45 protein-coding genes, 1 tRNA gene and 2 riboswitches (1 of these 48 running past the window's edge) are annotated in these 57,671 nt (G+C 60.9%); of the genes, 18 read left to right on the forward strand and 28 right to left on the reverse strand.

The genetic code is table 11. From position 1 onward, the window contains the following. Positions 1–695 (reverse strand): thiazole synthase (locus OUZ52_RS04750; protein WP_266157179.1); only part of this gene is annotated, 695 nt, incomplete at its 3' end. Positions 696–749: 54 nt separating this feature from the next. Further along, on the reverse strand, positions 750–950 hold the full coding sequence (thiS, locus tag OUZ52_RS04755; protein WP_266157180.1) for a sulfur carrier protein ThiS: 201 nt from the start codon (positions 948–950) through the stop codon (positions 750–752). A 283-nt stretch (positions 951–1,233) separates the two neighbouring features. Between thiS and OUZ52_RS04760 the strand changes: the two genes are divergently transcribed. The 12 genes from OUZ52_RS04760 (at position 1,234) to OUZ52_RS04810 (ending at position 16,923) form a co-directional block, all read left to right on the forward strand. Further along, positions 1,234–1,307: transfer RNA gene (locus OUZ52_RS04760), tRNA-Gly, on the forward strand. A 40-nt stretch (positions 1,308–1,347) separates the two neighbouring features. Continuing rightward, positions 1,348–1,800, forward strand: coding sequence for an ATP-dependent zinc protease family protein (locus OUZ52_RS04765; protein ID WP_266157181.1), 453 nt, complete (start codon positions 1,348–1,350; stop codon positions 1,798–1,800). After that, complete coding sequence (rimK, locus tag OUZ52_RS04770) at positions 1,797–2,681, forward strand: 30S ribosomal protein S6--L-glutamate ligase (protein ID WP_266157182.1); 885 nt, start codon at positions 1,797–1,799, stop codon at positions 2,679–2,681. The genes OUZ52_RS04765 and rimK overlap by 4 nt, the downstream gene beginning before the upstream one ends. A gap of 327 nt (positions 2,682–3,008) precedes the next feature. Next, positions 3,009–3,689 (forward strand): response regulator transcription factor, encoded by a 681-nt coding sequence (locus tag OUZ52_RS04775; RefSeq protein ID WP_114844288.1) that lies wholly within the window; start codon positions 3,009–3,011, stop codon positions 3,687–3,689. After that, positions 3,679–4,959: a sensor histidine kinase gene (locus tag OUZ52_RS04780; protein ID WP_266157183.1), complete on the forward strand. Its 1,281-nt coding sequence runs from the start codon at positions 3,679–3,681 to the stop codon at positions 4,957–4,959. The genes OUZ52_RS04775 and OUZ52_RS04780 overlap by 11 nt, the downstream gene beginning before the upstream one ends. A 795-nt stretch (positions 4,960–5,754) precedes the next feature. Then, a complete protein-coding gene (locus OUZ52_RS04785) occupies positions 5,755–9,732 on the forward strand; it encodes an amino acid adenylation domain-containing protein (protein ID WP_266157184.1) in 3,978 nt (1,325 codons plus the stop codon). Then, positions 9,729–10,169 (forward strand): glycosyltransferase, encoded by a 441-nt coding sequence (locus OUZ52_RS22955; protein WP_425493787.1) that lies wholly within the window; start codon positions 9,729–9,731, stop codon positions 10,167–10,169. The genes OUZ52_RS04785 and OUZ52_RS22955 overlap by 4 nt, the downstream gene beginning before the upstream one ends. 220 nt (positions 10,170–10,389) lie before the next feature. Then, entirely contained in the window at positions 10,390–10,887 is a 498-nt protein-coding gene (locus OUZ52_RS22960; RefSeq protein WP_425493792.1) for a glycosyltransferase, read from the forward strand. Beyond that, complete coding sequence (locus OUZ52_RS04795) at positions 10,884–13,157, forward strand: penicillin acylase family protein (RefSeq protein ID WP_266157185.1); 2,274 nt, start codon at positions 10,884–10,886, stop codon at positions 13,155–13,157. The genes OUZ52_RS22960 and OUZ52_RS04795 overlap by 4 nt, the downstream gene beginning before the upstream one ends. 150 nt (positions 13,158–13,307) lie before the next feature. Further along, on the forward strand, positions 13,308–14,648 hold the full coding sequence (locus tag OUZ52_RS04800; protein ID WP_266157186.1) for a condensation domain-containing protein: 1,341 nt from the start codon (positions 13,308–13,310) through the stop codon (positions 14,646–14,648). Then, a complete protein-coding gene (locus tag OUZ52_RS04805) occupies positions 14,645–15,613 on the forward strand; it encodes a glycosyltransferase family 2 protein (RefSeq protein WP_266157187.1) in 969 nt (322 codons plus the stop codon). The genes OUZ52_RS04800 and OUZ52_RS04805 overlap by 4 nt, the downstream gene beginning before the upstream one ends. 8 nt (positions 15,614–15,621) lie before the next feature. Next, positions 15,622–16,923 carry a condensation domain-containing protein gene (locus tag OUZ52_RS04810; protein ID WP_266157188.1) on the forward strand — a complete coding sequence of 434 codons (1,302 nt, stop codon included), beginning with the start codon at positions 15,622–15,624 and terminating at the stop codon, positions 16,921–16,923. A gap of 105 nt (positions 16,924–17,028) precedes the next feature. Here OUZ52_RS04810 and OUZ52_RS04815 read toward each other — a convergent pair whose 3' ends face one another. From OUZ52_RS04815 to ahcY, 5 genes are all read right to left on the reverse strand, one after another. Beyond that, the gene (locus OUZ52_RS04815; protein ID WP_266157218.1) at positions 17,029–17,946 is read right to left on the reverse strand and encodes a branched-chain amino acid transaminase; all 918 of its coding nucleotides are present in this window, start codon (positions 17,944–17,946) and stop codon (positions 17,029–17,031) included. An 87-nt stretch (positions 17,947–18,033) separates the two neighbouring features. Then, the gene (locus OUZ52_RS04820) at positions 18,034–18,618 is read right to left on the reverse strand and encodes a DUF4124 domain-containing protein (RefSeq protein WP_266157189.1); all 585 of its coding nucleotides are present in this window, start codon (positions 18,616–18,618) and stop codon (positions 18,034–18,036) included. A 92-nt stretch (positions 18,619–18,710) separates the two neighbouring features. Beyond that, positions 18,711–19,532 (reverse strand): methylenetetrahydrofolate reductase [NAD(P)H], encoded by an 822-nt coding sequence (metF, locus tag OUZ52_RS04825; RefSeq protein WP_266157190.1) that lies wholly within the window; start codon positions 19,530–19,532, stop codon positions 18,711–18,713. 208 nt (positions 19,533–19,740) lie between these two features. Further along, positions 19,741–21,924 (reverse strand): glycoside hydrolase, encoded by a 2,184-nt coding sequence (locus tag OUZ52_RS04830; protein ID WP_266157191.1) that lies wholly within the window; start codon positions 21,922–21,924, stop codon positions 19,741–19,743. A gap of 89 nt (positions 21,925–22,013) precedes the next feature. Then, positions 22,014–23,444: an adenosylhomocysteinase gene (gene ahcY, locus OUZ52_RS04835; RefSeq protein WP_266157192.1), complete on the reverse strand. Its 1,431-nt coding sequence runs from the start codon at positions 23,442–23,444 to the stop codon at positions 22,014–22,016. 39 nt (positions 23,445–23,483) lie between these two features. Further along, a riboswitch (S-adenosyl-L-homocysteine riboswitch) is annotated at positions 23,484–23,560 on the reverse strand. 164 nt (positions 23,561–23,724) lie between these two features. Between ahcY and OUZ52_RS04840 the strand changes: the two genes are divergently transcribed. The 3 genes from OUZ52_RS04840 to OUZ52_RS04850 all read left to right on the forward strand — a co-directional run bounded on the left by OUZ52_RS04840 (position 23,725) and on the right by OUZ52_RS04850 (position 30,201). Next, positions 23,725–26,196: a S9 family peptidase gene (locus OUZ52_RS04840; RefSeq protein WP_266157193.1), complete on the forward strand. Its 2,472-nt coding sequence runs from the start codon at positions 23,725–23,727 to the stop codon at positions 26,194–26,196. Between the two features lie 194 nt (positions 26,197–26,390). After that, positions 26,391–29,135 (forward strand): phosphoenolpyruvate carboxylase, encoded by a 2,745-nt coding sequence (gene ppc / locus OUZ52_RS04845; RefSeq protein ID WP_266157219.1) that lies wholly within the window; start codon positions 26,391–26,393, stop codon positions 29,133–29,135. A 100-nt stretch (positions 29,136–29,235) separates the two neighbouring features. Then, positions 29,236–30,201 carry a glutathione S-transferase family protein gene (locus tag OUZ52_RS04850; protein WP_266157194.1) on the forward strand — a complete coding sequence of 322 codons (966 nt, stop codon included), beginning with the start codon at positions 29,236–29,238 and terminating at the stop codon, positions 30,199–30,201. Positions 30,202–30,203: 2 nt separating this feature from the next. On the opposite strand, the gene OUZ52_RS04855 is transcribed toward OUZ52_RS04850, so the two are convergent. The 5 genes from OUZ52_RS04855 to dusB form a co-directional block, all read right to left on the reverse strand. Next, entirely contained in the window at positions 30,204–32,027 is a 1,824-nt protein-coding gene (locus OUZ52_RS04855; RefSeq protein WP_323135313.1) for an ATP-binding cassette domain-containing protein, read from the reverse strand. 169 nt (positions 32,028–32,196) lie between these two features. Continuing rightward, entirely contained in the window at positions 32,197–33,396 is a 1,200-nt protein-coding gene (gene metK / locus OUZ52_RS04860; protein ID WP_114844305.1) for a methionine adenosyltransferase, read from the reverse strand. Positions 33,397–33,747: 351 nt separating this feature from the next. Then, positions 33,748–36,072, reverse strand: coding sequence for a 5-methyltetrahydropteroyltriglutamate--homocysteine S-methyltransferase (gene metE, locus OUZ52_RS04865; RefSeq protein ID WP_266157195.1), 2,325 nt, complete (start codon positions 36,070–36,072; stop codon positions 33,748–33,750). Between the two features lie 200 nt (positions 36,073–36,272). Next, positions 36,273–36,494: riboswitch (cobalamin riboswitch) on the reverse strand. A gap of 90 nt (positions 36,495–36,584) precedes the next feature. Continuing rightward, positions 36,585–37,505 carry an alpha/beta hydrolase gene (locus tag OUZ52_RS04870; RefSeq protein WP_266157196.1) on the reverse strand — a complete coding sequence of 307 codons (921 nt, stop codon included), beginning with the start codon at positions 37,503–37,505 and terminating at the stop codon, positions 36,585–36,587. Positions 37,506–38,133: 628 nt separating this feature from the next. Beyond that, complete coding sequence (gene dusB / locus OUZ52_RS04875; protein ID WP_266157197.1) at positions 38,134–39,120, reverse strand: tRNA dihydrouridine synthase DusB; 987 nt, start codon at positions 39,118–39,120, stop codon at positions 38,134–38,136. Positions 39,121–39,228: 108 nt separating this feature from the next. On the opposite strand from dusB, the gene OUZ52_RS04880 reads away from it, so the two are divergent. Next, on the forward strand, positions 39,229–39,822 hold the full coding sequence (locus OUZ52_RS04880; RefSeq protein WP_266157198.1) for a flagellar basal body-associated protein FliL: 594 nt from the start codon (positions 39,229–39,231) through the stop codon (positions 39,820–39,822). Between the two features lie 13 nt (positions 39,823–39,835). Here the strand turns inward: OUZ52_RS04880 and OUZ52_RS04885 are convergent, their stop codons facing one another. Continuing rightward, positions 39,836–40,084, reverse strand: a complete 249-nt coding sequence (locus tag OUZ52_RS04885) for a TonB-dependent receptor (protein ID WP_266157199.1) — start codon at positions 40,082–40,084, stop codon at positions 39,836–39,838. After that, positions 40,044–41,306: a nucleoside permease gene (locus OUZ52_RS04890; RefSeq protein WP_266157200.1), complete on the reverse strand. Its 1,263-nt coding sequence runs from the start codon at positions 41,304–41,306 to the stop codon at positions 40,044–40,046. The genes OUZ52_RS04885 and OUZ52_RS04890 overlap by 41 nt, the downstream gene beginning before the upstream one ends. 286 nt (positions 41,307–41,592) lie before the next feature. Between OUZ52_RS04890 and rhtC the strand changes: the two genes are divergently transcribed. Continuing rightward, a complete protein-coding gene (rhtC, locus tag OUZ52_RS04895) occupies positions 41,593–42,222 on the forward strand; it encodes a threonine export protein RhtC (RefSeq protein WP_266157201.1) in 630 nt (209 codons plus the stop codon). A gap of 22 nt (positions 42,223–42,244) precedes the next feature. Here rhtC and OUZ52_RS04900 read toward each other — a convergent pair whose 3' ends face one another. Continuing rightward, entirely contained in the window at positions 42,245–43,111 is an 867-nt protein-coding gene (locus OUZ52_RS04900; protein WP_266157202.1) for a nickel/cobalt efflux transporter, read from the reverse strand. 53 nt (positions 43,112–43,164) lie between these two features. On the opposite strand from OUZ52_RS04900, the gene OUZ52_RS04905 reads away from it, so the two are divergent. Next, positions 43,165–43,437, forward strand: a complete 273-nt coding sequence (locus tag OUZ52_RS04905; RefSeq protein WP_266157203.1) for a metal/formaldehyde-sensitive transcriptional repressor — start codon at positions 43,165–43,167, stop codon at positions 43,435–43,437. A gap of 6 nt (positions 43,438–43,443) precedes the next feature. Here OUZ52_RS04905 and OUZ52_RS04910 read toward each other — a convergent pair whose 3' ends face one another. From OUZ52_RS04910 to OUZ52_RS04960, 13 genes are all read right to left on the reverse strand, one after another. Then, positions 43,444–44,034 (reverse strand): NAD(P)H-dependent oxidoreductase, encoded by a 591-nt coding sequence (locus OUZ52_RS04910; protein ID WP_266157204.1) that lies wholly within the window; start codon positions 44,032–44,034, stop codon positions 43,444–43,446. A 53-nt stretch (positions 44,035–44,087) separates the two neighbouring features. Continuing rightward, positions 44,088–45,458 carry an FAD-binding oxidoreductase gene (locus OUZ52_RS04915; RefSeq protein WP_266157205.1) on the reverse strand — a complete coding sequence of 457 codons (1,371 nt, stop codon included), beginning with the start codon at positions 45,456–45,458 and terminating at the stop codon, positions 44,088–44,090. Positions 45,459–45,520: 62 nt separating this feature from the next. Then, a complete protein-coding gene (locus OUZ52_RS04920; RefSeq protein ID WP_266157206.1) occupies positions 45,521–47,209 on the reverse strand; it encodes a type IV secretory system conjugative DNA transfer family protein in 1,689 nt (562 codons plus the stop codon). Between the two features lie 282 nt (positions 47,210–47,491). Then, positions 47,492–47,821, reverse strand: a complete 330-nt coding sequence (locus OUZ52_RS04925) for a hypothetical protein (RefSeq protein WP_266157207.1) — start codon at positions 47,819–47,821, stop codon at positions 47,492–47,494. A gap of 274 nt (positions 47,822–48,095) precedes the next feature. Further along, entirely contained in the window at positions 48,096–49,766 is a 1,671-nt protein-coding gene (locus tag OUZ52_RS04930; RefSeq protein ID WP_266157208.1) for an XVIPCD domain-containing protein, read from the reverse strand. Further along, on the reverse strand, positions 49,763–50,299 hold the full coding sequence (locus OUZ52_RS04935; protein WP_266157209.1) for a hypothetical protein: 537 nt from the start codon (positions 50,297–50,299) through the stop codon (positions 49,763–49,765). Before OUZ52_RS04935 ends, OUZ52_RS04930 begins: the two co-directional genes overlap by 4 nt. A 157-nt stretch (positions 50,300–50,456) precedes the next feature. Further along, complete coding sequence (locus OUZ52_RS04940) at positions 50,457–51,806, reverse strand: XVIPCD domain-containing protein (RefSeq protein ID WP_266157210.1); 1,350 nt, start codon at positions 51,804–51,806, stop codon at positions 50,457–50,459. An 82-nt stretch (positions 51,807–51,888) separates the two neighbouring features. Further along, positions 51,889–52,911, reverse strand: a complete 1,023-nt coding sequence (locus tag OUZ52_RS04945) for a lysozyme inhibitor LprI family protein (RefSeq protein ID WP_266157211.1) — start codon at positions 52,909–52,911, stop codon at positions 51,889–51,891. Between the two features lie 329 nt (positions 52,912–53,240). After that, positions 53,241–53,390: a DUF4189 domain-containing protein gene (locus OUZ52_RS22965; RefSeq protein WP_425493789.1), complete on the reverse strand. Its 150-nt coding sequence runs from the start codon at positions 53,388–53,390 to the stop codon at positions 53,241–53,243. Positions 53,391–53,689: 299 nt separating this feature from the next. Then, a complete protein-coding gene (locus tag OUZ52_RS22970; protein ID WP_425493790.1) occupies positions 53,690–54,196 on the reverse strand; it encodes a DUF4189 domain-containing protein in 507 nt (168 codons plus the stop codon). Positions 54,197–54,407: 211 nt separating this feature from the next. Next, the gene (locus OUZ52_RS04950) at positions 54,408–55,607 is read right to left on the reverse strand and encodes a TrbL/VirB6 family protein (protein ID WP_266157212.1); all 1,200 of its coding nucleotides are present in this window, start codon (positions 55,605–55,607) and stop codon (positions 54,408–54,410) included. A 99-nt stretch (positions 55,608–55,706) separates the two neighbouring features. Beyond that, complete coding sequence (locus OUZ52_RS04955) at positions 55,707–56,570, reverse strand: hypothetical protein (protein ID WP_266157213.1); 864 nt, start codon at positions 56,568–56,570, stop codon at positions 55,707–55,709. A gap of 29 nt (positions 56,571–56,599) precedes the next feature. Beyond that, positions 56,600–57,671: the final stretch of a VirB4 family type IV secretion/conjugal transfer ATPase gene (locus OUZ52_RS04960; protein ID WP_266157214.1), read on the reverse strand. 1,400 nt of this gene lie beyond the right edge of the window; 1,072 of the gene's 2,472 nt are visible here — the last part of the coding sequence; its start codon lies beyond the right edge, outside the window; its stop codon occupies positions 56,600–56,602.

Genomic DNA, 57,671 nt, shown 5'->3' on the forward strand with positions numbered 1-57,671 from the left:
GCATGCGCCATCAGCAGCGGATTCTTGGCGCCGGCGATGGCTGAATTCATCAGTACGCCATCGCAACCGAGCTCCATCGCAATGGCGGCATCGGAGGCGGTACCTACACCGGCGTCGATGATGATCGGCACGCTGGCGTTTTCGATGATTTCCAGCAGGTTATAGCGGTTCTGGATGCCCAGGCCTGAGCCGATCGGCGAGGCCAGCGGCATCACCGCGACGCAGCCGATGTTTTCCAGGCGCTTGGCCAGAATCGGGTCGTCGCTGGTGTAGACCATCACGTCGAAGCCATCGGCGACCAAGGCTTCGGCTGCCTTGAGGGTTTCCACCACGTCGGGGAACAGCGTGCGCTGGTCGGCCAGCACTTCGAGTTTGACCAATTTGTGACCGTCGAGCAGTTCGCGCGCCAGTTTGCAGGTGCGCACGGCATCGACGGCGTTGTAACAGCCGGCGGTGTTCGGCAGCAGGGTGAATTCTTCCGGCGGCAAGGCATCGAGCAGGTTGGGCTGGCTGCTGTCCTGGCCGATGTTCACCCGGCGAATCGCCAGGGTTACGATCTGCGCGCCGGCGGCCTGGGTGGCGCGGCGGGTTTCGTCAAAATCCTTGTACTTGCCGGTACCGGTGAGCAGGCGTGAGCCATAGCTGGTGCCGGCGATGATCAGCGGATCGGCGGAATCGTGGGTTTTGATATTCATCAGTAGGCTCTTCATTGGCGATAACGCCAGGACGGTGCGGCAAGCGGGCGTGAATCAGCCGCCGCCGATGGCGTGAACGATTTCGACCTGGTCGCCCTCGCTCAGGACCTGGCTGACGTGCAGGCTGCGCGGGACGATTTCATGATTCAGTTCCACCGCTACGCGGCGGCCGCCGTAACCGGCTTCTTCAAGCAGTTCGGCGACGGTGATGGCGGCGGGGCAGTCCCGTGGACTGCCGTTGAGCGTGATATGCATCGGGCTATTGTAACGACAGCGGCCGGGGTTGCCGGTAGCGGCGGCGTGCATCCGGGAAGAAACGCTGTCAGCTGAGCCGGGTTGCCACCGACTCGATGGGGCAGGGGCGTTGCATGTGCTGGCTGCCCGCCTGGTGACTCAACGCACAGCGGGCCATGGCGGCGTTGCGCTGTGCGTCAGCTTTGGCTTATCGATGATCGGGCCAGGATCGTGGCAGGAGTGGAGGCAAAGCCTTTGGACTAGTTCCAATGCTTGGCGCTCCCGGTTACCATCCGCCGACGACGCGGGTGTAGCTCAATGGTAGAGCTGTAGCTTCCCAAGCTACTGACGAGGGTTCGATTCCCTTCACCCGCTCCATCCCCCCTGCTCCACGAGCTTACCCAGACCCTGCACCGATATGGCGGAACTCATCACTCTCGGTTGGCGGGAGCGGCTGGCGTTGCCGCAGCTCGGCATTGCCACGCTCAAGGTCAAGCTCGATACCGGCGCCCGCAGCAGCTCGCTGCATGTGGATACGCTGGAGAGCTTCGAGCGCGATGGCGCGACCTGGCTGCGCTTCGTCGTCGACACCGACCGGCGCCAGCACACCCACATACATTGCGAGGCGCCCGCGCTGGATCGCCGGGTGGTCACCGATACCGGTGGCCGGCGTACCGAGCGCTGGTTCATCCGCAGCGAAGTCCAGTTGGCCGGGCGGTCTTTTTATGCCGACATCAATCTGACCGATCGCCGCCATATGCTGTTTCCCATGTTGCTGGGACGTACCGCGCTGCTCGGGCGGTTTGCGGTCGATCCGGCGCTTTCTTACACCCAGCCACGGTCATCGGCCGTAGCTACGGACACTCCATGAAGATTGCCATACTGTCTCGCAATGCCCGTTTATATTCGACTGCGCGACTAGTCGAGGCGGCGCGTGAACGCGGTCACGTTGTACGCGTGCTCGACCCCTTGCGCTGTTATGTGCGGATTGCCCCCGGCGACGTGGCGATTCGTTACAAGGGCAAGGCCCTGCGCGACATCGATGCGGTGATTCCGCGCATCGGCACCTCCAGTACCTTTTATGGCACGGCGGTGCTGCGTCAGCTGGAAATGATGGGGGTGTACACCCCCAACCCGTCCGATGCCGTGCTGCGTGCCCGCGACAAGCTGCGCTGCCTGCAGATTCTGGCGGCGCAGGGGCTGGACATGCCGGTCACCGTGTTCGGCGATAACCCCGACGACACTAATGACGTGCTGGCGATGCTGGGTGAGCCGCCGCATGTGATCAAGCTCAACGAAGGTAGCCAGGGCACCGGCGTGGTGCTGGCGGAGAAACGCAGCGCCTCGCAAAGCGTGGTCGAGGCTTTTCGCGGCTTGTATGCCAATTTTCTAGTGCAGGAATTTATCGGCGAGGCCAATGGCAGTGACTTGCGCTGTTTCGTGGTCGGCAAGAAGGTGGTGGCGGCGATGCAACGCGATGCCAGCCCCGGTGAATTCCGCGCCAACCTGCACCGTGGCGGCAGCGCCAGCGCGGCGGTCTTGAGCGCCGACGAAAAACGTATTGCCGTGCAGGCCGCTGCCGCGCTTGGCCTGGGTATCGCCGGCGTGGACTTGCTGCGCTCCAAGCGCGGTCCGTTGCTGCTTGAAGTGACTGCGTCACCGGGCCTGGAAGGCATCGAAGCGGCCACGGGTGTGAACGTGTCTGCACAAATCATTCAGCATCTGGAAAAGCACGCCAAGCCGAAAAAGTGATGCGACCTCACGGATTAACGGCGCAGTGAGTACGGGTTAACTGTGCCGTAACTCTGGCCACCTTATAAAGGACTCGCTGTTAGCTGTTCGACACTTCAACCGAAAGGTCAGTGACTGCAGATGACGGCATCGGGGCAGTACTTGAGCCCAGGCGCGCCGGCCACTGTCGACGTACCTGGGCCTTTTTCTTTCTGCCGTTTAAAAATGGGATGAAGCCTTGTTCAGTTTCGCCCTGGCGATCTGTTTCCCACTTACCCCATCCAACTTGTTAATTGTTAAGCTGGCAGCCCGGCCGGCCTGTGCGTCGGCTGCGTAGCGGAGTGACGCATGCGCGTACTGGTGATTGAAGACAATAGCGATATCGCAACCAACATCGGCGACTATCTGGAAGACCGTGGCCACGTGGTCGATTTCGCCGGTGACGGCGTGACCGGCCTGCATCTGGCGGTAGTCCATGACTTCGATGTGATCGTGCTCGACCTGACCTTGCCCGGCATGGACGGCCTGGATGTGGCGCGTAAGCTGCGCCACGAGGCACACAAGCAAACGCCGGTGCTGATGCTGACCGCGCGCGATTCGTTGGAGCACAAGCTCACGGGTTTCGACTCCGGTGCCGACGATTACATGACCAAGCCATTCGCGCTGCAAGAGCTGGTTGCGCGGTTGGAGGTCCTGGCGCGCCGGGGCAAGGGGCCGCAAAGCCGCGTGCTGAAGGTCGATGACCTTACCTATAACCTGGACACCCTCACGGTCACCCGCGCCGGCAAGTCGATCCAGCTCAATCCGATCGGCCTGAAATTGCTGCAAGCGTTGATGGAAGCCAGCCCGTCGGTGGTTACGCGGCAACAGTTGGAGCAGCGCGTATGGGGCGAAGGTCTGCCCGATAGCGATTCGCTGCGTGTGCATATTCATGGCCTGCGTGCGTCGATCGATAAGCCGTTCGACAAGCCGTTGATCCATACGCGGCATGGCATTGGTTATCGCATGGTCGAGCAGGATGCAGTCTAGGCGTAAGTTACGGTTTCGCCTGGTCGTCTCATTCGCGCTGTTCGGCTTCGGCCTCAGCGCGTTATTTGCGTTTGCGGCGTTGAATATTCGCTCGCGGGTCGAAGATCAGCTGGTCAACTCCAGCCTGTACGACGACGCCAAATGGGCGAACCAGCAGGCTTATGCCGGCAAGCCCAGCGGCTCGCGCCTGCTTACGGGCACTGTGCTTAGCGACCGCACGCTCTATAAAGCACCCCTGTCATGGCAAAACCTGCCCAGCGGTGTGCACAATATCGATGAGCCCGATCCCGATACCGGGCAGGTTCGGCACTACAAGCTGGCCGTCTATCGCGAAAACGGCATTATCAGCTTCATTCGCTATGACGCGTCGCGCGAAGAGTTGGGCAAACGACAGCTACTCATCAGCGTGATCGGTGCGGTGTTTTTGTTTGGCCTGCTTTCCTTGGCCTTGGGTCTGTGGCTTTCGCGCAAAGTGTTGAAGCCGGTAAGCGATCTGGCCCGTCGTCTGCGTGACTTCCGTAAGAGCGGTAAGGCCGAGCCTTTAGCGCCGCATTTTGCCGACGACGAAGTCGGTGAGCTGGCGCTGGCATTGGACGAATACTCCGGCCGGCTGACCGCGATGGTCGAGCGTGACCGCGAGTTCAACTCTGACGTAAGCCATGAGTTGCGCACGCCGCTGGCAGTGATCTCAAGCACTACCGAATTACTGCAAGGCTCGCCCGATCTCACCGACAAGTTGCGCGAGCGCCTCAAGCGTATCGAGCGTGCGTCGCGCCAGGCCAACGAAATGATTGAGGCGTTGCTGCTGCTGTCGCGGGCTGAGCGGCGCGGGCCTACCCGTGGCGAGAAGACCGATGTAAGCAAGGTGGCGGCTGACGTCATCGAGAGTCAGCGCCCGCAAATGCGTGACAAGCCGTTGGAAATCGAGCTAGTGGTACACGAGGGCGTCAGCGTGAATGCACCGGCTTCGGTGTTGTCGGTGGCGCTGACCAATCTGATCGGCAACGCCATCAAGTACACCTTGGCCGGCATGGTTACTGTCGTCGTCGGGCAAAGCCGCATTGAGGTCATCGATACCGGCCCAGGGATCAAGCCAGAGGATGCCGAACGGTTGTTTCAGCGTGGTGTGCGCGGTGAAGGCGCTGGTGGTAGCGGTGCCGGTCTCGGCCTGGCGATTGTGCGCCGCCTGTGCGAGCTGTACGGCTGGCAGGTGTCGATGCGTCCACGCAGCGACGCGAACGGCGCGATTGCGAGCATCGTATTCGGCTGATCCGGCTTAGCTGATCCTCGGCCGTCTATCTTCTTGATGATCTGATTCGCTTCGCTTTGCTATGCAGGGCGAAGCGAGAGGCTGCGCAATTCCCGGCAGCCTGTGCCCCTCATCCGGTCTACCGCCCCTGACCAGCATCGAGTGCATGGGCTGTTACAAAGGCGCTTCCGGTCTGTGACGATAATGTGTGAAGCGGCAAATATGATGATAATAAAGTTACCGCGTTGACAAATATTTCATTATTAAGTTGGCCGGTTTGTTTGGGTTTACTCATTGACGAATATTTCATTATTCGTCGATTGCTTGAGCGCTGAAATACGGATCTATCCGGGATATTTTGCTGCGTTGCACAAGTTGTGACGCGGCGCACATTTTGCCCGATGGACAGGCCATTTATGACTGCCGATACTCAAGCTATGGAGCGGTTTTAAGGCCTTTTTCCGCGCATGTCGGCGGGCCGCACCAGCAGCATCACGGAATTTTCATCACGATTATTCAGAATAGGTACACCTATTAATCGGTGGCGCTAATGCCATCGATTGATGGTGGTTGCAAAGTCTCTTAATTCACCTTGAAAGATAAAGTCTGGCTAGTCCTTTAAGCACGGTCATTTATGGCCGTGGCGGCGGTTTTTTGCCGCTTGAAAACGCCATACCGCAGCGGCGGCGACGCCCTTGCAAACGACAGCAGCATTGACCACGAGAGACGAGGAAGTCTGTGGTCGCGACGGGGGTAGGTGGCGATGGATCGTCGCGCACCGCAGCGGCGGCAGGCGTACTCGAAGGAAGGAGTGCGATGAACGACGAGCGCAGTGTTTCGTTACCGCTGACCACCGCTCAGCGTGGCATGTGGATCAGCCAGAAGATCGGCGGCGCCGACTCGACCATGAACATTGCCGAGGCGGTGGAAATCTGCGGTCCGGTGCAGCCTGCATTATTTTTGCAGGCCTTGCGCCAGGTGACCCGTGAAGCAGAGACCCTGCGTGTACGCATCGTTGAAATAGACGGCAAGCCGCGACAAATCGTGCGTGCCGAATACAACGGCGAGTTTCCTGTGCTCGATGTCAGTCATGAGGCTGACCCGCGCCAGGCCGCCGAGGCATGGATGGTGGCCGAGCTGAGCCGGCCGGTTGATATGGCGAACGACCCGCTGTGGGTGAGTGCGTTGTTCAAGGCCGCTGAAAATCGCTATTTCTGGTATCAGCGCGCGCACCATGCGGTTTACGACGGGCATAGCGTGGCCATGGTGGCCCAGCGTCTGGCCGAGCTCTATACCGCGTATGTCGAAGGCCGCGAGCCGGCGCCTTGCGAGTTTGGTGCGCTGTCGGACCTGATCGAGGCGGAGGCCGCCTATCGGAACTCCGATCGCTTTCATCGCGATCGCCAGTTCTGGAGCGAGCAGCTGGCGTCGTTGCCGGAGGCGGTAACCCTGGCCCGCGGTAGCCGCCGCCATGGCATGGGTGGTCTGCAGCGCAGCGTCGGTCATTTGCCCAGCGCCACGGTCGAGAAGCTACGCGAACTGGGCAAACAGCATGCGGCGAGCTTGCCGCAGGTGCTGATCGCCTTGGTGACGGCGTATTACCAACGCATCACCGGGGCCAGCGATCTGGTCATCGGCATGCCGGTGGCCGGCCGTGTCAATGCGGTGGTGCGCGCGGCGCCCGGCATGATGGTCAACATCGTCACGCTGTGCCTGTCGTTTACACCGCAGTTGAGCGCGGTGGAGCTGTTTGCCCAAGTGGCGCGGGTCATCCGCCAGGCGCTGCGGCATCAGCAATATCGGTTCGAAGATTTGCGGCGTGAGTTGGGCCTGATCAATCAACAGCAACAGATCGCCTGGCTTGGCGTGAATATCGAGCCCTTTGACTACTCGCTAGATTTCGCCGGCGCCAGCTCGATTCCACACAATATTTCCAACGGCTCGATTCAAGATCTCACGGTATTCGTTTACGACCGTGGCACCGGTGCCGATCTGCGTTTTGATTTCGACGGCAACCCGGCGCTCTACAGCATGGACGAGCTGAATGAGCACAGCCGCCGCCTGATCCAGATGATCGACGGCGTGCTGGCCGAACCGACGCGTCCGCTGAGCCAGATCGATCTGCTCGGTGACAACGAACGTCAACGCCTGCTGCTGGATTTCAACGACACCGCCGCGCCGCTGGATCCACCTAGCCTGCCCGCATGGCTGGCGGCGCAGGCCGCACGCACCCCGGATGCGCCAGCGGTACAGTGCAATGGCCGCCAGCTGACTTACCGTCAGCTGCATATGCGTAGCGTGGAGCAGGCACGCTGGCTGATCGACGACGGCGTACGCCCGGGTGACATCGTCGCCGTGGCACTGCCGCGCAACGAGCAACTGTTGATCGTGTTGCTGGCCATCATGCGCACCGGCGCGGCGTACCTGCCGATGGACCCGGACGGCCCGGCCGGCCGCCTGGACGCGATGCTCGATGATGCCAGGCCGGTGGTGCTGGTGACCGCGCTGGAATGGCGCGAACGATTCGTGCGCGGTGGGCTATTGCTGGTGCATCCGGAAGAAGTGCGCGAGCTCTCGGTAAAACCGATGGCCGAGCCCGATCGTTCCACCCCCGATGGGGTGGCCTACGTGCTGTACACCTCAGGCTCCACCGGACGTCCAAAAGGGGTGGAAGTCACCCATCGCAATCTCGGCAGCTTCCTGCAAGCCATGCAGCACGAGCTTGAGCCTAGTGCGGCGGACCGCTTCCTGGCCTTGACCACGGTGACCTTCGATATCGCCGGGCTGGAGTTGTTCCTGCCGTTGACCGTCGGCGCGGAGGTGGTCATCGCCGATGGCGAAACGGTGCGCCAGCCGCCGGCCTTGGCGCGCTTGATCCAGCGCGCCAAGGTCACCGTAGTGCAGGCGACGCCTTCCCTGTGGCGTGTGCTGTTGAGCAGTGCCGAGTTGCGCCTGGAGGGCATTCACGTGTTGGTCGGTGGCGAGGCCCTGAGCGGCGAACTGGCCGAGCGGCTATTGCAGCGCGCGGCGCGGGTCACCCAGATGTACGGCCCCACCGAGACCACGGTGTGGTCCACCACCATGCGCTTGAGCGCGGATGCGCTCGACCCGCCGCCGATAGGCCGGCCGATCCGCAATACCCGCGTTTATGTGTTGGACGAACAGCGGCAACTGGTGGCTACCGGCGCAGTGGGCGAGTTGTATATCGCCGGTCCCGGTGTCGCCAAGGGCTATCTGCATCGCTCGCAATTGACCGAGGAGCGCTTCCTCGACGATCCCTTCGCCGCGGATGGCAGCCGCATGTATCGCACCGGTGACAGTGTGCGTTGGCGTGAGGACGGCTGCCTGGAATTTGTCGGCCGTCGCGACCAACAGGTAAAAATTCGCGGTCATCGCATCGAGCTGGGTGAAATCGAGCATGAGCTTCTACAGCTACGGACGATCGCCGCAGCCGCGGTCGTGGCGCATCGTGACGAGCTAGGCGAGCCGGTGCTTGTCGCCTATGTCGTGCCGGCTGCCGGCGAAGCTATCGATGCGGATGAGTTGCGGGCCGAGCTGGCGCAGTATCTGCCGGAACACATGATTCCGCCGCATGTGTTGGCGCTGGAAAGCTTGCCGCTGAGTGCCAGCGGCAAACTCAATCGGGCCGCGTTGCCGGCACCGCAGCGCGTCCGGCATTCGGCGTATGAAGCGCCGCGCAATCCGCTGGAGCAAAAACTGGCGGCGCTGTGGTGCGAGACGCTGGGCCTGGAGCGGGTCGGCATTCATGACAATTTCTTCGCCCTGGGCGGCGACTCGCTGAGTGCGGCCGAGATGATTACGCGGTTCCCTGCGCATTTCGCGATGGAACTGCCGCTGGCCAGCCTGTTCGAAGCCTCGACCATCGCCGGCTTGGCGCGCTATCTGCAACAGGCAGAGAGCCAGGGCGATTTGCTCGGCGCGATCTTGCCGCTGCGCGCGGCCATCGGCAATCGGCCGTTGTTCTGCATCCACCCGGTCGCGGGCCTGAGCTGGGCATATAGCGGTCTGCTTCGTCACCTCGATGAACGGCAGCCGGTCTATGGCCTGCAATCGCGCGCACTGCGCGATGCCGTGCGGCCTGAAAGCATCGAACACATTGCCGCGGACTATGTGGCGCAGATCCGCCAACTGCAGCCGTACGGCCCCTACCGCCTGCTCGGCTGGTCCTTGGGTGGGTTGATCGGCCATGCCATGGCCGCGTTGCTGCAGCAACAGGGCGAGCGGGTCGAATGCCTGGTGATGATGGATGCTTATCCGTTCGTCACCAACGAGGTGAATACCGACGAAGCCGCCGAAGTGCAATCGGTGCTGCACTTCCTCGGCTTCCACCGGCAGGCGCGTGAAAACCCGCCCGCCAATATGGATGAACTGATCGAACTGTTGTGCCGCGAGTACAACGTATTCGAGCTGCCGCTGATCCAGGAACTGCTCAAGGACGATCCGCAATTGATCGAGCGGGTCGCCGCGCTCAGTCGCCATCATCTGACCCTGGCGCGTCGTTATCAGCCGGCGCGGATCGATACCGATGTGTTGTTTTTCCATGCCACGCAAAAGGGCCAGAGCGACCTGGCCGGCGTACTGCATTACCAGCCGCGCGCCTGGCAACCCTGGGTCAGTGGTCGGGTCGAAGTGCACGACATCGATTGCCACCATCAGGCCATGCTGGATCCGGTGCCGGCGGCGCAGATCGCCCGTGTATTGCAACAGCGACTCGATAGCCGCCATGCGGCATCGGTCGCCTCACTAGCCTATGCGCAAGGGGTGCCGGCATGAGCGGTCCGACGATTGCCATTTTCACCATCGGCACGCAGGGCGATATCCGCCCCTGCGTGGCACTCGGTATCGGCCTGAAGAAGGCCGGTTATGCGGTGCGCATCGTCACCAGCGATAACTTTGCCGAGATGATCCGCTCGGCCGGGCTGGAGTTCTTTCCGTTGACCAGCAATTTCCAAACCTTGCTGGAGAATGATCGCGGCCTGGTCGACGAGGGGCTGGACATGCATTCAATTGCAGCCGCTGACACCTTCGAAAATCTTGCCGCCGACCGTGTTCGTCGGTTCCAAGCGCAAGTTGTCGCCGGCCTTGAACATGGGCGCCTATCAACTGCTGCGGTTGCTGGTGTGGTCGGTGATGAAGCCGTGCATCAACGGCATCGTGCGTCCGCGCCTGGGCTTGCGCAAATACCCCTGGTACGGCCCTTATTTCAGTAAAAACCTGCTGAGCACTCGGGTGCTTTACGGCTTTAGCCGGCATGTCATGCCGCCGCCGGCGGACTGGCCGGATACCGTCAAGGTCGCGGGCTATTGGTTTCTCGATCAGCCGCAGTGGCAGCCGTCCGAGGCCTTGAGTGCGTTTCTAGAGGCCGGTCCTAAACCGATTTACATTGGCTTCGGCAGCATGCTGAGCAGCAACACCGAGGCTTTTACCAAGATGGTGCTCGAGGCGGTGCGCAAGAGCGGACAGCGCGCGGTGCTGGCGACCGGCTGGGGCGGCCTGGATGGGGTAGACGGCAGCCAGGACGGCAAAATGTTTTTCATTCGCCACGCGCCGCACGATTGGCTGCTACCGCGGATGTCGTGCGCGGTACATCACGGTGGCGCGGGCACCACGGCGGCGGCCGTGCGCGCGGGTATTCCCTCGGTGATCGTGCCGTTCTTTGGCGATCAACCGTTCTGGGCGCGCTGCCTGCAGCGCGAGGGCGTGGCGCCGCCGGCACTGGATCGGCTGGATTTGCGCCCCGAGCCCCTGGTCGAGGCGCTGCTTGCGGCGCAGCAACCGGCGATGCAACAGGCCGCACGGCGGCTGGGGGAGCTGGTGCGCGCCGAAGACGGCGTAGACACCGCGGTGCGCCAGTTGCAAGCGTGGAAGCTGCTGCCGCAGCTTGCTGTGCAGTCGGCACCGCTGGCATCGGCACGGAGTGCTGCATGAAGCTTGGTTGGTCGAATCTGCTGGGTGGCATCGGCGTGGCTGCGGCCTTGCTCGGCAAGGCCGCCTTCGTGCGCAAGCCGGTGGCACTCAGTCTTGAACAGCGGCTGGCCATGCTGCCGCTCAGCAACGCCCCGGTGACCGCCGCGGTGACGATACGCTGGAACGAATACCAAGTGCCTTTCGTCGAGGCGGCCGATGACCGCGACTTGATGGTGGCGCTTGGCGTCGTGCACGCGCATCTGCGCCTGGGCCAGATCGAAGTGATGCGGCGCATCGCCTATGGCCGGATTGCCGAGATGGTCGGCCCGCTGGCGGTGGAGATCGACCGCTCGCTGCGCCTGTTCGATTTTGGCCGCGCAGTACCGGCCATGCTGGAAAGCATGAGCGATGAAGACCGTCAGTTAGCCGAGGGCTTCGTCGACGGCATCAATCACGTGTTGATGGATGGTGCCGAGAAACCCGCTGAATTCACGTTGCTCGGGTTCAAGCCGGAACCTTGGACCCTGACCGATCTGCTGACCGTGGGCCGGTTGGCCGCGGCCGATATCACCTGGCTGGTGTGGATGCGTCTGCTGCCGCATCGCGAGCGCATTGCACCGGCCGTATGGAAGGCTTTATGGGCACGCTTGCTGGAAGGCGGCATGCCGTCGGCACTGGCTGCGCAAGAGCGCAATCTGGGCGAGCGTGCGCTTGCGGCGATGTTGCGCAGTGGCAGCAACAGCGCGGCGGTGGCGGCGCGCCGCACGCGCAATGGTGCGGCGATGGTCGCCAGCGATCCGCAGTTGCCGCTGGGCCTGCCTAATGCGTGGCTGATCGTCGGTATGTACTCGCCGAGTTTTCATTGCGTGGGCGTCATGATGCCGGCGCTGCCGTTCATGCTGCTTGGCCGCAATCGCTGGATTGCCTGGGGCGCCACGAGCCTGCATGCACAGGGCAGCGATTTGTACGACGTCAGCGAGCAGCCAGCCGAATCGATCGTTGCGCGTACTGTGACGGTCCGGGCGCGCGGCGCGCGCAGTCGCCGGCTGCAACTGCGTGAAAGCGCCTTGGGGCCGATGGTTTCCGATGGCTTGTTGCTCTCCTCAAAGCAGTCGCTGGCCTTGCGCTGGATCGGGCATCAGCCCAGCCAGGAAATAGGCGCCATGCTGGGTGTCGCGCGCGCCCGCGATTGGGAGTCTTTCCATCAGGCACTGCGCGGCTATGGGGTTTCCGGCATCAACATGGTTTTTGCTGGTAGCGATGGTCGCGTGGCACACGTGCTGGCCGGGCATTTGCCCAAGCGCCCGCAGGAGGCGCCAGACGATCTGGTGCTGTCGCCGCAGGCCGCCACGCATTGGCAACAGGTGGCTGACACCAGCGGCATGCCGGTGCGCTTCGATCCGGCAGAGGGCTTTGTCGCCTCGGCGAATGATCGCCCGCGCGGCGGGGATTTCCCGGTCGGCTATCTGTTCGCACCACCCGCCCGCGCTGAGCGCCTGGCCGCCTTGCTGGGTGGTACCCAGCCACTGGATATCGATGATTTGCGCCTGGTGCAGCGTGATGTCGCCGGGCCAGGCAGCCTGCGCCTTCGCGATGCCTTGCTGACCGCGTGGCCAGCGCCGCCGCACCAGCCCGCGCAGCAGCGCTTGCTGGACGCGTTGAACTACTGGAATGGCGATTACAGCCAGGATTCGGTCGGTGCTCTGGTCTTCGAACTGTTGCTGGCCGGTGTCGCCAAGCAATTGAACGATAGCCATCAACTGCGTGCCTACCAGACGGTATGGATGACCCAAAGCCTGTTGCTTGAAGATTTCACCGCGTTGCCTGCAGAGACTTTGCGCAAGGCGGTGGAACAAGCCTTGCCGGCGACGGCTAAGCAACTGCAAAAGCATGCGCGCTGGGGCGAGGTGCATCGTATCCGCCTGAAACATCCGCTGGGTTACTTCCCGGGTTTCGGGCGTTTTTTCAATGCACCGGATTTCGCCGCCGGCGGTGGCAACAACACCGTGCACAAGAGCGGACATTTGCTGCAGACGGGGCGCCACAACGCGAGCTTCGGCTCATGTGCGCGGCATATCTCCGATCTCTCCGACCTGGATGCCAATGATTTCGTGTTGCTGGGCGGCCAGGACGGCTGGGCGGGCAGCGCCAATTATCTGGATCAGGTCGGGCTGTGGCAGCGCGGCGAATACATTCGCGTGCCCTTGCGGCTGAAGAGTGTGCAGACCGCTTTTACGCACGTGACCGTACTGACGCCGCCTCCGTCACGAACATCAAGGCCGAGTCATTAATCAAACGGTCTGATCGTCGGCGGCCAGATGATGCGACAGGCCACGGCGAGGTGGCCGAACAACGTAGCGAGATCAACCGGCAGCACGCAACCAGGGCGACCACTTGAAGATGTCTTGTCCAGAACGGCCACAGCGACAGGAGTGCCGAACATGAAACGCCCCCTGACGCTTTTCGAGCGCGGCTTGTACCTGGATGGGATCAAGCCGGTCAGCGCCGTATTGCCAGTAAAGATTCGTGGGACGGTCGACGAGGACTCGTTGCGGAAAGCCTTGCTGCGCATACAAGCCAAGCATCCGATCTTGCGCAGCCTGATTGGTGACGAAGACGGCCGTCCATGGTTCGTATGGCAAGAGCATGCGCCACCGATTCCGCTGCACATTGTCGAGCGCAAAAGCGATAACGATTGGCAGGCGCTTGCCTGGGACGCTGTGCATCAGCTGTTCGATGGCCGCCGTCAGCCGCTGGCCAGAATGATCTGGCTGCGTGGCGAGGGCGTCAGCGAGTTGTTGCTGGTCTGTCACCACTGCATCTGCGATGGCCGCTCCATCGTGACATTGCTGAGCGAGATTCTGCAGTTGTGCGATCAGCCCGATGACGACATTGGCAACGAACTGTCGCTCAATGCCTTCGAGGATCTCTTTCCCGAAGAGGTGTTGCGTGACCGCCGCATACAGCGCCGAACCCGCTTGAAGGCGGCCTTGTTCAAGCTGTTCATTCTGACCCGGCGTCGTGGCCCGGCCCGTGTGTATGGCGAGACTTATCAACTGCAGTGGGTGTTCGAGCCGGCGGTGACACAGCATCTGTTCGAGCGCTGCAAAGCCGAAGGCGTCACTTTCTTTGCGGCGGCCAGCGTCGCTTTCATGCTGGCGTTTCGCCGTGTGCTGGGGCCGCGCGGTGTCGATAAATTCGTCGCGCCGGTGGATGCGCGGCGATTCCTGCCGGCGCTGAAAGCCGACGCGTTGTTCGCCATTGCGCCAACCGTCGACATGGCCTTGGACAAAGCCTGTTTCGAGGCATCCGCGGGCGCTGATTTCTGGGGCCTGGCCCGTGCTTTCAAACGCGATCTGGCGACAAAGATCGCCAGCATGAGCCGCAAGGTCTATGAGACTTTTCTCGGCATGGAGCATCTGCATGGCTGGTTCGACCGGATCATCGCCTCGTCGCAATCGGGGCATGGTGGCCGCGATGTGAGGCTTAGCTATCTGGGGCGCGTGGAGCTGGCCCAGGACTATCGGCAATTCCGGGTGGAAACGATGCATTGCCTGTCCGCCATGTTGGCGCCGACACCGGCCCATCTGATCGCGATGTCGAGCTTTGCCGGCCGCTTGAACTTCACTTTTGTTTCAGACGAACTGTCGCTGCCACGCGAGCAGGCGTCGATCATCAAGGAGAAAGCCATGGCCTTGCTGCTCGCCGCTGTTCCGGCGGAGATATTCAATGAGCCCGCATTGGCCGATGTGCCGGTGCCGATGCGTGCGGAGGCGGTATGAAATCCTTTGGCCTGATTTTTGTTCTCTACCATCCCACCACCGAATTCCTGCGCAATCTGAGCAAGGCCAGGGCGACGTGCGACAACGTCATCGCGGTCGATAATTCGCCCGTGCCTGACGCGCATTTGCACGAAGCGCTGCGGCATGACGGCACGACAGTCATCTTCAATCACAATCAGGGCGGTCTTGCCGGGGCCTATAACAAAGGCGCCGAGGCCTTGCTGAGCCAGGGCTGCGAGATCATTTTTCTGCTCGACCAGGATTCGGATATCGACGAATTCTTCTTCAGCAAAATGATGCAGGCGTGCTCGACGTTGAATACCGACGAATTCATCGTCGGGCCGAAAATCTACGAGATCAATCTGCAGAAATGCATGCCCGTGGTGCCGCCGGGGCAAAGGATGCCCAAGCCGTTTCGCATCGACAAAGAAACCGAGGGGCTGTTTCCCACGCTATTCGTGATTTCCTCGGGCTCGGCGATTTCCGCCCAGGCGTATCGCAAGCTGGGGGCTTTCAAAGAGGATTACTTCATCGAGGCGGTGGACGTCGAATACGGCCTGCGCGCTTCGAGCCAGGGCGTGCCGGTTTACATGAATGCGGCAGTGACGATGCGACAGACCACCGGTCACATCGAGCGGCACGGCAAGCTGTTCACGACCAACCACGCCGCATGGCGGCGTTATTACGGTGCACGCAACATCGTGCACGCGTTCCGGCTTTATCGGTCGCAGTGGCGACTGTATTGGTTCGGTGGCGTGCTGGCGCTCCATCAGGGCTTGTGCGTGCTGCTGTTCGAGCCGCAGAAGTGGCGCAAGATCGTGGCCATCGCCTGCGGCTATCTGGACGGCCGCATGGGCAGGCTCGGCACGTTCGAAGCCCGGCGCCCAAAGATGGCGGCGTTCTGCAAGCGATCCGCACGCGAGGTCATCACGGTCGGCGCCAACTCATCAGTGACGGCCAAATAGGGGGACACATGAAACGGAGGCTTTCCACCGTCGAGCATCTGGTCGACGTCAACGTCACCTTCATCCTCAGCATCAAGGGCAGTCTGTCGGTCGAACAGTTGCGCCTGGCGCTGGACAAGATCCAGCGCAAGCATCCCGCGCTGCGGATGTTGATCGAGGAAAAGCGCGGCGAGCTTTACTACTACGAGCCAGAGGTCACGAAGAAGATCTCGCTGCGTGTCGTCGAGCGGGTGGCCGATGGCGATCTGCTCAGAGAACGCCATATCGAATTGGCTACGCCCTTTGCGCAGGATGAGCCGCAGTTGCGCATCGTCTGGCTGAGGACGGCGCAGGATGGTGAGCTATTCATCTCTGCCGCGCATCGCATTTGCGATGGCATGAGCATGCTGACCTTGATCCGTGAGTTGCTGAAGTCGCTTTACAGCGACGAGGAACTGCTCAGCTACGAGCCGATCACCATCCAGGACATCATCGGCGACCTCGGCGACGAGGGCTTGCTCAAGCGCAAGAAAGCGGCGCGTCTGGCCAATGCCGTGATCGCACTCATCCCCGGCTCCAGGCGGCCGTTGCAGAACAAGGAGATTTTCCAGGAATGGGCGGCTAGTCCGGCCTTGTCGGCAGCCTTGCGGCGGCGTTGCAAACTTGAGAAAGCACCTATCAATGCCGCTTTGCTGACGGCCCTCGACCTGGCTTTTCAGCAGGCCTTGGGCAAGAGCTCGCCGGCGTGGCTGGATGTTCCCTTCGATGGGCGGCGCGGGCGTCTGTCGATGCTTAAGCGCGACATGCTGTTCTTCGGCGGCGGCAGTTTCAAGATCAAGACCGGTCAAAGCCATGGAGTGGATTTCTGGGCCAGGGCGCGCGACATCCATCGGGAAAGCAACGAGAAAATCGCCGTGGAGCTGGCCAATACGCCGGGCAAGTATCAGTTTCTGGAAATGCTCAAAATTCCTTCGGTCAGCAAGATGCGCACGATCGCGCGGCTGCAGAATCTGTTGAGTCGCTATGGCAGGCGTGGGGTGTTTTCATTCTCCAACCTCGGCAACCTGATCCTCGCCGACGATCAGGCGCCCTTCCAGGTCGCGGATTTCCACGGCTATGTGCACTCGTTCAGCGTGCGATTCATGAGCATCGGCACGTACTCGTTGCACGGCCAATTGCGCTTTATCTATTCGGGTGACGAGAAGTGCCTGAACCTGAAGCAGGTCGCTGCGGTGCGGCATCACTTCATGGCGCTGCTCGAGCAGCATGTGGGTGAGGAAGCCGTGCAGGTGGCGGAGCCTGCCGGGGTACTCAGTGCGGTAACGGAGTAGTTCTGCCTCGGTCGGCTCCCTCCCCTGCACGCAGGGGAGGGTTGGGGTGGGGTCGTTTTTGCGACGAATTTTCGCCCCGCGCGGTCTCGCGAACCCAGCCTATTCTCAGAGCGGTTCCAGCCAGCCCCATTGATCGTTGGTCTTGCCGTTGAACAAGCCAAAGAACAACTCTTGCAAACGACGGGTGACGCGGCCGGCTTTGCCCGCGCCGACCTGCTTGCCATCGACCGAACGGATCGGGGTGATTTCGGCGGCGGTGCCGCACATCAGCAACTCGTCGGCCAGGTACAGGTATTCGCGCGGGATATCCCGTTCGACCACTTCGATGCCGTCTTCGCGGGCCAGCGTTTTCAGCGTATCGCGGGTGATGCCGGCAAGAATCGAGGCACTGGCCGGGGTGGTGTGCAGCACGCCGTCGAAGACCAGGAACAAGTTCTCGCCAGCGCCTTCGCTAAGCAGGCCGCTGGAGGCCAGGGCGATGCCCTCGCCAAAGCCCAGGCGACGCGCCTCACGGGCGATCAGCTGGCCGGAAAGATAATTGCCGCCAGCCTTGGCACCGGCGGGGATCGTGTTGGGCGCGAAACGCTGCCAGCTCGATACACAGGCGTCGATACCGCTTTCCAGTGCCTCCGGCCCAAGGTAAGGGCCCATCGGCCATGCGGCTACGGCCACATCGATCGGCGTTTCGGCGGAGAGGCCAAAGCCGCCCAGGCCACGGTAGGCCACGGGGCGCAGATAGGCGGCGCCCAATTCGTTCTTCTTGATCACGTTGCGGCAGGCGGCCGCCAGCTCATCTTGCGAGTAAGGCAAGACCATGTCGTAGATCTTGGCCGATTGATACAAGCGTTTGAGATGGTCGGTAAGGCGGAAAATCGCCGCGCCGTCCGGGGTGGCGTAGCTACGGATACCCTCAAATACCGAGGAGCCATAGTGCAGGGCATGTGACATCACATGTGTGGTGGCTTCCTGCCATGGCTTGATATTGCCGTTTTGCCAAATCCATTCCGGGTACTGCTGCGCCATGTCGATTCTCCAAGAAATGCGCGACATGATAACCGCTCAGGTGTTAGCAAAGGCTTTCATGCCTGGGCGACTTCTTGCGGTACGCGCTTAACCGGCGTTACGCAGCCACAGGCAGCCATATTGACGCACCACGGTGAAATGCTGTTTGTGCAGATTGCCATCCGCTTCATCGGTGCCGGTGCGCACGACCAGTCGGTTGGTTTTCGCGCTGGTGGATGGCTCGGGGTTGGGTGCCTTGGTGCCGTCGATGGAAAGATCGCTGCTATCGACCGGCGCATCTTCGGGCGTGTCATCGGGGTCGACACCGAGCAGCGGCTGTTTCATCAAGGCTGTCAGCGAACGGATGTTGGCCACCGTCGCGCTGCTGCCATAACCATTCCACAGCATCAGCCCGGCGAGCCGGTTAGGGTCGCGACTGGCGAAGGCGTCGATCACGCTTTGCCGCAGCTCGGCCAGATTGGCCGCGCATAAGATCGGCGGTGGCTCAATGCTGTTGGGTGCCGTCGCCGAACGGGCTGGGGCTTGCGTCGCTTGGGCTTGCACGGCGGGGCAGGGTTGGTCGGTGAAAACCGGGCCGCCATTGGCACCGATGCAGCGATGGATCACGCTTTGCGCGGTGGCAGGCATGGCGAAGACGAGCAGCAGCAATAGAGGCAGATAGGGCAGGCGCATGCGTGCAGCATACCCGCCGCGAGGGCGGTAATACTCTCGACTGCGCAGCATCTGGCGGTGCCGCCCGGAGACCGGTTAACGGCAACTCAGGGCTACAACTGCTGCAACACCAATTGCGTCGTCTTGGCGCGATTAAGCGTATAAAAGTGCAGGCCCGGCGCGCCGCCGTCGAGCAGTCGGCGGCATAGCTGCGCGACCACTTCGGCGCCCAGGGCGCGCACCGATTCGGCGTCATCGCCATGTGCTTGCATGCGCTTGGCGATCCAGCGCGGAATTTCCGCCCCACACGATTCCGAGAAGCGCTTTAGCTGGGTGTAGTTAGAGATCGGCATGATGCCCGGCACGATCGGGATGTTGACCCCCAGTCGCTGCACGTCGTCGACAAAGCGGAAATACGCGTCGGCGTTGTAAAAATACTGGGTGATCGCGCCATTCGCGCCGGCATCGACCTTGGCCTTGAAATGACGCAGATCGACCAGCGCGTCGTCGGCCTGCGGGTGCATCTCGGGGTAGGCCGCCACTTCGATGTGAAAGTGATCGCCGCTGTGTTCGCGGATGAACCGCACGAGCTCGGCGGCGTAACGAAAATCGCCGGTGGTCGCCATGCCCGAAGGCAGGTCCCCGCGCAGCGCGACGATGCGGCGATAACCCGCCGCCCGGTAGCCGCTGAGCAATTGGGCCAACTCGGCGCGGGTACCGCCCACGCAGGAGAGGTGGGGCGCCACATCAAGGCCGTGTTGCTGGTGCAGATGCTGCACGGTTTCGCTGGTGTAGCTGAGGGTGGAGCCGCCGGCGCCAAAGGTCACCGACACGTAGTCCGGCGCCAACGGCTTCAGCGCACTGGCTGCACGGTCGAGCTGGGTACGCTGTTCGTCGGTCTTGGGCGGAAAGAATTCGAAGCTGATCGGCGGCATCGCGGCAGGTCTCGTAGCGGCGTTTTGGCGAGTATATATCTCTTTCTCGGGATGGAAAGATATATGGATGAACAGCCTGCTGCCTGGCGGTATTTTCTGGCGGTGCTGGTTGGCGTTTTGGCTACGGGGGGATGACCGGGGCTAGCTTTTAGTGGTGTCGCAAGTGTTTACCTCTTCCCCGCGCGTGGGGAGCCCGGTCCCGATGGGGTTATTCCGGTTGGGAGATATAGCGGCTGCGGGTGCCGTCGGGACGGATGGCGGTGATGCTGTGGGCGTCGTACTGATCGCCATGGGACTGGCGGGTTTCATCGGCGAAGTTGGCGATCAATCGGGTGCCGTCGGCAAACGTGGTTTGTTGCAGGCGCTTGTCGGGCGATAACCCACGCCAGTCGGTCAATGCCTGGGTGGCCAGTGCCTGGTGCAGTGGTCGGAAGAACGCATCCTGTCGCCGCATCGACGGCAGTCGGGTTTTCAGGCTGGCTGCGCTCAGGTGGTACAGCGGCGGTACGTTGTAGAGCAGCTGTGTCAGTTCGTTTTCGATATGTACGTTGCTGAGCTTGAGATTGTCGAACGACCAGTGATGGGTGGTGATGATGGAGTCATGGAATACCGCCTGATAAAGCGGCAACCGATAAGTCGGGTCGATATACACCGTGCGATAAAGCGCCTTCAGCGGCACCGGTTTGAAAAACACGCTGGGCTCATCGGCGGGATACCAGTTGCCGAGGTAATAAGGCGATGTTTTGTTTTTCCTGGCGCCGCTGCCCATGTCGGGATCGCCCCAGGCAATCACCGGCGTTTGCATGCCGTGGGCAAACACGAAACCTTGTGCGGTGGTGGCGTTGCCGTCTTCGGAACCGGTGGGCAAATGCAGCGTCTCGGCCAGCCAGCGCATGCTGGCGATATAGCCTTGCGCATTCTGCTGTTGGGTCATGGTTGCGCCGGGGCGATAACTGTCGAACACCATCGCGGTGGCATAGGCATCCAGAAACCAGCTGTTGAACGGCACCTTGTTGCGCAGCGCATGGACGCGCGCTTCCATCAACGGTTTTACACAGCGCGGATCGGTGTAATGACCGGATTGTTGAAAGCCGCTCTTCGGTTTGCCGTTGTCGAGCACGATGGCGCAATGCTGGTAGGCCTGCTGGCCGAGGTGGGCCGTGATCCAGTCAGGGTTTTCCTGTCGCGACAGCGCCGTTTCGTAGGAGTCATAGGGGCCGATCAGATAACCGGCATGTACCGCGGCGGCTATCGCTTCGGGATGCCATAAACCGCCCTCCCAGCCATCGCCAAGCCCCAGCCACAGGCGTGACATGCCCGAGGCCCGCAATTGCTCGATGGTGGCGATGGATACGCCACCGCCCCATTGCGTGAGATCGGGTTTGAGTGCCTGGCCAAACACCTCGGCGACTTGCGTGCGCAAGCTGCCGTAGCTGTCCGCCAGTGCGCTCATGTCAGGCTCATCGTCAAGCCACTGCGCGCGTGCCTTGCTGTTGAGCGCGGCATTGAGTGCGGCGATAAGCACTCCTTGCTGGTAATGATCAGGCGTGGTTTTTACCTGTTTGAGCATCGCGCTGGCTTCGCTGCTGAAGCGGCCAAGCAGATCGACCGCCAGCGGTTGCCGGCTGCGCAGCACGACAAGCAGGGCAGGCCAGTGATCGACGTCTTTGACGGCTAGCAGGCCACTACCCCACAGGTAGGTATGGGTGGCGCCCATCAGTTTATCGATGTCCGGTGTCTTGGCGATTTTTTCCTTGAGCGATTCGAAGCGACCGTTGTCGATCAGCCACTGCCGATAACGCTTTGCGCCCGCCAAGGGATCGGCTGCGCCCAGATGCAGCAGCATGGTCAACGGCGCGCCGGGGTCGAGCCGGGTGAATTGATGACTGGCAGCGATGGTCAGTGCATCGCCATCGGCGGCGAGCAGCAAGCGATTATTAAAGGGGTTGGTCAGCAGCCAGCTCAGTGAGAACGCGCCGTGATCCATACCCCAGAGCGGCAAGCTCAGGTCTTGCGTGGTGTTGAGTTCGTTGAGCTGCTTGGTGATAAAGCCTTGCCAGGCGCTATTGCCGCGCGGCACGTAATGCCCCTCGGCAAGCGGCAGAATCAAGCCTTGCCCCATGGCTGCCGCGGGTTGCCTGAGAAAATCCAGCGTGGCGGCGGTTTTGGCTTGAATCGTCAAGGCTAGATCAGGCCCTTGCAGGCTGGCTTCGATGCGATAGGCGCCGTTATCCCATTGCCAGCGCGTATGTACATCCGTGCTGCTCAGCTCGGATACCGCATGCGAGGCGGGGCATGCGGATCCTTTCTTTGTTGCTTTAAGCGCGATCGTTCCGACGGTAACCGATAGGCCGGGGTAGCGAGTGACACGCAGCGGGTATTTTTCGGGCATAAAAAAAGAGCGGCCCGCAGGCCGCTCTTGTCGATCACTTAGCCGCCAGTTGGCAGCGAGCCATCAATAACGCCGATCAATAACGCCGATTAATAACGGTAATGATCCGGCTTGTACGGACCTTCCACCGGCACGCCGATGTAAGCGGCCTGTTCCGGGGTGAGCTTGGTCAGCTTCACGCCGATCTGCTCCAGGTGCAGGCGAGCCACTTCTTCGTCCAGCTTTTTCGGCAGGCGATAAACGGTCTTCTCGTACTTGTCCTTGTTCGTCCACAAGTCGATCTGCGCCAGCGTCTGGTTGCTGAAGCTGTTGGACATCACGAAGCTCGGATGGCCATGCGCGCAACCCAGGTTCACCAGACGGCCTTCGGCCAGCATGTAAATGCTGTTGCCGCCGGCGAAGGTGTAGCGGTCGACCTGCGGCTTGATGGTTTCGCGGGTGACGCCTTTGGCGGTGTTCAAGCGGTCGATCTGGATTTCGTTATCGAAGTGACCGATGTTGCAGACCAGGGCGTTGTTCTTCATCGCCGCCATGTGCTCAAGCGTGATGATGTCCTTGTTGCCGGTGGTGGTGACATAGATGTCGGCCAGGCCGAGGGTGTCTTCCACCGGGGCGACCTGGAAGCCTTCCATCGCGGCCTGCAGGGCGTTGATCGGGTCGATCTCGGTCACGATGACGCGAGCGCCAAAGCCCTTCAGCGAATGCGCGCAGCCCTTGCCGACGTCGCCATAACCGCAGACCACGGCGACCTTGCCGGCCACCATCAGGTCGGTAGCGCGCTTGATGCCGTCAGCCAGCGATTCGCGGCAGCCGTACAGGTTGTCGAACTTGCTCTTGGTCACCGAGTCGTTGACGTTGATGGCCGGCACCAGCAACTGGCCGGCTTCGGCGAGCTGATACAGGCGATGCACGCCGGTGGTGGTCTCCTCGGAGACGCCGCGCCAATCGGCGGCGACCTTTTTCCAGAAGCCCGGGCGCTCTTTCAGCACGCGCTTGAGCAGATCCTTGATCACTTGCTCTTCGTGATTCGGGCTGTCGGTATTGACCCAGTCGCTGCCATTTTCCAGCTCAAGGCCTTTGTGGATCAGCAAGGTGGCGTCGCCGCCGTCGTCGACGATCAGCTCTGGGCCGAGCTCGCCCGGGTGGGTCAGCATGTCCAGGGTGCAATCCCAATACTCTTCCAGGGTCTCGCCTTTCCAGGCGAATACCGGCAGGCCGCCGGCCGCCATCGCCGCGGCGACGTCGTCCTGGGTCGAGAAGATGTTGCACGAAGCCCAGCGCACCGACGCGCCCAGCTCACGCAGGGTTTCGGCGAGAACGGCGGTTTCTTTGGTGACATGCAGCGAGCCGGACAGGCGCACGCCCTTCAGCGGCTTTTCTTTGGCGTAGCGAGCGCGGATCTGCATCAGGCCGGGCATTTCTTCTTCGGCCATGCGAATACGGCGGCGGCCGAGTTCGGCAAGGGAGATATCGCGGACGTTGAAGTCCTGATGGGCGGAATCTTTGGTGACAGCATTCATGAGTAAGGCTCCGGAAGCTTGCGATAGGGGTATCGCATGGTTAACCGGGCGCCGTTACAAGGTCATTCCGCCAAGCCTGGCCGTTCACATGCACGGTCGCAGCGCCCCTTAGCGAAGACTGCCGAGTATACCTCCAGGCTCGCCGAGAGGCAGCAGCCGATGGTGAACAGGCGCGCGGATTTTCTGCTGCTGTCCCGGCCCGCAGGCATGACTGATGGCCTAGGCCCGGCAGGCGAGTAACCGCTAAGGTCGCAAAATCATTCGACAGGCGTGGCCGTGTATGTACAGACCCAACCGACGTTTTGCCCTACTCGCCGCGCTTTGGGTGTGCTGCCCGCTGGCCCTGGTCGCGCAGACGGCGCCTGTCGCAGGTGGCTATGAGCTGCCGCCTGCACCCTTGCAGGCGGTGGTCGATGCGCCGCGGCCGCCGCAGTTGTCGATCAGCCCGCATCACGACTTGATGGCGCTGTCGCAGACCCCGGCCTTGCCAGGTATCGACGTGGTGGCGCAGCCCGAGCTGAAGCTGGCCGGCCTGCGCATCAATCCGCGCACCTATGCGCAAAGCCGCTTCAGCTTCGGCAGCGACTTGTGGCTGATGGATATCGCCAGCGGCAAGGAAATCCGCCTGCAAGGTTTGCCCTCGCCGTTGTCGCTTGCGACCTCGCAGTGGTCGCCGGATCAGCGCTATCTGGCGTTTAATCGGGTGGACGCCAAGGCGGGCAGCAATGAACTGTGGCTGGTGGATGTCGCGGCGCGCAGCGCACGCAAGCTCACTACCTTGCCGTTGAATACCGTGGCTGGCGCGGGTTATCGCTGGATGCCGGACAGTCAGCAGCTGCTGGTGCTGGTGCGGCCCGAGGGGCAGGGCAGCGTGGCGGCATCCGATGGTATCCCGAGCGGGCCGAATGTACAGGCGACCCAGGCCGGTGGTGGCGTCAAGGCCATTCGCACCTATCAAGATCTGCTGAAGAACGAGGACGACGCGCGCCGCTTCGAACATTACCTGCTGACCCAGGCCGTGTTGATCGACCTCAAAGGGCGCGTTTCCAAGATCGGCACGCCGGCGCTGACCACCGGGCTGGCACCGTCGCCGGATGGGCATTACCTGTTGCGTGAGCGGATCGAGCGGCCGTTCTCGTATCTGGTGCCGGTCGATGGTTTTCCACATCGGATCGAAGTGCTGGATTTGCAGGGGGCGCTGGTCAAGGAGATTGCCCATCTGCCACTGGTCGAAGGCCTGCCCACCGGCAACGACGCCGTGCCCACCGGCGTGCGCCATATCGAGTGGCGTAACGATGCGCCGGCAAGCCTGGTCTGGGCCGAGGCGCAGGACGGTGGCGACCCGGCCAGCAAGGCGGATATCCGCGATGCCGTGCTGATGCAGGCCGCGCCTTTCACTCAGCCGCCAGTGACGCTGGCTCGCCTGAGCACGCGCTATGCCGGCATCTACTGGGGTAGCGGCGAGCTGGCCCTGCTGAGCGAGTCGTGGTGGAAAACCCGCAAGATCAAAGAGTGGCGCATTGCGCCGGATCATCCGCAACAGGCGCCGCAGCTGATTCGCGATGCCTCGTCCGAAGACCGTTATAAAGATCCCGGTGAACCGGTGACGGTGCGTAACGAGCGAGGTCAATCGCTGCTGCTGGTCACCGCGGATGGCGAAAGCATTTACCGCATCGGCGAAGGCGCCTCACCCGAAGGCGACCGGCCGTTCTTGAACAAGGTCAGCCTGCGCGATGGGCAAAGCACCGAGCTGTTCCGGTCGCAGGCGCCGTACTACGAAGCACCGAAAGTGCTGCTGGATAACACCGGCCAATCGCTGCTGACCGCGCGCGAATCACCCACCGAGCCCACGAATTACTACGTACACAATCTCGCCGCGCCTACCACTGCGCCGCGTGCATTGACGCGTTTCCCCGATCCCACGCCGCAACTCAAGGGCGTGAGCAAGCAACAGATCCGCTACAAGCGCAAAGACGGCGTGGAGCTGACCGGCACGCTTTATCTGCCGCCGCATTACGATCCCAAGCGCGACGGTCCGCTGCCGATGCTGATGTGGGCTTATCCGGCCGAGTTCAAATCGGCCGATGCGGCGGGTCAGGTCACCGATTCGCCGTACCGTTTCAACCGCATCAGCTACTGGGGCCCGCAGGCTTTCCTGTCGATGGGTTATGCGGTGCTGGACAACTTCTCGGTGCCGATCGTCGGCGAGGGCAACAAGGAACCCAACGACACTTACGTGCCGCAGCTGGTCGCCAGTGCCGAAGCCGCCGTCGATGAAGTGGTGCGCCGTGGCGTGGCCGACCGCAATCGCATTGCCGTCGGCGGGCACTCCTATGGTGCGTTCATGACCGCCAACCTGCTCGCGCATTCGCGCTTGTTCAAGGCCGGTATCGCCCGCAGCGGCGCTTACAACCGCACGCTGACGCCGTTCGGCTTCCAGGCCGAGGAGCGCAATTACTGGCAGGCCAAAGACGTTTATCAGGCCATGGCGCCGTTCAACTATGCCGACCAGATCAAAGACGCCTTGCTGATGATCCACGGCGAGCAAGACAACAACTCCGGCACCTTCCCGATTCAGAGCGAGCGCATGTATGCCGCGATCAAAGGCCTGGGCGGTACCGCGCGACTGGTGCTGCTGCCGAACGAGGCGCATGCCTACCGTGCGCGCGAGTCGGTGATGCAGATGCTGGCCGAAACCAATCACTGGCTGGAGCGCTACATCGGTCCGGGCAAGCCGACCGCCAAGCACTGAGCCGCTAAGGCAGGTTGGGCTGAACGAAGGGGTGCCCAACAACGCTGACCGCCGCGCCTGGTTGGGGTTCGCATGTGCTCACCGCAACCTACGGCTTGCGCGCGGTGGCGTTCGTGGTCGTGTGGCAGTGCAGCAAAGATGGGCGGCTTGGGGTAGTCTCTGGCCTTCCACTCCCTGCGGATCGCATCGCCTCGATGAACCAGCTGCGCAGTCCCGAGTTTGCCCTTTCCGAAACCCCGCTACGCGAGGATGTGCGCCGACTAGGCGCGATGGTCGGCGATATGCTGGCCGAGCAGGTCTCGCCCGATTTTCTTGCTGAAGTCGAACGTGTCCGCATCGCGGCCATTGCACGTCGCCAGCATACCGATCAGCCGACGCAGTCGTCGCCCGAGTCGCTGGCCAGCCTGCTGACCGAGCTGACCCCGACACATGCCGAGGCACTGGCGCGCGCTTTCGCCAGCTATTTCCAGGCGGTGAATATTGCCGAGCGGGTGCATCGCATCCGCCGCCGCCGTGACTATCAGCGCGAAGGCGGCACGCCGCAGCCCGAATCGCTGCTCGATGTGCTGACCCAGTTGAAAGCTCAGGGCGTGCAGGCTGACGAACTGCTCGATTGGTTGATGCGCTTGCAGGTCGAGCCGGTATTCACCGCGCATCCCACCGAGGCGGTGCGCCGCTCGTTGCTGGAGAAAGAGCAGGCCATCGTGCGCGCGCTGGTCGATAACTTCGACCCCACCCGCACACCGCACGAACGCAAAGAAGATGACGACCGCATCTTCATGGCGCTCAATGCCACCTGGCAGACCGCCGAGGCCTCGCCGGTACGGCCTAGCGTGCAGGACGAGCACCATCACGTCGGTTTTTATCTGGCCAATCCGATTTACCGCATCGTGCCGGCGCTGTATGAGTCGCTCGCCGATGCCTTGCAACAGGTCTACGAAGTCGCCGTGCCGTTGCCGCGTTTACTGAGTTTTGCCACCTGGGTCGGTGGCGATATGGACGGCAATCCGAATGTGGGTGCCGACACCATTGCCGCCAGCCTGGCTACCCAGCGCACGCATGTGTTGGAACACTATCAGGCTGATGTTTCCGGCTTGGCACGTCTGCTCAGCCAGACCGAGGGGCGGGTGGCGCTGGATACGGCCTTGGTACAGCGCCTGGCCGATTACCGCCAGCGCTTTCCCAGTGCGGCGGCACACGTACGGCCACGGCATGCGGATATGCCGTATCGCAGCCTGCTGGCCATGATGGGCGCCCGGTTGAAATCCACCGAGGACGACCAGCATGTGGAAGGCTATACATCGGCCGATGAATTCCTGGATGACTTAAAAATCATTGCCGCCAGTTTGATCGATCATCGTGGCCTGCATGCTGGTGCGTATGCGATACAGCGCTTGATCTGGCGTGTGCGCAGCTTTGGCTTTCATTTGGCGCGGCTTGATGTGCGACAAGATTCGCGCGTGCACGATGAGGCGCTGTCCGCGTTGCTGCATGACACCGACTGGCTGAGCCGCGAACCGCAAGCGCGGGTCGAGCGCCTGCGCCCGTATGCCAGTGGCCAGCAAGCCTTTGCCGAGAGTGCCGATGCGAACGCGGTATCGCTGCATGCGGTATTCGCGGCGCTGCACGATTCGCGCGGTCGTTATGGCGCCGAGGCGGTGGGGCTTTACATCATCAGCATGGCGCGTTCGGCCGCCGACGTGCTGGCGGTGTTGGCATTGGCGCGATACGGCGGCCTGGCCGAGCAGACATCTGCGGTCGATGAAGCCGCGCCCGGCGTGCCGCTGGATATCGCGCCGCTTTTTGAAACGGTCGATGACTTGAGCAATGCGCCGGCGACGTTGCGGGCCTTGTTTGACGATCCTGTTTATCGCCGTCATCTCGCCGCACGCGGTGATCGGCAATGGGTGATGCTTGGCTATTCCGATAGCGGCAAAGATGGCGGCACGCTGGCCTCGCGCTGGGGTTTGCAGCGCGCCCAAGTCGAGTTGCTGGCGGTGGCGAATGAGGCTGGCATCCGTTTGTCTTTCTTCCATGGCCGTGGCGGTTCGGCCAGCCGTGGCGGCGCTCGCATCACCCCGGCGTTGATGTCGTCGCCGCGCGGTTCGGTGGCGGGGGTGCTGCGGGTAACCGAGCAAGGCGAGGTGATTCATCGCAAATACGGTATTCGCGCGCTGGCCTTGCGCAATCTGGAACAGACGGTGGGGGCGGTATTGCGCGCCAGTTTGCGGCCGCGCACGCCGGACCCGCGCGAGGATACCTGGCGCGAGCAGATGAATGCCTTGGCCAAGAACAGTCGGCAGGCCTATCGCGAGCTGGTCGAGCATGAGGGTTTTATCGATTACTTCCGCGCGGCCACGCCGATCGATGTGATCGAACGGATGACTCTGGGCTCACGTCCATCGCGCCGCCGCAGCATGCGTGGCGTGCAGGACCTGCGGGCGATTCCATGGGTGTTCGCCTGGACGCAATGCCGTTCGATCATTACCGGCTGGTACGGCCTTGGCACGGCGCTGGAGCGCGGCATGGCCGAGTACGGCGAGACGGCCTTGACCGAGATGGCGCGCGACTGGCCGTTCTTCGCCAACATGCTCGACGACGTCGAGATGGTGCTGGCCAAGTGCGACCTGGACATTGCCGAGGCGTTTTCGCGGCTGGCCGGTCCGTTGCACGAGCCGTTCTTCCAACTGATTCGCGCCGAGTTCGAGCGCACGCGGCGTGCCTTGCTGCGATTGCAGGGCAGCGATGAACTGCTGCAAGGCAATCGACGGCTGGCCGTGTCGATCCAGCTGCGCAATCCGTATATCGATCCGATGAGCCTGCTGCAGGTGGATTTGTTGCGGCGTTGGCGCGCGAGCGGCGAAGAGGACGAGGACTTGCTGCGTGCCCTGGTGGCTTGCGTCAACGGCGTTTCGCAAGGGCTACAGAATACCGGTTGAGTTGAGCAGGCAATGAGCAGGCACCGCTTGCACGGTGGCGATGCCGCCCCCATTCGTGCAAGTGGCGCCACGCCATCGCAGGCACCTCAGGGGCAATATCATGATCGAGCTGTACAAGCTGCACTGGTCGCACTACGTGGAAAAAGTGCGTTGGGCGCTGGACTTCAAAAAACTGCCGTGGCGTGGCATCGATATCGTTGCCTTTACCAAGAAGGAAATGCGCCGCTTCGATTGCCCGCAGACGGTGCCGCTGATTCACGACACCGCCACTCGCGTCGCCATGAGCGATTCATCGCCGATCATCCGGTATCTCGACGAGGCCTATCCCGAGCGTGGTTTGTTTCCCGCTGATCCGGTCGAGCGTGAGCAGGTGTGGCAATGGATGCTGCGGCTTGATTCGACCTTGGGCCTATATGCGCGGCGACTTGGCTACACCCAGCTGATCATGGAATGCCCGCGCGCGCTGGCGCAGTTGTTCTTGTCGAATGTGTATCGCGGGGTGTTTGCCCGACGCGGTTTGCGCACGGTGGCGTCACCGGCGATCGGCATGATGTTGACCATTCGCTTTCATTTTCATCGCAACCGGCAAGATCAGGTTTATGAAAAACTGGAGGCCTTGCTGTTGCCGGTGGCGCAGAAAATCGAGCGCGATGGTTTTCTGGTCGGCCAGCAATTCAGCGCGGCGGATTTGACCCTGGCGTCGTTGTTGCGGCCGCTGCGCATCGTGCCGCATTTCAGTCATCACCCGCAGCTGCAGGCGTTGTTCGGTTGGCAGGAGCGCTTATTCCGCGAACACGATCGCGATGTGGCCTTTCCCTACGAAGAAGCCATTCGTGTGCAGCGCGAGCGCCGTGGGGTGATGCGCGGCTGGGTTAGCTGGATGCAGCAACAGCTGACTTCGACCGATGAGGCCACCGGCGAGGTACCGTTGCAGGCGGCCAAGAATGACCTGCATCCGGTGAGCCGCTGGACCTTGATCCTGGGCCTGCCGGCTTATCTGACATTGCGCTGGTTCAACGGTATCGCCAGGATGCCTTACACCCCGGCGGCCTTCCTCGGCAGCTGAGATCAGCTGCCTTCGAGTTCTTCCCAGCGTTTGAAGGCGGTGTCGAGCTCCGCCTGCAGTGCGGCGATGGCTTCATTCGCCTTGACGATGGCGGCGCTGTCTTGCTGAAAAAACGCCGGCTCGTTCATCGCCGCGGTGCGTGCGGCGATGTCGGCTTCGAGTTGCTCCAGGCGGGCAGGCAGCAGATCCAGTTCGCGCTGCTCTTTGAAACTGAGCTTGCGTTTCGGCGCCGCCGGGGCCGGCGCCGGATCGTTGCGGGTTAACCCCGGTTTGGCAGCTGCGGCGGCGACGGCAAGCGCGGCAGTCGGGCGCTGGCGCAGCCAGTCGCTATAGCCGCCGACGTATTCGCCGACCTGGCCGTTGCCTTCCAGCACCAGGGTGCTGCTGACCACGTTGTCGAGAAATTCGCGATCGTGCGAGACCAGCAGCAAGGTGCCTTGGTACTCGGTCAGCAATTCTTCCAGCAATTCCAGCGTCTCGACGTCGAGGTCGTTGGTCGGTTCATCCATCACCAGCAGATTGGACGGCTGGGCGAACAGCTTGGCGAGTAACAGGCGATTGCGCTCGCCGCCGGACAGGCGGGTGATTGGCGCGCGCGAGCGCTCGGGCGAAAACAGAAAGTCTTGCAGGTAGCCGACGATGTGTTTGCGCTGACCGTTCAACTCGATGAACTCGCGGCCCTCGGCGACGTTATCCAGCGCATTGAGCTTGTCGTTGAGTTGTACGCGGTGCTGATCGAAGTAGGCGATCTGGATGCCCGTGCCGGTGGTGGCCTCGCCACGTTGCGGGGTCAGCTCGCCCAGCATGATCTTGAGCAGGGTGCTCTTGCCGGCGCCGTTCGGGCCGATGATGCCGACACGGTCGCCGCGCATCAGCGTGGTGGTGAGATCGTCGATCAGCACGCGGCCGCCATAGGCCTGATGCACGTGATCCAGGTCGATCACCTTCTTGCCGGATGCTTGCGCAGTGGCCAGCGCCATCTTGACGTTGCCGACCAGATTGCGCCGCTCGGCGCGCTCGTTGCGCAGCGCTTTCAGTGCCCGCACGCGGCCTTCGTTGCGGGTGCGGCGCGCCTTGATGCCTTGGCGAATCCACACTTCTTCTTGCGCCAGCTTTTTGTCGAACAGTGCGTTGGCCTGGGCTTCGGCGTGCAGGCGTTCTTCGCGGCGGCGCAGATAGTTTTCGTAGTCGCCCGGCCAGCTGGTGAGCTGGCCGCGGTCGATTTCGACGATACGGGTGGCCAGCGCGCGCAGAAAACTGCGGTCATGGGTGATGAAGATGATGCTGCCGGCGAACTGCTTGAGGAAGTTTTCCAGCCAGCCGATCGCCTCGATATCGAGATGGTTGGTCGGCTCGTCCAGCAGCAGCACATCGGGTTTGCGCACCAGCGCCTGCGCCAGCAACACGCGGCGCTTCATGCCGCCGGACAGGGCGGCGAAGTCGGTGTCGGCGGGTAGTTCGAGCTTGGTCAGCACTTCGGTGACGCGGCGGTCGAGATCCCAGCCGTGCTGGGCTTCGATCTGCGTCTGCACGTCGCCCAGCGCATCGAAATCGCCTTCGGCAAGCAAGTGGTGATAGCGCGCCAGCAGGTGACCGAGGTCACCCAGGCCGTCGGAGACGACGTCGAAGACGGTACCTTCGGTGTCTTGCGGCACCTCCTGTGCCATGCGCGCGACGACTACGCCGCTTTGCAGACGGATTTCGCCATCGTCGGCATGCAGCTCGCCGGCGATCAGCTTCATCAGGGTGGATTTGCCTTCGCCGTTACGACCGACGATGCACACGCGCTCATTCGCTTCGATCGAAAGATCGACACTTTGGAGCAAGAGGGGGCCGCCGATGCTGAAATCGACGCGCTGGAGTTGGATAAGGGACCTGCGCGCATTGTAGCGGAAAGCCGCTGCCGACCCTTCGCCTGACTTCTTCGAGCATGACCTCAATAACGCAAACGGGCCGCACAAGGCGGCCCGTTTGTCTTACTGCTGTAGCAATGGCTTACTTCAGCTTGGCATCGGCGCGCAGCGCGTCGGCCTTGTCGGTCTTTTCCCACGAGAACGCGGTGTAGGTCTTGCCGTCGGCACCCTTCACTTCGTACGGGGTACGGCCGAAGTGGCCGTAGCTGGCGGTCTGCTGGTACATCGGGTGGATCAGGTCGAGCATCTTGATGATGCCGTACGGACGCAGGTCGAAATGCTTGCGGATCAGTTTTTCGATCTTGTCGTCGCTGATCTTGCCGGTGCCGAAGGTGGTCACCGAGATCGAGGTCGGCTCGGCCACGCCGATGGCGTAGCTGACCTGCACTTCGCAACGGTCGGCAATGCCGGCGGCGACGATGTTCTTCGCCACGTAGCGCGCGGCATAGGCGGCCGAACGATCCACCTTGGACGGATCCTTGCCCGAGAACGCGCCGCCACCATGACGGGCCCAGCCGCCGTAGGTATCGACGATGATCTTGCGACCGGTCAGGCCGCAATCGCCCACGGGGCCGCCGATCACGAACTTGCCAGTCGGATTGATGTGGAACTTGGTGCCTTTGTGCAGCAGCTTGGACGGCAGCACCGGCTTCAAGATGTACTCGCGCACGGCTTCGATCAGGTCTTTCTGCTTGACGCTCGGATCGTGCTGGGTCGACAGCACCACGGCGTCGATAGCGACGGCCACGTCATTCTCATAACGCAGGGTGACCTGGCTCTTCGCGTCCGGGCGCAACCACGGCAGCGGCGAGTTTTTCTTCTTGCGGACCTTGGCCTGCTGCTCGACCAGGCGGTGCGAGTAGTAGATCGCCGCCGGCATGTAATCTTTGGTTTCGTTGGTGGCGTAGCCGAACATCAGGCCCTGGTCGCCAGCGCCCTGTTCTTCGGGCTTCTTGCGGTCCACGCCCTGGTTGATGTCGGGCGACTGCTTGCCGATCAGGTTGAGCACGCCGCAGGTCTCGCCATCGAAGCCGACGTCCGACGAGTCGTAGCCGATGTCGATGATGACTTTGCGGGTCAGCGCCTCCAGGTCGATCCAGGCGCTGGTGGTGACTTCGCCAGCGACGATCGCCACACCGGTCTTCACCATGGTTTCGCAGGCAACGCGGGCGCGCGGGTCTTGCGCGATGATCGCGTCAAGCACGGCGTCGGAAATTTGGTCGGCAACTTTGTCCGGATGGCCTTCGGAGACCGACTCGGAGGTGAAGAGATGGCTGCTCATCGCGGCATATATCCTTCTCTACGGATAGAGAGATGAATGGAGGAAGTCGCGCATGATACACGCGGCGGTGACGGATTTCACCGGGCAGGTTAGCGCATGAAAATGGCAGTGAGGCGATGTTCAGCCGTCTTTACCTATGAAAAGCACCCTTCCCTCTGGGCGAGGGAAGGGGCGGCAGGCCATGGTGGGCCTCAATCAGCTCCCGCCAAAGCAGCGAGTAGCGGAAATTCGCCCTGATCGAGCCTTGCGGCTGCCTGCACGGAACGGCCGGGAAAGGGAGGGCCGCAGCCTTCCCCTTCGTCAGCCGCTACTCCGTTCCAGGCACAGGGCTTAAGCAGGGCAGGTCTCGTCTCAGTTCGTTACGGCCAGTTCGCTGCGCAGGGTCCGGGCGGCGCCCACCATGGCTTCCAGTGCCGGGATCACCTCGGCCCAGTGGCGGGTTTTCAGGCCGCAGTCGGGGTTGACCCACAGCTGGCTTGGATCGAGCACGGTCATGGCCTTGCGCAGCAGGTCGGTGATTTCCACATGGCCGGGCACGCGTGGCGAGTGGATGTCGTAGACGCCTGGGCCGATATCGCCGGGGTAGCGGAACTGTTCGAACGCGGCCAGCAGTTCCATCCGCGAGCGGCTGCTTTCGATCGAGATCACATCGGCATCCAGGGCGGCGACCGCTTCGAGAATGTCGTTGAACTCGGCGTAGCACATGTGGGTGTGAATCTGCGTGGTATCGCGCACGCCACCTGCCGCGATGCGGAAGCACTGCACCGCCCATTCCAGGTACCTGGCTTGCTGGGCGTGGCGCAGCGGCAGGCCTTCGCGCAGGGCCGGTTCGTCGATCTGGATGACCTGGATGCCGGCGCTTTCCAGATCGTGCACTTCGTCGCGCAAGGCCAGGGCCAATTGCCGGCAGACGGTTTCGCGCGGCAGGTCGTCACGGACGAAGGACCACTGCAGGACGGTGACCGGCCCGGTCAGCATGCCCTTCACCGGCTTCTTGGTGAGCGATTGCGCATAGGCGGACCAGCGCACCGTCATCGGTGCCGGGCGCGCGACATCACCCCAGATCAGCGGCGGCTTGACGCAGCGCGAGCCGTAGCTCTGCACCCAGCCTTGGCGGGTGAAGGCGAAGCCTTCGAGCTGCTCGCCGAAGTATTCCACCATGTCGTTGCGCTCGGGCTCGCCATGCACCAGCACGTCGAGGCCGATGCTTTCCTGATGGCGCAGTGCCTGGGCGATTTCCTCGGCGAGGAAGTCGTCGTAGGCCTCGTTGTCGAGGCGGCCGGCGCGATGCTCGGCGCGGGCGTGGCGCAGGGCATCGGTTTGCGGGAACGAGCCGATGGTGGTGGTCGGCAACAGCGGCAAGCCCAGCGATTCGGTCTGCACGACGCGTCGATGGTTCAATGCCGAGCGTCGCTGGGCCGCCTGCGGGCTGAGCCCGTTCAGGCGCGCACGCACGTCGCTGCGCTGTACGCCGGCTGCATTGGCGCGTGCGGCGAGCAAGGCGTCCTGGCCGCTGAGTGCCGCACGGGCGGCATCATCGCCGGCGATGGCTTGGGCGTACTGCTTCAGTTCTTCCAGTTTCTGCAGTGCGAAGGCCAGCCAGCCGCGCAACTCGGCGGTCAGCGTGGTTTCCTGGGCGACATCGATCGGCACGTGCAGCAGCGAGCACGACGGTGCCAGCCACAGATGCTCGGTGCCGAGCTTGGCGAGTGCTTTTTCCAGCAGCGGCAGCACCTGGGCAGGCCGGCTGCGCCAGATGTTGCGGCCATCGACGACGCCGGCACTCAACACGCGCCCGGTGGGCAACGCCGCCAGGACAGCGTCGAGCTGTTCGGGGGCGCGTGCGAGATCGATATGCAGACCATCCGCCGGCAATTGAGTCGCCAGCGCGAGATTGTCATCCAGGGCGCCGAAATAGGTCGCCAGCAGGCGTTTCGGACTACGCCCGCGAGCGAGGGTGACGTAGGCATGGAGATAGGCTTCGCGGCTGGCCGCATCGAGGTCGAGCGCCAGGAATGGCTCGTCCAATTGCACCCATGGCACGCCTGCATCGGCCAGTTGCTCAAGCAGCTGCGCGTAAGCGGGCAACAGTGCGTCGAGCAGGGCCAGCGCATCGCTGCCGTCGGTGGTCTTGGCCAGGCGCAGGAATGACACCGGCCCTAGCAGTACCGGGCGTGCATCCAGTCCCAATGCCTGCGCTTCGCGCCATTCCGCCAGCGGCTTGTCACCGGCCAGTTGAAAGCGTTGACCGGCGTGCAGCTCGGGTACCAGGTAGTGATAGTTGGTATCGAACCACTTGGTCATTTCCAATGCGTGCAGGCCGTGGCCGCCGCGGGCCATGGCGAAGTAACCGGCCAGGGGATCTTGCTGGCGCAGCGCGCGATAGCGCTCCGGCACGGCATCGAACAGCACCGCGGTGTCGAGCACATGGTCGTACAGCGAAAAATCGTTGACCGGCACGCTGCAGACGCCTGCGGCACGTGCCAGCTGCCAATGCCGCTGGCGCAGTTCGCGGGCGGTATCGAGCAGGGCGGCGGCATCGGTTTCGCCACGCCAGTAGGTTTCCAGCGCGCGCTTCAGCTCGCGGCGCCGGCCCAGGCGCGGAAAGCCGAGGTAGGTGATCTGAGGATGGGTGGGAAGGGTTTGGGTGGAGCGGGTGTGAAGCGGTGAAGACATGACGTATTCCTCTTGCGGATCAATGGCAAAGAGGAACGAAGGGCGGCACGCAGCCGTTGCCGGACGCGTGAACCGATGACCTTCGCCCCCGCGGGCGAACCGGTTTCTCGCGGGCGAACGCACACCGCCGCACGACGGCGGCAGCGCGCTGGATTCCCCCGCGGGATTCCAGGTCGGTCGAGCCGGTGGCCGCTTTCGCAGACCGGTACTCGGCTGGGGCAGGTCTTCGGGCTCATGGACATAAACGCCGTGAGGCGTTGCCTACTGTCCGTCGCTTCCCAAGCGCATCACGCTCAGTGCCAATGACGAAGGTCGTTTCCACATACCGCTGCGGGGCAGCGCCGGATTCCCACCGGCTTCCCTTTTAATTCCATCTCTCTATTCGGATAGAAGGATGAAAACCATCAGCGGAGCGAAAGTTAGACGGATGGATGGCCCAAGTCAATGGAGACGCTGCGGGTCTTGAGCCGTTGGAAGCCGGCGATAGAAGGCCGGCGCGGCGGCGCGATCAGCTAGCCGGCATGGGCCTTGGCGGTCTGCGTGATCGATGACGGATGACTGTGGATGAAGGCCAGAATGTCTTCGAGGGTGGGGGCGTGCTCGTGCATGGGACGCAGCAGGGCAAACAGCAAGGCGATGTGACCGATGCCGGGGTAGAGCTTGAGGGTGACGTCTTCGTGCTGGGCTTGCATGGTGTGGGTGAGTGAGATCGAGTTGCTGGGCGCGACTTCTTTGTCTGCCGTGCCGTGCAACAGCAGCATCGGCGGCTCGGCGCCATGCACAAAGGTCACGGCTTGCGCGCGCTGTTGCTCGGCAAGTGTGCGACCGAACATGCCCAGCATGTCTTTTTCGTTCGAGGCGATCGGGGCGAAGTCGTAGCAGCCTGCCAGCCCGATAAAGCCGGCCAGGTCGCGTGGCTGCATGCCGTAAGGCGCCAGCCATTGCGGATCGGTCGCCAGCAGGGCGGCTATCTGGCCACCGGCCGAATGCCCCATGACAAAGATATCGTCGCTGCTGCCGCCGAGTTCGCTGGCGTGTTGATGTGTCCAGGCCAGTGCTTCGGCGGCGTCCTGCATAAAGCCGTCCATTTTTACCTGGGGGTATTTGCGGTAGTCGGGGATGACGGCGATGACGCCGTGCGCGGCGAGTGCGGTGCCGACGAAGCGGTACCACTGGCGTTCGCCATGGGTCCAGCTGCCGCCGTAGATGAACACCACGATGGGGGCGTGTTCGGTGTGTTCTGGGCGATAGATGTTCAAGGCCAGGTGGTGAGGCGGATCAAACTCGATGTTGCGTTGTTGCTGGATGTCGTGGCGTTGGTCGGTGGTGTTGATGGCGGCGAATAGGGTGGTTTGGCAGCCGCTTAGCAGCAAGGTGGCTGTGCATAGCAGCAGGGTGATGAGTGGGGCGCGCACGTGGTGTGGCGGTTTCATGGAGGGGCAGCATGTGCGGACGGGGGATAGGGTGATGATGCATGGAGTTGTTGCGTAAGGGGTTGCGGTTTTGCGTGTTCGTTGGGCGGTTGCTTGTTGGTTGTGTTGGGGCGAGGGTGTCGCCTGCGGCGTGTTTCGGACTCTTGCCGGAGCCCGAGTCACTTTTCTTTGCGTGCTCAAAGAAAAGTAACCAAAAGAAAGAGCACCCCGGTGCGTCGCCCTTCGGGTGCGTGAGGGCTGGCCGGGCTTTTCGACAGGGCTCCTGCCCTGGCGAAAAGGCATTGACGTCCATACCAATGCCCCTGCGGGCCTTGTCGTCCAGCCCTCACCGACGCACAGGGGCCCCAAAGATCAAAGATCAAAGGCAACAGCAACAGCAACAGCAGGAGCAGGAGCAGGAGCAGGAGCAACAGCAGGAGCAACAGCAGGAGCAACAGCAGGAGCAGTGTGTGCGTCAATTGCCAGCCTTGCGGCGTTGGCTCCTCCCCCTATTTGTAGGGGGAGGTTGGGAGGGGGTTCTATCTTGCGGCAGCTTTTGTTGCAGCACTCAAGTGGGTGGGCTCGCAAACGCTATGAGCTCATGGCCCTTATATCGCGCGCTTGATTGAAGATCTGGAGCAGCCCCGGTTCAAGCCGCCAGTTGCGCCTGTTGTTCCAGGGCAGCGAAATAATCGCGGGTGAGTCGCAGTTGGTCGGTGGCGGTTTCTGCGCGGTTGACTACGTGGCGGAAGGCGGCGTTTTCGGGGCGGTCTTTGGCGTACCAGCCGAGGTGTTTGCGGGCGATGCGCAGGCCCTGAAGTTCGCCGTAGAAGGCGTAGAGCTGTTGGAGGTGGTCGAGCAGGATCGTGGCGACTTCGCCGGGGGTGGGTTCGGGCAGCAGTTCGCCGGTGGTGAGGTAGTGGGCGATTTCGCGGAAGATCCACGGGCGGCCTTGGGCGCCACGACCGATCATCACGGCGTCGGCGCCGGTGACTTGCAAGACGTGCTTGGCTTGCTGTGGCGTCAGTACATCGCCGTTGGCGAGCACGGGACTGCGCACGGCGGCTTTGACGGCGGCAATCGTTTCGTACTCGGCTTCGCCTTCGTATTTGTCGGCGCGGGTGCGGCCGTGCACGGCCAGGGCGGCGATGCCGGCGTCTTCGGCGATGCGGGCGATGGTCAGCGCGTTTTTATGTTCGCGATCCCAGCCGGTGCGGATCTTCAGGGTGACGGGTACTGATACGGCTTGCGCGACAGCGCTGAGAATGCGCGCCACCAGTGGTTCGTCTTGCAGCAGGGCTGAGCCGGACCACACGTTGCAGACTTTCTTGGCCGGGCAGCCCATGTTGATATCGATGATTTGCGCGCCGTGATCGGCGTTGTAGCGCGCGGCGTCGGCCAGCATGGCCGGGTCGTAGCCGGCGATCTGCACGCTGACCGGTTCGGGTTCGCCGAGGTGGTCCATGCGCTTGAGTGATTTGCGGGTTTGCCACAGGCGTGGATCGGCGTTGGTCATTTCCGAGACGGCCAGACCGGCGCCCAGCCGTTTGCACAGCAGGCGAAAAGGTTTGTCGGTGACGCCCGCCATCGGGGCGAGCACGACCGGCGGGTCGATACGGTAGGGGCCAATCTGCATGCGCGCATTGTAGCGGGAGTGGCGACCAGGCTCCGCAAGCCGCTGTAGAGCTTGCGGAAGCGGTCGGCGTGCTAGTGTCTTGCGCGCTTGCCACGGGTGGAGAGAACGATGCGGTTGCGCAAATTCTTGTGGGTGCTGTGCTGGCTTCCGGCCCTGGCCTGGGCGCATCACGGAGCCAAGGGCGTGAGTGGCCTGGCCGATGTCACGGTATGGATCGTGCGCCATGCGGAGAAGGCCGACAGCGGCGACGGTTTAAGCCCGCAGGGCGAGCAGCGCGCCACGGCCTATGCGACCTATTTCGATCCGTTGCAATGGGACGGCGATACCTATTTGCCGCAGCGCTTGATCGCGACCAGCGACAGCAAGGAAAGCATCCGTCCGCGCCTTACGCTGACGCCGCTGTCGCAGCGGATCGGCTTGCCGATTGAGCAGCCTTGGGCGGATGAGCAGGTCGATGCCCTGGTCAAATCGTTGCGCAAGCAAAATCAGGCCAAGGTGGTGTTGATCGCCTGGCATCACGGGCATATCCCGAAGCTGATCGATGCCTTTGGCGGCAAGGCGAAGGATCTGCTTGGCAGTAAATCCTGGCCAGATGATGTGTATAACTGGCTGGTGATTTTGCACTTCGACCACGACGGCAAGCTGCAGGAAAAGCACAGTCAGCGGGTGCTCGAACATGTGCTGCCTAGCGATGGCGGATGAGTGCGGTGAGCGGTTAGATAGCCGCTGAGGCTTGGACGAAATACATGCGCGGCTCGCTGACGTACAGGCCATGGTTGTTGTCGACCGAGCGCGTGAAGTAGCGCCGGTCGAACAGGTTTTTCACGCCTTCTGCGAGTTTCAGATTCGCCAGCTGCGAGCCGAAGACGTACTCGCTGCGCAGGTTCCAGTGGGTCTTGCCGGGGATATCGCCATGGTCGCCATCAGGCGTGAAGAAGGGGCTCTTGCAGGGCGCTGGGCTCATGTTTGTGTTTGAACAACAGCATGAACAAGATCGCCACGATCAGCGAATACAAGGCAAAGGCAATCCAGATGCCGTGCCAGTTCTTGCTCTGATCCGGATAGGTGAAGAACTCCTCGATGACGATGCCGCTGATCGAGCTGCCGAGCACGGCGCCGACGCCGTTGGTCATCATCATGAAAAGCCCTTGCGCGCTAGCGCGAATCCGCGGGTCGCTCTGGGTCTCGACGAAAAGCGAACCGGAGATATTGAAGAAGTCGAAGGCCATGCCATAGACGATGCACGACAGCACAATCATCCACAGGCCGCTGCCCGGATTGCCGTAGGCAAACAAGCCGAATCGCAAAGCCCAGGCTATCATGCTGATGAACATCACCGCCTTGATGCCGAAGCGCTTCAGAAAAAACGGGATCGCCAGAATGAACAAGGTCTCGGAAATCTGCGAGATCGACATGATGATGGCGGGGTACTTCACCGGCACCAAGTCTTTATAGGCATCGATCTTGGCGAAATCGTGCAGAAAAGTATCGCCATAGGCATTGGTCAATTGCAGCGACGCGCCTAGCAGCATCGCGAACAGAAAAAAGACCGCCATCTTGCTGTTCTTGAACAGCGCAAACGAGGTGAAGCCCAGCGTTTCGATCAGCGAGGCATGGGCCTTGCGCTCCATCTTGGGCGGGCATTTGGGCAGGCTGAAGGCGTACAGGCCAAGCAGCAGCGATGCGGCCGAGGCGACGTAGAACTGGCCCGAGGTGGTTTCCAGATGCAGCAGGCTGACCACCCATAGCGCGGCGATAAAGCCGACGGTGCCCCATACGCGGATCGGCGGATACACCTTGACGATGTCGATGCCGCTGCCTTTGAGCGCGTTGTAGGCCACCGTGATGGCCAGGGCGATGGTCGGCATATAGCAGGCCATGTTCAACAGCATGACCCAGAACATGGTGTGCGGGTTATCGACCATGGGCACGGTGAACAGCACCATGGCGCCGCCGATATGCAGGATGCCGTAGAGCTTTTCGGCGTTGATCCAACGATCGGCGATCATGCCCAGGATGGACGGCATGAACAGCGAGGCGATGCCCATGGTGGAAAAAATCGCGCCGAACTGTGAGCCTGACCAGTGCTTGTTTTGAAACCAGTAGGCACCAATGGTGATGAGCCACGAACCCCAGATAAAGAACTGCAGGATATTCATCAGAATCAGGCGGAATTTGATGCTCATGGACTCAATATGCGTAAGTGATTGGGGCCGTACTCACACGGTCACGGCCACGGCGCGTTGCCCGATGAGCGGGAAAACGTTGCCAGCGGCGATCGAGTGACTCCCCCTCAGATACCCGAACAAGCCAGGGCCTGCGGCGTCAGCGCGCATGCGGGTACCAATGGTAAGACGCCGGCAGCGTAGATGAGCCGGGCTTGTTGCAGCAAGCTGCATTGCGGCGCCGAGGTGACTTTGTCGGCCAAGTCGGAGATGCTTTCAAACCTTAGATTGGCTCGAGGGGTAGCGCATGAGTTTGTTTATAACCATTGCCATCGTGCATTTGATCGCCTTGTTAAGCCCGGGCCCGGACTTTTTCTTCGTCTCGCAGACGGCGGTCAGCCGTTCGCGCCGGCAGGCCTTGTTTGGCGTGATGGGGATTACCCTCGGTGTGGTCGTATGGTCGACCCTGGCTTTGCTGGGCCTGCAATTGTTGCTGCAACGGCTGTTATGGCTGGAGCGGTTGATCGCTACGGCCGGCGGCCTTTATCTGGCCTGGATGGGGGTCAAGATGCTGCGCAGTGCATGGCAGGCGCCGGTGGCCGGCGAAGCCCAGCCGCGGGCGGTGTTGCAGCAAGGCGATATGGCGACGCTGCGGGCAGGCCTGTTTACCAATCTGGCCAATCCCAAGGCGGTGATTTATTTCGGCAGCGTGTTTTCTGCCTTTATTGGCGATGACGTCACGGTAGGCGCGCGCTGGGGCCTGTGGACCTTGGTGATGGTGGAGACCTTTGTCTGGTTTGCCTTGGTGGCTGCGGTGTTTGCGTTGCCGAGCATGCGTCGCGGTTATCTGCGCCTGTCACGTTGGATCGACGGGGTGGCCGGTGCGGTGTTCGTGCTGTTTGGCCTGCATCTGATTTTTTCACGCCGCGGCGCCTGATTCAGCCGGCTACCCCCGGGCATTAGCGCAACGCCGTCCAGCCTTGCCATGCCACATACAGTCCCACCAGCACGATTAGCCCGCTCGAAGCGTAGGGTGCGCGGCGTATCCACTGGCCCAGCGCGGGCCAGCGCTTGGTCGCCTGGTTCATGCCGATCGCCGCGGCGACGCCGACCAGCACCATGGTCAAGGCCAGGCCCACGCTGAAAGAGAGCACCAGGGTCGCGCCCAGGCTGATCCGCTTCAGCTGCAGGCACAGCAGTAAGACAGTGATGGCGGCCGGGCAGGGGATGAGTCCACCGGTAAGCCCGAAGATCACGATTTGCGCGGTGCTGACCTGGCGGTTGGCAAAACGGCGCTGGATGTCATGGGCATGCTCTCGCTCGTGAGCATCCTGGTAGTCCACCAACTGCGGCGCAGGCAGGGTGAATACCGCATCCTGCATCTGCCCGGCAGCGGGCGCGCTGAAGGCATGGGCATAGCGGTGAGCGAGTGAGGGTGCCTGGCCGTGGTGGTCATGCTCATGGGCTAGTTCACGCTGATGCTCGCGCCAGGTGCGGTACAGCATCCACAGTGCGATAAGCACGATCAGGCCACCGGAGGCGAGCTGGAAGTAAGGCTCGCTGGCGTTCATGTCGAAACGGGAGCCCAGGTACAGGCCAAGCAGCGCCACCAGCCAGACAATCAGCGTGTGTGAGAATGCGGCAGAGAGACCAAGCAACGCAGCCTGGGTAACGGTGCCTCGAATGGCGATGATGAAGGCCGCCATCATGGTCTTCGAATGTCCCGGCTCCAGCCCGTGCAGGGCACCGAGCAGGATCGCGGTTGGAATGAACAGCCATAGATGGCCACTGCCTTGGCTCAACAGTTGAACAAGATCGGGCAACATGCGTTTCACCTAATGGGCATATACTGCCCCCTAGTATATGGATAAGAGGAGCTATGGGCCATACCGTCGCCAATAAAAGCAAGTTGATCGCCCGCGTGCGGCGTATCAAGGGTCAATTGGACGCGCTTGAGCGCGGCCTATCGGAAGAGCGCGGTTGCGCCGAGACACTGCAGCAGATCGCCGCTGTGCGCGGCGCGGTCAATGGCCTGATGGGCGAAGTGCTGGAGGGGCATTTGCGCACCCATGTCGCCGACCCCCATGCCGATGCCGAGCATCAGCAAGAGTTGGACGACGTGCTCAAGATACTGCGCTCTTACATGAAGTAACCGCGCTCACCACGAGGCCAGTGCCCGTGCGATGCCTTGCCGAAACCGTGTGACTTGCTTCGCGGTAACGCGTTCGCTTTGATACAGCGACAGCATTTGCATACGGCACTGTGCCGCGCAGGCACCCAGTATTGCCGTCTTGAGGATTCTCCTGACGGGGCGTCGCATGACCCAGCGATCGACCCATGACGGTGAACCCAGTGTGGTCACCACCAGCATCCGGCGCAGCCCTGACAACCGGGCTTTGATGGCGCCCCCATCGGCGGCATGGTCATAGGCAACCCCAGGTGCCCACACACGATCAAACCAGCCTTTGAGTATCGCGGGAAAGCCGAACCACCAGGTCGGGAAAACCAGCACGATGGCGTCGGCATGGCGCAGCCGCTGGATTTCTGCGGCGACATGGGTGTCGTCGTAAGCCGGGGCGTAGTAACTCGCGCGCTCGCTGGCGCTTAGCGCGGGATCGAAGGCGTTTTTGTAGAGATCTTCGAGCACGACCTCATGCCCGCCCGCCTTAAGCAAGTCATGTACGTGCTGCGCCAGCGAGGCGGCGAGACTGTCGTGCAGTGGATGGGCAAGTACCAGCAAACACTTCAAGGCAGACTCCTAACCCTATGGATCGTGCATGAGTGGATGCGCCGGGGCGCAGGCTAAGGCAGCAGCTTGCCTGGGTTGAGAATGCCGTCCGGGTCGAAGGCTGTTTTGACGTTACGCATCAGCCCCAGCGTTTCGGCTGACAGTGCCAGCGGCATGAATTCGCGTTTGACCAGGCCGATACCGTGCTCGCCCGACAGCGTGCCGTCGAGCGAAATCACCAGCGCGAACACCTCGCCCAGGCAGGCGTGCGAACGCTCGCGTTCGGCGTCATCACGGGGCAGCAGATTGACATGCAGGTTGCCGTTGCCGGCATGGCCGAAGGTGACTATCAGCACGTCATGCTTGGCGGCCAGCTGTTTGATGCCATCGACCAGCTCGGGTAATCGGCTGACTGGGACAACCACGTCCTCGTTGATCTTGTTCGGGGAAATCGTGCGCTGTGCCGGCGACAAGGCTTTGCGCGCCGACCACAAGGCCTGGGTTTCTTCCGCCGTCTGGGCGACTTGCAAATCGTCGAGACCGTCGCCGCGGGCGGCCCGCGATACGGCTTCGACCGCGCCGGCCAGCGTGTCTGGCTCGCCATCCACTTCAATCATCAGCATCGCACCGGCCAGCGGTACGCCATCGCCGCCGTAGTCGCGTGCCAGCTTCAAGGCGACGTCGTCGATAAACTCCAGCGCACAGGGCGTTACTGGTTGCGCCATGATTCTCGCCACCGCACGCGCGGCGGCGCCGACGTCGCGATACGTGGCGCGCAGGGTGCGTATGCCGGTGGGTTTGGGGGTCAGCTTGAGGGTGGCCTCGGTGATCAGCGCCAGCGTGCCCTCGGAACCGATCAACAGACGGGTCAGGTCGTAACCGGTGGAGCCTTTGCTGGTGTAGGTGCCGCAGCGGAAGCCAGCACCGGTGCCCGCCACCGCACGCAAACCCAGGGTGTTCTCACGCGGGCTGCCGTACTTCACCGTGCGCGGGCCGGCTGAGTTGCAGGCGAGATTGCCGCCGATGCTGCACCAGGGCGATGAGGTAGGGTCGGGCGGCCAGAAGAAGCCAAGCGGCTTCAAGGCCTGCTGCAGGTCGCCATTCAATACACCGGGTTCGACGATGGCAAGGCGGTTATCCGGGTCGAGGCGAATGATCCGGTTCATCCGCTCAAAGCTGACCACCACGCCGCCGTCGACCGGCACGGTGGCGCCCGTGGTATTGGTGCCGCGTCCGCGTGCGATCACCGGGATGCGATGGACGCGGCAGGCCTGCACCAGGGTTTCCACTTGCGCGTGCTCGGTGGGAAATAGCACCGCATCCGGCATCGCATGGCGGCGCGAGTTGTCATACGCGTAGGCCAGTCGTTCGGCTTCATCGAAGGAGCAGGCGTCGGCCGCGAAGGTCTGGCGGAGGGTGTCGAGCAGTGCCGGGGGGAGCGTCATGCGCGTAAGTCTAGCGCTGAAGCTGCGGACAGGGTGTCCGCAGCTTCAGGATAGGGCTCGGCTTAGATGGTCAAGGTGGCGACGTTCACTTTGGGCAACAAGCGAGAAGTGAAGTACTTGTCCTGGTAGTAGCGGATTTTCTCGCACATCACCGGGAAAGCGATGCCCTCATAAAGAAAGACTTCTTTGTCATTGCCCATAGCCTTTAGTTCTTGCGGAAGCATCAGGGCACGCCGTTCTTCGGACTGGCTGCGCGACACGTCGCCGCGGCTACCGCCGCCGCGCGTGATGTTTTCTTTGCGTACGGTGGTATAGCCCAGCATGTCGGAATAATCGTTGGCGTCCTGTTGCTCGCGCGGTGCGTAGACGATTTGCAGTGCATGGTTGGTGACCAACGTGCGCGAGACGTCTTTGCCATAAGTGGCATCGAGTTGAGCCATGCTCTGGATGATGGGCAAAAGCCGGATGTTGTAGCCGGCCATGTACGACACCGCCGTGGCAATGATCTCCACCTTGCCGATCGAGGTGAATTCGTCCATCAGCAACAGGCACTGGTATTTCAGCGCCGGATTGTTCTGCGGCAATTCCTTGGTGTTCAAGTTGATCAGCTGGCTGAAAAAAAGATTCACGATCAAGCGGCTCTCCGCCAGCTTGTTCGGCTGAATGCCGATATAAATCGTCATTTTCTTTTTGCGTACATCGGTCAGCAAGAAATCGTCGTCGCTAGTGGCCGCGTCCAGCACCGGATTGATCCAGGCGTTGAGCGGCTCTTTGAAGGTGCCGAGAATCGAGGCAAAGGTTTCATTCGCCTGCGACAGCAGGTTAGAAAAAGCCGATTGCGCAGTGCCACTGAGAAAAGGCTGCTGCGCCAGCATTTGGTAGAGCTGCTTCAAATCGGTGCCGTCACCGGATGACAGCCGGTAAACGGCGCCAAGCGTCGGCTTGACCCGGAGTTTCAGCGGTATGTTTTTCTTCTCGTCGTCATCCCATTTTTCAAACAGGTAGAGCGTGAAGGCCATGAACGCATTGCGTGCCTGGCTGACCCAGAATTTCTGATCATCGGAGCCATCCGGATAAAGCATCGCCGCGATGCTCATCAAATCCGACACGCGAAAAGCGGGATCTTTGGATACGTAGCTGAGCGGATTCCAGCGATGGCTGCGGCGATCTTCAGCAAATGGGTTGAACAAATAGATTTCTTGACCCTGGCTGGCGCGCCAACCGCTGGTCAACTCGAAGTTTTCCTGTTTGATATCCAGAACGACGGTCGATTCCTGATAGTCGAGCAGGTTCGGAATCACCACGCCGACACCTTTGCCGGAGCGTGTTGGCGCCGCCAGGATGACAAACTGCTGACCACTGAGTCGAACCAGGTTGCCGTGGAACTTGCCGACCAGGATGCCGTTGTTCGATGACTTGAACATACCGAGCTTGCTCAGATCACCACTTTTGGCAAAGCGGGCATCGCCGTGTATCGATGGCTTCTTTTGCCTGGCCATGAAATACATCACGATCAGCCAGGCAATCAAAGGCAGGCCAAAACCGATATAGCCGGCTGCCTTGATGCGGCCAAGATAGGGCTGCACCTGCGGCAAATCCATGGAACGCAGATAGCTCCAATAGGTATCCCATTGGATCTGGCTGGTGCCTACTTTAAGAAACAGCAGTGTCAGAAAGCCGGAAAGATATTCCCCCGCAACCAGGACGGCCAAGATCAATCCGGCCGCCCAATACCATTTCGCCTTGCTCATGAAGTTCTACCTTGGTGCCAGTTTCCCTTGCGGGTATATCGATGCTGGAAGATCGTGGAAACTTTGAAACTTATTTCGGCCTTCGTCCACAAGACAGGTTGTTTTTGTCGAGCGGTATATGGCGAATGCCTGTGTAAAGTTCTCAGTCATTTTTCGAAACATTAATGGTCTTTGCCTATCAGGCAAAGACCATGAGCGCTACCTCTTGAACAGTTGTTGCGATGAATAAATGATGCACGAAACTACCGGGCAATTTGCCCGGTAGTTTCGTGCATCTGGCGATCAATGCTCGAACGGGCTCGATTCGGCGGGCGCCGTGCCGTTCCATGCGCCGGACTTCTGCGCCATGGGACAAACGGTCAAGTATTGATCCAACGAATCATAGTCGGCTGATGTCCAGGGCCTTCCATATTCATTGGGTGGATCGCAACTCAGATCTGGCAGGTAGGCTCCGGTATAAGGTGCAATCGGCCACCAGCATTTCGTCGGGGTCTGCTGTCCTTGGGTACAGAACACGAACGGATCGTTGGCTCGATACCTCAATGGTTCGTAGAACTGGGCACTGGCCTGCATGGTGAAAAGCATGGCCGCCATAAAAATCCAGCCTTTCATGAAAACTCCTTTGCTTCCGTACGAAGGTGAAGCCATTAGGTGATTTTGGCTGGCCGGAAATGTTGCTTGCCGACCAGGGTGATTGCAAGTGAAGGCCGATATCCGAATACCTGTGAGAAAAATAACGCTTGGCATTCGCTATCGTTTTAAACCAAGGTGCTGGTACTGCATTCTGCGTATCGACAGCTTCTCCCGAGAGATGTCGATACGCCGTAAATCCATTCCATGGAAGCGCCTTTTTGTGCCGCAAGGCGCCTCCATGCCACTGTGCAAGTCATACGGTTTGCGCGGGATTCCCCCGGTTCTGCGTTTGCTGATGTTCCTGTTGCTGCGATAGCTGGGCCTGATTGGCATGTCTGGCTTGCGCTGCCTGCTCCCATGCGGCGCTGCTCTTCTCGACCGGCGTGGCGACGGCTTCGGCAGTATGCACATGGGTTATGCGCTTGAATGACGAATGCAGGTCACCTTGCACGGCGTAAGTGTGCTTGGCGTCGTCACTGAGTACCGCATGGTGGATCTGACTCAAGCCATCGCGTCGCGCCGCTACCACCAGGGCCGCGGCCAGATTGCTGCTGCGCTGATCGGGGACATGCTGATGCTGGGCATCCAATCGATGGACCGCGCCTAGCGACTGCTGATAGAGCGCGTGATCGGGGTGCGAGCTATGGTCCAGGCGTGCGGGCGCCGCCGCTGCCGGGGTGGCTGGCTTGTGATCGAACCATGAGCCGGGGTGGCTAAAGGTATCGAAGGCGCTTGACACTTTTTCACCCACGGCATGACCCGCTTCACTCATGGCGTGACCTGCCGCGTGCAGGGCCTGCGAGGCTTCATGGGCGACCTTGCCCGCGGCGTGCTCAGCAGCCACGAAGCCGTGCGAAACCTCTTTGCGCACCGTGTCATAAGCTTGTGTAGCGTCATGAGCCACCACATGGGCCACGTGCTCGGCTGCGTGGACGCCTTGCGATACCTTTTCGGTGACGGTGTGACGTGCGGTGTTGTAAGCCTGCGAGGCGTCGTGAGCGACCACATGGGCCGCGTGCTCGGCGGCATGAATGCCTTGGGTTATTTTTTCGCCTGCTGCGTGACCTAGTGCTTCTGCACCAGTGACAACGGCCTTGGGTACTTCCCACGATGCCGATAGCCCTGTGCGAAGATCGAGGACATCCTTGCGGTAGCGGTCGACCATGCCTTGATGCGCCTCGTAGCGGGCGGCGTTCTCCGGCGTCATGATCGATTGACCCAGGGTCTTTCCGTTGGGCACGAAGTTGTCGATCGCATGGGCGTCTGCCTGGATCTTGCCCAGGATGGGCTCGCGCGGCGTAAGCAAGGTGTTGTTGTCGCGATAACCCGCCTTGCTCAACGCATCGATATCTTGCTGGGTGGCGTAGACGCGCACTTGGCCAAAATGGGCACTACCGGCGCTGACCACATCGGTGGCGCGAACATTGTCGATGATCTGGTTGCCGCCTTTGGGCACACCTTCGAGCAAGCCTGCCGCACCGTAGGCGTTGAAGGTCTCGCCATGCAAGCCGTACTTATATGCCGTGATCTCGGCGAGGGTGCCGCCGAGCGAATGGCCGGTGACGGTAATGCTGGGTGCCGGCTGGTGTTTTTGCTCGGCTTCGTGTTTCGCTTCATTCATGACTTTCTGGGTGAAAGCCATGGCATCGGAAGTCTGCGAGTTCAGGCCGGTGAAGACCATGCCGCCGTCGGCGATGACACCATCTTGCAAGGGTTCCCGGCCAAACTCGGTACCGCGGTGGGCGATGATGATTTCACCCGTATCGACGCGTTTGTACGCCGTGCCTTGATAGCCGGTGACGGGGTCGTTGGCGTAATCGATCGCTCGGTAGGTGACGCCACCGAGGATGATCGGCTTGTTCAGCACGGGATCCTTGTAGGAGTCCTGCGCCAGCAAGGCGTAATCGGTTGGGCTGACACTCATTGGACGTCCTCCTTGGCGACGAGCGTGATCGAGAATATGTCGGTACGCGATTCAGGCTGGTAGTCGGATCGCTTGAGGCTGCCGGTGATGGTGGGGAAGCTGTCTTTTCCCTTGCGCGCGTCCAGATATTCGCCGTCGGCAAAATAAGTGGCGACGGGTTTCTGCGCCTTGATGTCGTCAATGAACAAGGCCGGGCTTAAATCCGAGGCGTTGACCTTTAGTGCCGCGGTGGCGGCCACCACCGACCAATGACAGACGCCGAGACCGTAATAGTCCTCGTCCTGGAATAAGTCGGTATAGAACGTGGCTCGGTAGACTTTGTCGCTGACCCGGGTCAGGTCGAGAGGAACGCTTTTCTCGGGTGCCAGCGTCGCGCCACTGCCAGGGCTAAGCGGTACGCAGCGATCATTGGAAACTTTGTACTGCACGAATCCGGTTACCGCATCGAACGGGCCGGGCGCGCCATCGATGGTCATGGTGATTTCGTAGCGGGTTTTCGGATGCGGATTCTGTTTGATGTCTGGAGTTTTCATAGGTGAGCTGCACGCAGAAGTGGTCAGGGCCAGAGATAGGATGAGCGAGGAAGTCAGACGAATGGACATGGCTGGGCTATTCGATTCGTTGAGGAAAAACTGCCGCCGTCATGAACGACGCTGCGCTTTGACGTCGCGATGGAATCGCTGATTTTCCTCATGGCCCTGTCCTTGGCATCTCGCCGGCGCCAAGCTGGTTCGCAGGTGATTCATGGGCTCGTGCTTGCGCTGATGCCTGTGCCGGGTCCCACGGCTTTTCCTGCATGACTTGTTTCCAAGCCAGGCTGCTTTGCTCAATCGGTGTCTTGGCTGCTACTGCGGTCTCCACCTGGGTCATTTGCTTGATCGGTGAGTTCAACTCGCCTTGCACGGCGAAAGTACGCGATGCATCGTCGCTCAACATCACATGGTGAATCTGATGCAGGCCATCGCGCCGCGCGGCGACAACCAGCGAGGCGGCCAGATGGTCGCTGTGCTGATCGGATGTGCGTTGCTGTTGGCTATCGAGCCGATGCACTGCACCGCGAGCCTGCTGATACAGCGCATGATCGGGGTGTGACGCATGGTCCAACTGGTGCGTGGTAGCGGCAGCTCCCGCGCTCTTTTTACCTTCCTGCTGCATCACCTGCTGATGAATGGCTTCCAGTGTCTTGGCTCCGGCGATGCCGTCTGCTTTCAGGCCATGATCGTGCTGAAACGCCTCCAGGGCAGCCTTGCTGGCGGGGCCGAAATGGCCATCTGCACGCAGGGTTTTGTGTTGCGCGTCGGTATAGCCCAGTGCGGCCAGATCGGCCTGTAGCTTGCGCACTGATTCGGGGTGCCCTTCCTGGCCGTGAGCGCCCTGTGCCGACGCATGCCCCGAGGTGTTATGTGACTGCTGCGTGCCGGGTTGCGCGATGGTGCCAACATCGCCCTTGGCCAGGCGCTCCATCACTTCGGGTGTCAGTTTCTTTTCCCAGCTGGCGAAACGCTCTCGGCGATCTTCCAGGCCGTTGTACTTGCCGTTGACAGCTTTGGTCGCAGCCTTGACGTCTTCACGGGCAGCTTCCGGCACGTGGCTTTCCCAATACCAGGCGGCAATCTTGGATGCGTTCCTGGGTTCGGCGGCAAGCTCGGGGTGCTTGACCAGATCGAGCCCCAGTGCCTGGCCCGCTTCCCGATAGTTATCCTTGCCGGTGAGCTGGATATAGCCGCGCCCGCGATAGGTGTAGCCGTCGCCTGGCTGGTCGTTGCCATTGCGTCCGCCATACATCAGTTCGGCCAGCTGCTGCGGGTGACCCTGCATGGCCTGCAGGCGTGCGGATTCCAGTGCGCCTTCGCCCTGGCGCCACGCGGATTGGACCGGTATCTGCGAAATCCCCTTGGTATAACGAAAGCTCTCTTCAAGCCGGTTCAGGCCATTCGATTCATGCGTGACCTGGGCCATGAAATTGGCCAGCTCTTTCGGCGACTTGATCCCTGCCGTCGTGGCATCCAACAATACTTGTGCTTCTCGATCCGTAGTCATGTATAGCTCCTGATTAACTTCCACTACATGTCGGCGCCATCCCTGTGTGCCATGTTTCCACCCGCCTTGGCGGAAATCCCATTTAATGCAATTCGGCCTCCGGCAGTCGCGAGGGATCGAACTCCTTGAAGGTGACCGCGCCCAGATCGCTGCCGGTCAGATCGATCACTTTCTTTTCGCCCGTTTCGCGGTCTTCCACCCGGCGGACCACTTTCGCGATCAGCCAATCTTTGTGTTCGGGGAAATACTTGAAGGTGAATTCATCGGCCCAATGCTCACGGCCACCACCGCCATTGACGATGGTGAACTGACCCGGTTCCAGCCGCACATAACCGAACGGATCGCCGGCGATGCCGCCGCAACTGGCGCAAGGCACGATGCGATCATTGTGGGCAAACTGCTGTAACTGTCCCTGTGCATCGCGGACCAAGAGCAGCACGTTGCGCGGCGCGCCTTCGCCAAGCTTCTGGTTGCCGTTGCCGGGTGGGTCCAAGACCAGCAAGGCATCGTTGCGCCCGGCGCCGCTGAGATCGCCGGTCTGGGCATCCAGAATCTTGTTGCCGCCGGTGGCGAATGCTTTCAAATCATCCATTTTATTTCCCTTGTCCTGTGCAGTAGCTGCAGGCGTTGCCGCAGTCGCCGCTGCTGACCGCCGTGTATGGCTGGCGTTCTTGTCGTCCGATGCGTTGTCGGAATCGCTCAGCAAGTTCTCTAGCACCTTCGCTCTGCTTGCTGTCATGTTCAGCGAGCAGGTATTCGCCTCGATGCGCTGAGCTTGTTCGCCAGTCCGCGTGTTGGATGAACAAGCTGTATTCTTCTCGGCCAGCCATACTCTTTCTTCGTCGCGCAGGTTGGTTTTCCGCGCTACTGGCAAGGTGGATTGAAGCTTGCGGTAGACGTCATTGAGCCTCGCATCCTGATACGTGAATTCGGAGTCGATGCAGCTCTGCATGCCGGGCATCGCATGATGGGATGCCGCCGCACATTGCTCATACGAGTCCCGCAAGTTGTTCGCAGCAGATGCCGCGCCTTCGCTGGAAAAAGCCGATGCACTCGACGCCAGACAGCACAGTGAAACCATGCCGATGGTTAGGAGACGTTTCATGCTCAGGCTGCTTCCTTGGCGCTGACAGTCATCGGAGCTATCTCACGGGAATCTCGAATTTTAGGGTCAGATGGCGACTGCGGATCAAGCGGATAGGGCGTTTTTGCGAGGTAGGTCACTGAATGTTTACTGTGCCCACAAATTTCATGTCTAAGGATTTGTTATGGGCCGCGTTGTAGCCGTTTAGCTAGTCACGAAAATGAAGTTATTTGATGCGTTTTGACAGGCTTTTTGCGTTATAAAAACTCTGCAATTGTCGAAATATTTCATGGCAGCCGATTGAGCTAACGATTCATTTGCGTCTCCGCTTCACCGTGATTAGGGGAGTCTCAGGCAATGGCCGCACATTGATTGTAATAAGCGAGCTCGATCTTGCAGCGGGTGGCTCTGTGCTCCATACAGTCACTTGTGGCCGCTTGAACTGCATCCGCTTTGCTTGCACGCCCTGCTGCAGTACCAGCCCTGCCAAGTTGCGCCATCAATGGCGATAGCACCTCATCGACCTACCCAGGAAGGCTGAGAAACACGAGCTTGCTGCTGAGAAGAATTCTCCTAAGTAATACGGTGCGGCGAATTCGATTGATCTGGCGGTATGCGCCCTGGATTGCCAGCGAATGGCGCACCTAGAGCGCATTGCGACCAGGTCAGTGGGATATACAGACAATCCATTGAGGCCGGAGCAGCTATCGCTTTCATCTTTGGATGTTCTTCGAGTGACCGGAGATCAAAGTTCATATGGCCGGCCCACTCGTACGCTACTCTGGTTATCTGAACATATTCATCGGACACGCTCTGCGAAGCTGCATTTGCTGTAGACAATTTTGCAGGCGTCCCCTTGGCCGCAGCGATCGATTGCTTTCTGTTCGGCGACGTCCGTGGTAGGTCCCCCTGAATAGCCCATCTTTCCAGCGCCCCATGCAATCGCAGCACACTGATTGTGGAACGAAAGTATCACCTCACAATTTGGGCTTCCGTTCTTTGCACAATCAGACAATGCTGTTTGGTCCGCTTTGGACTTGCTCGTTTGCCCTTCGATAGTTCCTGCTTGCCCTGTCTTATAGTCGACAGCAATGGCACCCCATCTATCTGCCCACACAGCTTGTACTTGAGGAGCTGTTTGTGGGGCCTGCTGCTGAGCTGATCCACCCTGGTAATAAGGCGAATTTGACTGATCTGGTGGAATGCATCCGGGATTGCCTGCCGAGGGAACGCCGGGTGCGCATTGCGACCAGGCAAGCGGTGCATACAGGCAGCCAAGCAATATAGCTATTGAAGTTATTTTCATCGTATCTACCCTCAGAAATCGGTGAGCCTATTGAAGTGCGACTTATTGAGACTCACCGTCTTTTTTCCTGCCCAGCAATCGGTGTTGTGAAGCGCCGTGATCTATTCGATTGCACTGCCCAGTTTCAGCAAACTGGCAATTCATTCTTCAACGATGAGCATTTACCCAGCTTCAATGCCTGATGTAGGTGATAGCCGCCCGTCATACGCCATTAGGCTTCGCTGCTGGGTTGGAAATCTTTTGACTTTTGTACGTCACCGGCCATACCGCTGCCGCCAGAACTAAGACCTAAGGCCTGGCTATTGTTTACAAGGGATGGCATGGCTGCTCCACCACCTGCGGTGTCTCGATTAGGGGGGAGAGTGCCGCCACCGCCACCACCGCCGCCACCACTAGGTGCTCGACCTTGAGCCAACGCTTGTTCACGGCGAGCGGCGCCAGCAGCACCAATGCTGCCAAACGAGGAGTACGACGCGAACTGCCCTAATGTGCCCTGGAAGAATGCGGCTGCCATAGGCGGCGCCATGACGATCAACGTTGATAGCAACAGTCCGAGACCACCCTGCTGCAGTGCCATGCTGCTGATGCCATCGGTTTGTCCTGCACCAATGTTGGTCATCGACAGCAAATATCTTGCTGCGAAGGCCGCGGTGACGGCCGCCATCATCTTCATAGCGATACTTACCATGACGCTCAGCAGTGAAAGGGAGAACACAGTGCCTATGCCATAGAACAGCCATTTACTAAATAGCGATTTGGTCTGCTCGAATAATAGGCACATGATAAATATGGGCCCGAAGCCAATGAACAGGGCCAGGGCGATTCGATTGAGCAGGAGCATGGAGCCGGCGATTACACTGGGGCCGGCAATGCCGATGCCCGTGAACCAGCGATCACGGTCCTTGGCCGCCTGAGACGCCGCGTTGCCACCCGTATCGACGGCATCGATGGTTGCCATAGCAGCTTCCATGCCGGCGAGATTGTTATCGATCGATTGAAATGGGCTGGTACTGCTGCCGGTAACGTAGCTGGCGATTGCGCTGGATACGCCGTCACTAAGCGTCCAGTACAGGGGCGACGACGAGAAGGCCACGCTGGTAGCCACAAAAATCACCAGTACCGCACGCAATGAATCGCCAACCAGCACCATCATGGGTTGCCGCGATTGTCCGGTGACGATACGAAAGCCCTGGAACATGATCCAAATGGTAAGCATCACCACGGCGACAAAGCCGATGATCGAGGCGGATCGCGAGAGCAGATTCCATTGCAGGATATCGATCTCATTACGCAGAAAGTCGTTGATCGTCTTGAAGAAGACGAATTGGGTTGCGCCTCCGAGCGGATCTCCCGGATCTCCCCCCAGCCCAAGCGAGATACTTCCCAGCCAACTTCCCATCATGGCGATCATGGCTCAACTTTCCTTATCAGGCAGAACGATAATTGCGTTTGCCATATCTGGTACGGCAGCGCGCTTATTACGATGGTGTGCTTGTGGTTCAAGCGGTTGTCACCAACCATTGGTGCTCTCGATGCTTAGCTTTTGCATGCCCGGGGCGGCCGTGCTCTGCTGCCCTTGCAGCGCGGCAGAGAGAATGACGCCCGTGGTCATGCTAGCTAGGACCGAGCCGATGTTGACATTGCCGACACCCGGAATATTGATGCTGCCACCAGAGCCAGGAGGCGATTGGCCCGAGGCGGCGGCATCGGCCAATTGAGTTTGTTTGCTACGCAGATAGCGAAGGTTCGCCTCGTAAGCGTAGTTGACCGATTGCATCTGTTGACGGTCTAGTGCAATGAGGTTGTAAAGCGCGGTCAGCTTGTTGGTATTGTCTTCGAGCTTGCCGAACTGATTGGCGTCGCCAGCCTGGATATTCTGGCGTTCGGTCAATAGCGTCCGCAACATGTCATCGCGGGTTTTGCTGGTGGTATACATGGTGATCATGTACTGGTACTGCGCGTTTTCGATAGCAACGATTTGCTGGCAGTTAGCTTGCTGTGCCGTTGCGACCAGGCTGCAATGCGCGCCATCGTCGAGAACCGTGGTCGCCGCAGGCAGTGCTTGTTGCGGGTCGGCCACGCGTGGACCAGGTGCATTTTGATTGTAGGCACCAATAACCAATTTGTTATTGATGTTATTGAGGTTGGTATTGATGGTGCCATTGCCGTCTTGGGTCGTGCCAAGCACCGAATTGATCTTGCCAGTGTCACCCTTGATGTTGCTAAGGGTGTTTTCAGCGTCGGTATCCTGCACTTGCCATTGCGCATGCGCTGCCGGAGCCGCGATGCTTAGCATTACGGCCAACGTCATCGCGCCGAGCAGGCGGCGCACAGCGGTGTGTATGAAAGCGCGAGCGTGAGCGGGGGTAGCCATAGGGTTCTCCTTCCTGATGGGGCTCATGGTCAGATTGCTGCCGAGCGAGTCGGCTGAGTAGATTTAGACGGCTGAGGGGGTTTGGACTTGCCGCTGCCTTTACGATTTTCGTAGAACATTTGCAGCCACTGCTCGGGTCGTAGGTTATCTGCGGGGATGCCTTCGGCCGCCGCGCGCTCCTGCAACACTTCGTGCATGATTTCGATGTTGTCCGTGGATGCCGAAATCACCGCCAGCGCATCGTCCATACCGCGCAAGTTCAACTGACAGACCGAAGACGCATGGCCTTGCTTGACCAGGAAGCAGCGCGAGCGCTCGTCGAGGCTTACAACGACCTGGTATTCGGCATCGGTCAACTTGAGGCCGTTGATGTAATCCTCGCGGCTGGCATTCGGGTTGGGCAGAAGAATCATCGTCGCGGTCTGTTCGATCAGTGCGGCTGCGATATCGCTGGCGAGTGCGTCCTCGGGACTCTGCGTGGCAAAAATGCCCAAGCCGTTCTGCTTACGAATGGTTTTCTGTTTGTTCTTGGCGAATTCTTTCAGGCCACCTTTGCCGTCGAGAATCTTCCAGAACTCGTCCATCACATAGATCAATGGTCGGCCATCGATCAGGGCTTCCAATCGGTGCAGCAGATAATTGATCACCGGCGCACGCACTTCGGCGTTATCGATGATGTCGGTGTAATCGAAGCCGATAATGTTCGCTTTGGTCAGGTCGATGGTATCGACCGGGTTGTCGAAGACCCAACCCAGCGAGTTGCCGGCGGTCCACTTGCGCATACGTATGAACAAGCCGTCGTCGCCCATATTGGGCAGACTTTTCTGGAAGTTGGTCATGTTGCGCAAGTGCATGGGTGTATCGAGCATGTTCTCGACCGCGCGGAAGATATCTTCTTCCTCGCGCGAGCTGTAGACACTCTTGCCTGCAAGCACTTTGACCAGGTCGGCCAGAAACTGCACGTTGGCCTTGGTACGTTCGCACTGGAACGGATTGAAGCCGGTGGGGTGGCCGTTTTCGAGCGCTAGGTAATTGCCACCACAGGCGCGCACAAAGATCTCGGCACCACGATCCTTATCGAAGAAGAAGATCGTCGGTGAG

This window comes from Dyella silvatica (genome assembly GCF_026283955.1).
Taxonomy (GTDB): domain Bacteria; phylum Pseudomonadota; class Gammaproteobacteria; order Xanthomonadales; family Rhodanobacteraceae; genus Dyella_C; species Dyella_C silvatica.

Bases quoted from the DNA above. Each gene is read 5' to 3' on its own strand.
- OUZ52_RS04775 (WP_114844288.1), top strand. From the start codon at position 3,009: ATGCGCGTACTGGTGATTGAAGACAATAGCGATATCGCAACCAACATC.
- OUZ52_RS04920 (WP_266157206.1), bottom strand. From the start codon at position 47,209: ATGAGCAAGGCGAAATGGTATTGGGCGGCCGGATTGATCTTGGCCGTC.
- OUZ52_RS22965 (WP_425493789.1), bottom strand. From the start codon at position 53,390: ATGGCGCAACTTGGCAGGGCTGGTACTGCAGCAGGGCGTGCAAGCAAA.
- OUZ52_RS04850 (WP_266157194.1), top strand. From the start codon at position 29,236: ATGATCGAGCTGTACAAGCTGCACTGGTCGCACTACGTGGAAAAAGTG.
- OUZ52_RS04830 (WP_266157191.1), bottom strand. From the start codon at position 21,924: ATGCCCGAAAAATACCCGCTGCGTGTCACTCGCTACCCCGGCCTATCG.
- OUZ52_RS04815 (WP_266157218.1), bottom strand. From the start codon at position 17,946: ATGGCGCAGCAGTACCCGGAATGGATTTGGCAAAACGGCAATATCAAG.
- OUZ52_RS04820 (WP_266157189.1), bottom strand. From the start codon at position 18,618: ATGCGCCTGCCCTATCTGCCTCTATTGCTGCTGCTCGTCTTCGCCATG.
- OUZ52_RS04945 (WP_266157211.1), bottom strand. From the start codon at position 52,911: ATGAAACGTCTCCTAACCATCGGCATGGTTTCACTGTGCTGTCTGGCG.
- OUZ52_RS04870 (WP_266157196.1), bottom strand. From the start codon at position 37,505: ATGAAACCGCCACACCACGTGCGCGCCCCACTCATCACCCTGCTGCTA.
- OUZ52_RS04805 (WP_266157187.1), top strand. From the start codon at position 14,645: ATGAAATCCTTTGGCCTGATTTTTGTTCTCTACCATCCCACCACCGAA.
- OUZ52_RS04925 (WP_266157207.1), bottom strand. From the start codon at position 47,821: ATGAAAGGCTGGATTTTTATGGCGGCCATGCTTTTCACCATGCAGGCC.
- rhtC (WP_266157201.1), top strand. From the start codon at position 41,593: ATGAGTTTGTTTATAACCATTGCCATCGTGCATTTGATCGCCTTGTTA.
- rimK (WP_266157182.1), top strand. From the start codon at position 1,797: ATGAAGATTGCCATACTGTCTCGCAATGCCCGTTTATATTCGACTGCG.
- thiS (WP_266157180.1), bottom strand. From the start codon at position 950: ATGCATATCACGCTCAACGGCAGTCCACGGGACTGCCCCGCCGCCATC.
- OUZ52_RS04890 (WP_266157200.1), bottom strand. From the start codon at position 41,306: ATGAGCATCAAATTCCGCCTGATTCTGATGAATATCCTGCAGTTCTTT.
- OUZ52_RS04930 (WP_266157208.1), bottom strand. From the start codon at position 49,766: ATGAGTGTCAGCCCAACCGATTACGCCTTGCTGGCGCAGGACTCCTAC.
- dusB (WP_266157197.1), bottom strand. From the start codon at position 39,120: ATGCAGATTGGCCCCTACCGTATCGACCCGCCGGTCGTGCTCGCCCCG.
- metK (WP_114844305.1), bottom strand. From the start codon at position 33,396: ATGAGCAGCCATCTCTTCACCTCCGAGTCGGTCTCCGAAGGCCATCCG.
- ppc (WP_266157219.1), top strand. From the start codon at position 26,391: ATGAACCAGCTGCGCAGTCCCGAGTTTGCCCTTTCCGAAACCCCGCTA.
- metF (WP_266157190.1), bottom strand. From the start codon at position 19,532: ATGCCGCCGATCAGCTTCGAATTCTTTCCGCCCAAGACCGACGAACAG.
- OUZ52_RS04885 (WP_266157199.1), bottom strand. From the start codon at position 40,084: ATGAGCCCAGCGCCCTGCAAGAGCCCCTTCTTCACGCCTGATGGCGAC.
- ahcY (WP_266157192.1), bottom strand. From the start codon at position 23,444: ATGAATGCTGTCACCAAAGATTCCGCCCATCAGGACTTCAACGTCCGC.
- OUZ52_RS04795 (WP_266157185.1), top strand. From the start codon at position 10,884: ATGAAGCTTGGTTGGTCGAATCTGCTGGGTGGCATCGGCGTGGCTGCG.
- OUZ52_RS04785 (WP_266157184.1), top strand. From the start codon at position 5,755: ATGAACGACGAGCGCAGTGTTTCGTTACCGCTGACCACCGCTCAGCGT.
- OUZ52_RS04915 (WP_266157205.1), bottom strand. From the start codon at position 45,458: ATGACGCTCCCCCCGGCACTGCTCGACACCCTCCGCCAGACCTTCGCG.
- OUZ52_RS04950 (WP_266157212.1), bottom strand. From the start codon at position 55,607: ATGATCGCCATGATGGGAAGTTGGCTGGGAAGTATCTCGCTTGGGCTG.
- OUZ52_RS04765 (WP_266157181.1), top strand. From the start codon at position 1,348: ATGGCGGAACTCATCACTCTCGGTTGGCGGGAGCGGCTGGCGTTGCCG.
- OUZ52_RS04840 (WP_266157193.1), top strand. From the start codon at position 23,725: ATGTACAGACCCAACCGACGTTTTGCCCTACTCGCCGCGCTTTGGGTG.
- OUZ52_RS04780 (WP_266157183.1), top strand. From the start codon at position 3,679: ATGCAGTCTAGGCGTAAGTTACGGTTTCGCCTGGTCGTCTCATTCGCG.
- OUZ52_RS04955 (WP_266157213.1), bottom strand. From the start codon at position 56,570: ATGGCTACCCCCGCTCACGCTCGCGCTTTCATACACACCGCTGTGCGC.
- OUZ52_RS04900 (WP_266157202.1), bottom strand. From the start codon at position 43,111: ATGTTGCCCGATCTTGTTCAACTGTTGAGCCAAGGCAGTGGCCATCTA.
- OUZ52_RS04940 (WP_266157210.1), bottom strand. From the start codon at position 51,806: ATGACTACGGATCGAGAAGCACAAGTATTGTTGGATGCCACGACGGCA.
- metE (WP_266157195.1), bottom strand. From the start codon at position 36,072: ATGTCTTCACCGCTTCACACCCGCTCCACCCAAACCCTTCCCACCCAT.
- OUZ52_RS04800 (WP_266157186.1), top strand. From the start codon at position 13,308: ATGAAACGCCCCCTGACGCTTTTCGAGCGCGGCTTGTACCTGGATGGG.
- OUZ52_RS04880 (WP_266157198.1), top strand. From the start codon at position 39,229: ATGCGGTTGCGCAAATTCTTGTGGGTGCTGTGCTGGCTTCCGGCCCTG.
- OUZ52_RS22970 (WP_425493790.1), bottom strand. From the start codon at position 54,196: ATGAAAATAACTTCAATAGCTATATTGCTTGGCTGCCTGTATGCACCG.
- OUZ52_RS04905 (WP_266157203.1), top strand. From the start codon at position 43,165: ATGGGCCATACCGTCGCCAATAAAAGCAAGTTGATCGCCCGCGTGCGG.
- OUZ52_RS04810 (WP_266157188.1), top strand. From the start codon at position 15,622: ATGAAACGGAGGCTTTCCACCGTCGAGCATCTGGTCGACGTCAACGTC.
- OUZ52_RS22960 (WP_425493792.1), top strand. From the start codon at position 10,390: ATGGTGCTCGAGGCGGTGCGCAAGAGCGGACAGCGCGCGGTGCTGGCG.
- OUZ52_RS22955 (WP_425493787.1), top strand. From the start codon at position 9,729: ATGAGCGGTCCGACGATTGCCATTTTCACCATCGGCACGCAGGGCGAT.
- OUZ52_RS04935 (WP_266157209.1), bottom strand. From the start codon at position 50,299: ATGAAAACTCCAGACATCAAACAGAATCCGCATCCGAAAACCCGCTAC.